The sequence below is a fragment of the Maricaulis maris genome (assembly GCF_049116555.1).
Taxonomy (GTDB): domain Bacteria; phylum Pseudomonadota; class Alphaproteobacteria; order Caulobacterales; family Maricaulaceae; genus Maricaulis; species Maricaulis maris_C.
This window is the reverse complement of sequence record NZ_JAGDYT010000001.1, coordinates 227,714-285,384: the sequence shown is the minus strand read 5'-3', so window position 1 is coordinate 285,384 and position 57,671 is coordinate 227,714. Positions and strand designations below refer to the sequence as shown.

Here is a 57,671-nt window from a genome sequence, read left to right as displayed (position 1 = left end):
TCCGGGTCCAGATAGAGGGCCTGCTTGTACCCCTGATCGAAGAAGTATTGCATGACGAACGGCTTGATCGCCGTGTTGAACTCCATGACATCATAGCGAAGCGCCATTTCCCAGTAATAGGGGAGCCCAATGTCTTCCGCGCTGATCAGGCCCTCGATGCCCTCAACCGGTTCGCCCTCGGCCGGATCACAGAGGATGATGACAAATTTCTCGTCGGGATCAGCGGCTGCCAGGCTGTCCCGCAGGGTCAGCGCATAAGCCAGGTAGTTCCGGGAACAGATGGTAAAATGTACCCGTGACGTATGGCCTGCACTCATGTCAGCACTCCCTGCGAGATTTCTTTATTCAAACCGACCTGGCACGATTCACATGCCGATCGGTGACATCTACCTGCCCGACTCGACCTGGCGTGGAGTCAGACAACCACAAACCACCCGACAGGCACCCAATCTGAAATCTAGACGTCCAGCGGAAACGGGCGATATCCCCGTACATATCCAACCTGGTCAAAATGCTGCTTGGCGCTGGCTTTGTCTTCATCGAGCTTCACATTGTAGGTCGACATGTACCAGTCCTCATCAACCGGGAAGTTGGTACCGACACGCGCTTCCTTGTAGCCCGCTTCCAGGAAATGGGATTCCGGATCCTCAAGATAGCCCTCAGCGTGAGCCTTTGCGATATCACCATATAGCTCAAGATAGAATTTCGTATCGACTTGCGGCCGACAGGGGAAACGCCCCTCGAAATATCCGGCACTCTCAAAATGAGCCTGCGCACTCTCCACTACGCCTTCATTGATCGCGACATTCACGTCCGGATATTCATTGAGATACCAGGCCGCATCCACCTTCACGCCCTGCAATGCAAGGCTTATGAGTTTGCGAAGGTCGCCCATCGAGAGCTTAGCCTCTGACCCTGACGTTGAGAGAGATGGTAGAAGTGATTTGATGTGCGGTGGATAGTACATGGTCAGCCCCTCATGTGACGCCCCCTGTGGCGCCTCGATTTAATCTGGTCGCAGCACCTGAACTCGCCCAGCCAAGCAAGATTCTGATCTGAAAGCCGGGTGCCAGATGCAATACATTTTCTGCGGCTTCCCGCACGATGTGGAGCGTGATGCCCGATAGTAAATCCGGTTTCAAGACTCAATTGGTTGCGGAACAGGAATTCGCCACATTGTGTGGCCGCACAGGTCCGTCGTGCCGCAATCACGGGCAAAACCCATGGCTGCTCAGGCCAGAAGTTCCCGCCTCTTTTGCTGCATCGTCTTCTGGTACAATGGAATGATGTCGTCGGCAGGCCCAAAGTGCACCAACTTGCCTTCGTCGATGACGGCGACCTTGTTGCAGGTGTTTTTCATCAAGCCGAGATTGTGCGTTGCAAGGACCAGAATGCCGGCCCGCTCGACGAGTTCGCTCATACGCGCCCTGGCCTTGCGAAGAAACTGCGCGTCGCCGGCTCCGAGCCACTCGTCCAGGAGCAGAATATCGCTCTCGACCGCCGTCGTGATTGCGAAGGCAAGACGCAGGGCCATACCGCTCGAATAGGACGCAACGGGCTGGGTCAGCCAATCCCCGAGCTCCGAGAACTCGGTCACATACGGGATCAGCGCCTGGACCTGATCATAGGACATGCCCAGCAACGTCCCGCGCAGCAGGATGTTTTCGTAACCGGTCGCCTGTGGAACGAAGCCGAGCGACGCGTTGAAGATCGACGCCACCTTGCCCTTGATTGTAATCGTCCCGCCCGACGGCGGATAAATACCGGCTAGCGCCTTGAGCAGCGTGCTCTTGCCAGACCCGTTGCGCCCGAGCAATCCAAGTCGGTCACCGTGCTTGAGATTGAAGCTCACATCCTGGAGCGCATCGACATGATGCGTGCTCTCGCCGGAAGCGCGCTTGAAGCCACGCCGGATCGGATAGGCAATTCGCAGATGCTTGACGTCGATGGAGGGGTCGACTTCCGGAGCCTCGTTTACAGCCAATAGTTCAGCCTCCGACCCGACATCTGGAAGGCCAGGAGGCCCAGCCCTACCAGGACCAGCGTGCAGACCCCGACGACGATCATGCTGATCAGCGGGGGCGTTACGCCCATGAGCGGCCCCCGAACAACCTCGATATAGTGTGCGAAAGGGTTCCAGGTAAAAAGAAAGGACATCACCGAAAACTCGCCTTCAGGAACCGGTTCGCCGGTGAAGCGCGCGGCCCTGCGCTCGGCGAGCCAGATAACGGGCGTGAAGAAAAAGGCAATACGGATGAAGGAGCTGGTCAACTCGGCAATATCCTGAAAGCGGGTCGTGATGCATCCCAGCATCAGGGCCACGCCGTAACCGGACAAGATATAGAACAACAGCGCCGGCAGTGCTTCGAGCGCGGTCATCGTCGGGCGCCAGCCGAAGAAGAGCGCGATGGCGATCGCTGTGAGCATTTGCAGGATCAGAATGAAAGATAGGCGCACCATCAGGGCGTGCACGAAGGCTGTCTTCGGCAATCTCAACTGCAACAGAAAACTGCGATTATTCAGAAAAACCGAGCAACCGCTGACGATTGCTGCCGAAATGAAGTTCCAGCAGGCGAAGCCCAGTGCGACGTATCGGACGTGTTCGCGAAAAACCAGGCCCTGCAATTCAGACATCAACAATCCGACGCCGAGCACGGTCAGCGCGAAGCTGAGAACCAGCCAGCCGCTGCCCAGGAATGTCCGACGGTTATCAAGCTGAAGCTTTTTCAGACCAAAATAGGCCCACGACCGAAGCGAGCGGGTCGAAGCCGTCAAATCATCTACTACCAACATCGCGCCGCACCCGACCTGCCTGAAGGCTTGAACTTCCAAGGCTCAAGCTCCAGAACGGCTTAGCATAGTCGAGCGTAGGGGGAAGCCCCCAAACGGCACATGGCAAGGGAAAGACCCATGGGGCACAGGACCTATTTCACGATCTGCTCGGTCAATTATCTGGCCTATGCGCTCACACTGGGACGGTCGTTGCGCGCCGCTCATCCGGGCGCGGACTTCCGGATCGTGATCGCGGACTCGGACACTGCGCTGACACAGGCCGGGCCGATCGAATTCCCGGTCGTGACACCGGCCGATCTCGGGCTGGACATGCTGCCCGACATGTCGCTTCGCTACTCCGTGATGGAGTTCAACACCGCACTCAAACCCTTCGCATTGCGCCATTTTCTTGCCGAACCGGCGACCAGCCAGGCCATCTTTCTCGACCCAGACATCCTTGTCGTCTCGGCCTTTGAAGAGCTGTTTGACCTGCTGGATACAGACGGCGTAGATGGCGCCCTGACGCCGCATGCCTGCGTACCGCCGGGCGACGATGCCGCCATTGATGATATCCGCCTTCTTCGCACAGGTGCCTATAATCTGGGCTTCTGCGCCTTTGTTGACACGCCAGCGACCGCGCGTTTCCTGGACTGGTGGGCCACACGCCTGTCCACACAATGCATTGTCGACCTCGAGGCCGGTCTGTTCGTCGACCAGAAATTCATGGACCTCGCGCCCTCCTACCTAGCCGGCCTGCGGGTTTTCTCCCACCCGGGCTATAACGCCGCCTACTGGAATCTCGCGCACCGGCCCATAACACGGGACGACAAGGGCGACTGGCATGCCGCCGGATCCGTCTTGCGCTTTTTCCACTTCTCCGGCGTCGCACCGGAAGATCGCGACGTGTTCTCGCGACACCAGACACGCTACCAGGCAGGGCAACTCGGCGCGTTGAGATCCCTGCTCGACACCTATCTGGAACGGATCAACGACGCCGATCACAACCGGTACGAATCCATCGCCTATGGCTTCGATACCTACGGCGATATTCGCCTCGACCCCTTTGTCCGGCGGGTCTACCGGCACGCATACCCAGAACCGCCAGAGGCCTCACCGAGGCCGACGGAGCTGACGGCTTTGTGCCGCGCACCGTCCGGCTTCCCCGGGCTCAATCGCTATTGCGCGGAAGTCTGGGAGTCTCGGCCGGACCTGCAACGCGCTTTCCCGCTCAACAGCCCGGCCGGACGCCGCGCCTTCCGGGCCTGGCTCTACAGCCACGGCCTTGATGAACATCGGCTTCAACCCGGGTTCCTGCCCGCACGAACCTGGCTCGACCAGCTCTATGACCGGACTGCAGACAAGGTTCGCAGACTCCGCGCCGCCGTGTAGGGCGGATCAGGCCGCCTTTAGGTCGAGGCCCGGGCGGCGCGGGCTTCCGCGCGCTCGATCTCGAGGCGTGCTTCCCGGCCAAGCCATTTGGACCCGGCCCGACGCACGATGTTGCGCGCGGGCTTCTCGACGAAATGATAGAGCAGGACCGCTCCGAGCACGACCGTGGCGAGGTAGACCACAAAGAGGAGTCCGCCTTGGGCAAAGCTCAGCTCGCCCTCGAAATTGCGACGCAGGCTGATGCCGATCACGAAGAGCGGTGCCGCGTGCCACATATACATCGAGTAGCTGATGCGACCGAGATAGGTCAGGGGCGCGAGCGAAAGCAGGCTGCCCACAGCTCCCTTCATGCAGGCGAAGGCCAGGACACTGAGTGCGGTCAACAGAACGACTGCGGTCTCTACCTGTAGCCAGGGAAGGTCTGGTCGGGCAATCAGCAACCAAACGCTGGCGCCAATGGCGAGGACCGCGACAACATCCCAGACATAGCTCGGCTTGAGGTGCTGGTAGATCCGGAACAGGAACATCCCGGCCGTGAATTCACAGAGAATTCTCACCATCGACCACTCATACGTCCAGTTGAAGCGCCGCCCCGGCAGGATGGAAATGAATGCCTGGAGCGCCAGAATCAACACGATGACGAGGATTATATTGATCACGATATGGTTCTTGATGCGCGTCACCGCAAACATGAGAGCCGGGAAGAACAAATAGGCGAGCCATTCAGCACTGATCGACCACGCCGGAAAATTCCACGTATTCTGCGGCAGGACATTCCACGCATGAACCATCAGGATATTGAGCACGAATCCGGACACACCGAAGCGGTCAGTGGACCACAGGAAGCCGGCCCATGCGCCGAGCCCGACCCAGATCAATAGCGTCGCCAGGTGGACCGGATAGATACGGGCGACCCGCGACAGAATGAAATCGAGAAAGCGAAACTTGCCGCCCGCATAGTCCGCCGAATAGACGTAGCACAGAATAAAACCCGACAGGATGAAGAAGAAATCGACGCCCAGCCATCCATAGGAGAGCGCCGGGGCATAGTCCGACAAAGCGAACTCACCAAGGCGATCCTTGATGTGGTAGATCACCACATAGATTGCCGCAAAACCGCGTGCAGATGTCAGCGGATCAATGATGGTCTTCTTCATGTAACCGTCCTTCCTGATGGACATCCGCCCGAGCGCACGCGCCGGCCCGGCTTATTGCTCGCCGTTCTCATTGTCCGTTTCGGCACCCACCGCTGGGCCGTCGGCCACCGCTCGCGCGAAGCCCTCGAACGTCTGGTATTCACGACGCAGGCGCCGCGCCAAGTATTCCATTCCCTCGACCGAGAAATGTCCGTCATCGATGAAGAACAACCGTCCCTCAACAGGCTCGAGCGGCAGCCGGTTCTCGTCCCACAGGAAATCGGCAATCTGGAAGAGTGACGCATTCTCCGGCCAGTCTGCAGCAGCGAGTCCGGCCTGCACCTCAGCCAGGTCAGCAGCCTGATGTTGGCTGTCGAGCATGAAGTCGGCCAGTTCACCACGGACATCAGCCGCAATATCCAGCACTTCCGCCCGCAAGCGTCCGCGCGGCCCGAGCACGACAACCTGGCCGGCACGCTCCGAATAATAGTCCAGGGCCTCCTGGAGCTGCGACACTGATGCGACATTCCAATTGTGGGACAGCACAACATAATCAGGCCGCAACCCGGCCTCGAAGGCGTCGCCCAAATGCCCGGAAATGATCCGGCAGGCCGGCGCACGTTGCTCCACGCCCGGAACTGGGACACAGCCCGGCGATGTCATTTGCATCCAGTGCACCCGGCGGAAGGCCCGGGCCAGAACCACCCCATCATCCGCCGCATAAGAGCTGCCAATGATGAGAACATTCGGCTGGGCCTGACCCGGCGCAAGACAGGTTTCAACGCGAAGACGGTTGATATGACGCTGATCCGTTCCCTGCAGATGGCATTCGCGACGCAGGGCCGCAGCGCGAGCGACGCGCTGTTCCGAGTTGATCGCCTGAAGCTCCACGACATTGCTGCCATACCGGCCGGGCCAGCCATCCTGGGTCCACACGATCGCCGCCGCGACGATCAGGACCAGCGCACCCATGGCGCCAAGGAAGCCGACATAGGCATGACTCATCCGGGCGGCGGCTTCACCTCGGAAGGGCTGCTCCACAAACAGGTACATCAGATAGGAGCCCAGCGAGACTCCGACAAAGATCATCGCGCCCGCACCCCAATCCGGCATCTCGCCGAAATAGCTGTGATACATGACGATCACCGGCCAGTGCAGCAGGTACATCGAATAGGATACGAGCCCGACACCAATCGACGGGCGCCACCAGAACATGGCGCCGGACGCCTTCGAGGCGCCGACACCGCAGATCAGGAAAGCCCCAAGGCACGGAATGAGCGCGGTCAGCCCCGGGAAAGGCGTTTCTGACGTGTAGACCAGGATCGGCCCGATCATCATGACCAAGGCGATCACGGTCGTAATTTCCCGGACGACATTGGGCAGCCGCATCAACTGCGGTCGATACCAGGCTGCGATGGCGCCGAGTGCGAGCTCACCGAAGCGGAATGGCAGCATATAGAAGGAAGCGGCGGCGTGATCCCGGAGCATGGCTTGGGCTGCTGCGAAGGAGACAACGGTCAGCGCAATGGCGAGATACGGGAAAATCGCCCGGGCCCGGAGCTTGTAGATGATGAGGATAATGGCTGGCCACAGGACGTAATACTGCTCCTCGACCGACAGCGACCAAGTATGCAGGAAGGGCTTGTTTATGACATCGCTGTCGAAATAGCCCGAAGTCAGCCAGAAGTAGATATTGGACAGCGACAGGATGGCATAAAAGGCCGACTCACCGGCCTCGGCAAAGAAGCGGGGCGGCATGATCAGAGCCGCGGCCAGAAGCGTCAGGACGACCGTCACATAGAAAGCCGGCAGAATGCGCTTCGCACGCTTGGCGTAGAATTCCTTGAACTGGAAACTGCCACCTTCATTGCTGCGAAGCAGAATTCCGGAGATCAGGTAGCCTGAGATCACGAAGAATATGTCGACGCCGACAAATCCGCCCGGCAGAATTCCCAATTCCATGTGGTAGAGGAAGACTGGCAGCACGGCGAGCGCACGCATGCCGTCAATATCAGGCCGGTAGTTTCCGGATACCTTGTCGCCATACGCAGCCGACATTCCGAACATCGCAAGGAATTTCTTGATCATCAAAACCACATGATGTGCAGCGCAAGTCTCCACCGGATACCCGACATATTGCCGGTGCACCCAAAACGGCGCTCGAACTCTGCTGACGCCCCCGAACTCTTTCAGCGGCCTTCATATTCGATCCAAAAGAGGAAGACCACCTCCCTGTTGGCATAGGCGAATTCTCGCCCGGCCTACAGCTTTTGATCAAATTCACCGACGTCCGGATAGCGGGCCAGAATACCTTCAATCGCGTGGAAGACCGACGCAACATCGTCCTGCGACGCGGGGCTCTCGACGACCACCACCAGATTGGGCGTATTCGATGACGCGCGAACAAGACCCCAGGCACCGCCCTCAAGCGTGAACCGCACGCCATTGACCGTGTTCACATCGACGATGGATCGCCCCGCAAGCTTGCCGCCGGCTGCCGCAAGGTCGGACACCTCCGCGACGATCTTCTCGACCACCGAGTATTTCTCTTCGTCGGCGCAGGCCGGCGACATGGTCGGCGATCCGAAACTGACCGGCAGCGCCCGGCGCAGATCAGCCATCGACTTGTCCGGATTGCGTTCCAGCATCTGCAAGACGGCGCGCGCGGCGACCAGGCCGTCATCATAGCCGCGCCCGATTGGCGGCTGCAGGAAGAAGTGGCCGGACTTCTCGAACCCGGCCAGCGCACCCAGATCTTTCGAGCGGCGCTTGATGTAGGAATGACCGGTCTTGTAGTAGTCCGTCTTGCAGCCATGCTCGGCGAGGATCGGGTCGATGCTGAACAGGCCGGTCGATTTCACGTCGACCACAAAGGTCGAGCCAGGATGAAGCGGCGCCAGATCGCGCGCCAGCATCAGGCCAATCTTGTCGGCGAAAATTTCCTCGCCCTCATTGTCGATCACGCCACAGCGGTCGCCATCACCATCGAAACCGAGGCCGACATCCGCACCATGCTCCAGCACGGCGTCGCGCATGGCATGCAGCATCTTCATGTCTTCGGGGTTCGGATTATAGCGCGGGAAAGTGTGGTCCAGCTCGCAATCCATCTCGACCACTTCGACCCCCATGGCACGCAGTGCCTGCGGCGCGAAGGCGCCAGCCGTGCCATTGCCACAGGCTGCGACAACCTTGAGCGGGCGGGAAATGGCGACGTCCTCGGCAACGTCGGCAAGATAGCGCTCTGTCACGCCAGCTTGGCGCACATAGCCGCCGCCGGATCGCGTCTTGGCTTCGCCCGAGAGGACGATTTCCTTCAGCCGACTCATCTCGTCCGGGCCGAAGGTCAGCGGCCGGTTGGCCCCCATTTTCACACCGGTCCAGCCGTTTGAATTGTGACTGGCGGTGACCATCGCAACGCAGGGAATATCCAGGTCGAACTGCGCGTAGTAGGCAACCGGCGAAAGGGCCAGACCGATATCGTGCACCTCGACTCCCGCGGCCATGAGGCCGACCTCGAGGGCCAGCTTCACGCTCAGGGAATAGCTGCGGAAATCATGACCGACGACGATCTTGGGGGCCACGCCGAGTTCATGGATCAGCGTACCGAGGCCCATCCCCAGCGTCTGAACACCATACAGGTTCAGGTCCGGCGCCACGTCTGAACCGGGATGCCCGAACCACCAGCGCGCATCATATTCGCGAAAGCCGGTTGGCTTGATCAGGGCTTCATTTTCGAAAGCCCAGGAATTGGGGGCAAGGCTGGCATGGGGCTTGATCGTCATGGGAACACCGCTTCTTGAGTGACAGTCGGGGTGGGTCTCGCGACGCGCACAGCCCGACGGGCTGTACCCGACGAGTGTTTCTGATTCAGCCTTCGGGGCGTCCAACACTGGTATAAGCGAAACCGGCATTGGTCGCTTCTTCCAGCGTGTAAATATTGCGAAGGTCAACGAGGACAGGCGCCTTCATGGTTGACTTCAGGCGCTTCATGTCGAGCGCCCGGAACTCGTTCCACTCGGTAATGATCACCAGAACATCGGCCCCTTCCGCACAGAAGTACGGACCGGAAACGAATTCGACATTCTGGAGAAGCTTTTCGGCTTCAACAGTGCCGGCGGGATCGAAGGCCCGAACCGTGGCCCCGGCCTTTTGCAGAGCCGGAATGATTTCCAGGCTCGGCGCATCGCGCATGTCATCCGTGTTCGGCTTGAAGGTCACACCCAGAATGGCGACGGTCTTGCCGTTCACATCGCCACCGCAGGCCTCGATGACCTTGCTGGCCATGGCCCGCTTGCGGGCGTCATTGACCTCGACCACCGTTTCGATCAAGCGCAGGGGCGCGTCATTTTCCTGAGCGGTACGGGTCAGGGCGAGCGTGTCCTTGGGGAAGCAGGAGCCACCATAGCCGGGGCCGGCATGCAGGAATTTACCGCCGATCCGGTTGTCGAGCCCGACTCCCTTGGCGACTTCCTGGACATTGGCGCCGACTTTCTCGCAAAGGTCCGCGATCTCGTTGATGAAGGTGATCTTCATCGCGAGAAAAGCATTGGCCGCATACTTGATCAGCTCGGAGGTCCGACGCGAAGTAAAGACGATTGGTGTCTCGTTCAGGAAAAGCGGGCGATAGAGTTCATTCATCGCCGTCCGGGCGCGATCATCATCGGTGCCGACGATCACGCGGTCCGGCCGCTTGAAATCGTCGATGGCGGCGCCTTCGCGCAGGAATTCCGGATTGGAGACAACGGCGAAGTCAGCGCCCGGTCGCGTTTCGCGGATGAGGCGCTCAACCTCGTCACCCGTTCCGACCGGAACCGTCGACTTCGTCACGACCACCGTATAGCCGTCCATCACCTGTGCGATTTCCTTGGCGGCTGCGTAAACATAGCTGAGATCGGCAAAGCCGTCGCCACGACGAGAGGGTGTCCCCACTGCGATGAAAACCGCATCGGCGGCCTTGACTGCTTCCTCGAGGTCCTGGGTAAAGGACAGGCGGCCTTCGCGCACATTGCGCATTACCAGCATGTCGAGGCCCGGCTCGTAGATCGGGATGCCGCCTGATTTCAGCGTTTCGACTTTTGCTGCGTCCTTGTCGACGCAGGTAACTTCATGTCCGAAATCCGCAAAGCACGCGCCGGACACCAGCCCGACATAGCCTGTTCCGATCATTGCGACGCGCATAATTCATCACTCCAGTACCGGTCAGCTCGGGTATCGCCGACCGTGCGAACCAACGCAAGAAGAGAATGCCGCGACGGCCTCACACCCGCTGCGCCGCCGCAGCCGGGCACGAGAACTAGCCCTGCGCCACTGTTTCAATTGCCCCGCGCACATCATCGACAACAGACCGGATCAGCTTTTGCTCACCCTCAGCCATGACGCGAACGACGGGCTCTGTTCCCGAGGCACGAACAACAAGGCGTCCAGCCTTGCCCATCCGGGTCTCGGCGTCCGCAATCGCCGCTTTTACGGCTTCCGACTCAAGCGGCGTCTTGCCGCGAGCGACGCGAACATTCTCCAGTAATTGGGGTGCCGGCTTGAAAACGTTGAGCAGCTCGCTGGCGCGCTTCCCGCTGTCGCCAAGCACACGCAGGACCTGCAGAGCGGCAATCAGCCCGTCACCGGTCGGCGAGAAGTCGGGCATGACAATATGGCCCGACGCCTCGCCACCGAGATTGATCCCGGTTTCGCGCATGCGTTCCGAAACATACCGGTCTCCGACCTGCGTACGCTCGAGTTTGATACCACGGCCGGCGAGGTACTGCTCCAATCCCAGATTGGACATCACGGTGGCGACGATCGCGGGGTGCCGCAATTCGCCAATATCCTGCCAATGGCCTGCCAGCAGCCCCAGGATCTGGTCACCATCGATAACCCGGCCCTTCTCATCGCACAGCACGATCCGGTCACCATCGCCGTCGAGCGCGATACCAAGATCGGCGCGAAACTTGACCACTTCCTTGGACAGGCGCGCCGGCGCCGTGGACCCGCACTCCTCATTGACGTTGAAGCCATTCGGCTCGACGCCGATCGGGATCACGTCCGCGCCGAGCTCCCAGAGCGCCTTCGGCGCGACCTTGTAGCCCGCACCGTTGGCGCAATCGACGACCAGGCGAAGGTTCGACAGGCGCTTGGCGCGCGGGAAAGAGGATTTGACGATCTCGACATAGCGCGCCTGGGCGTCATCCACGCGTTTGGCCCGCCCGAGATCCGAGGGCGCCGCCAGCTCCTCGGAAAGCGAGCCATCCATCAGCGCCTCGATTTCCAGTTCCGCCTTGTCATCCAGCTTGCGACCATCGGGACCGAACAGTTTCATGCCGTTGTCATGATAAGGGTTGTGCGAAGCCGTGATCATGACTCCGAGATCAGCCCGCAAGGAGCGCGTCATCAACGCAACGGCCGGCGTTGGCAGGGGCCCGAACTGGAACACATCCATGCCGACCGAAGTAAAGCCGGCCACAAGCGCGCTCTCGATCATGTATCCGGACAAGCGCGTATCCTTGCCGATCACCACGGAGTGCCGGCCGGTGTGGCGGACGAAATACTTGCCCGCGGCCATGCCCAGTCTCAATGCGGTCTCAGCCGTCATTGGGAAGCTGTTGGTGAGTCCCCTCACCCCGTCGGTTCCGAAGTATTTCTTGCCCATGGCGTCACCCGATTTGCATGTTCCGTCCGGTATATAGAACCTATCTGCTAAACCGAAGTGAATGGGTAAGCTGGACGGTCGCGGAGTGATCGGGTAGGCGTTGAGGCCTCTAGGTGGGGGAAATCTGAATGACGCGTGTGCGCAAGGCTGTGTTGCCGGTTGCCGGCTTTGGAACCCGGGTACTTCCCGCCACCAAGACAATTCCGAAGGAAATGCTGCCCGTCTTCGACCGCCCGGCCATCCAGTATGTCGTCGATGAGGCGCTGGCCGCCGGCATCGAGCATTTCATCTTCGTGACCGGCCGCAACAAGGGCGCAATCGAGGATTATTTCGACACCGCCTACGAGCTGGAGACGAGCCTGGAGGCCAAGGGCAAGGCCGATATCCTCGCCGAGGTCACCAGGACCAAACCTACTCCGGGCTCGATGAGCTTCGTACGCCAGCAGGCGCCGCTGGGTCTGGGTCATGCGATCTGGTGCGCGCGTGACATTATAGGCAGCGAGCCGTTTGCAATCCTCCTGCCCGATGTCCTTGTCCAGGCCGAACCGAGCTGCCTGGCGCAGATGATCGAGGTCTATGACGAGACCGGCGGCAATGTCATCGCGGTCGAACAAGTCCCGGCGGACGAGGTCAACAAGTATGGGATCATCGATCCGGTGTCGCGCGACGGCAATCGCATTCGCATGCGGGGCATGGTCGAGAAGCCACCGGTCGATTCAGCTCCGTCCAACCTCTCGATTACCGGGCGCTATATCCTTCAGGGATCTATTTTCAACTTCCTCGCCGATCAGGCGGCCGGGGCGGGGGGAGAAATCCAGCTTACCGATGCCATGGCGCGGCAGATGGCAAGCCAGGACTTCCATGCGGTCGAATATGAAGGCCAGTCCTATGATTGCGGCAGCAAGCTGGGTTATCTGCGGGCAACGATGGCCTATGCGCGCTCGCATCCGGAGCTGGGCACAGGTGCACAGGCCTTGATCAACAGCTTCGCCAAATCATGAAGCCGCGGCCGGACCGGACCGAACGCAACGCCGTCTCGCGATCAGCTAGCGGGCCTGCCAGGCCTTGAACCATTCGGCGAAACTGGACAGGCCGGCTTCGATCCCGACCGTCGGTGCAAAACCGTAATCCGCTTCCAGCCGTGACGTATCAGCATAGGTGCGTGTCACATCACCCGGCTGCATCGGCAGCATGATTTTCTCCGCCTCAACACCCAGTTCTCGCTCAAGCGCGCTGATCATGTCCATCAGCCGGACCGGCGACGAGCCACCGATATTGTAGACACGGTGCCGCCCTCGATCAGGGGCATGCGACAGCACGCGGGAAACGGCCGCAACTATGTCGTCGATATAGGTGAAGTCGCGTTCCATCTGGCCATTGTTGAAGACCTTGATTGGTCGGCCTTCGAGCATTGCCTCGGCGAACAGCCAGTACGCCATGTCCGGTCGGCCCCAGGGACCATAGACCGTGAAGAAACGAAGGCCGGTGGCGGGGATGTCATAAAGATCGCTGTAGGCCGCAGACATCAATTCATCGGACCGTTTGGTCGCCGCATAGAGCGAGGCCGGGGTCTCAGCCGCATCGCTCTCGCGAAATGGCACTTGCGAGCGCTCGCCATAGACCGAACTCGACGAGGCGTAGACGAGATGCTCGAGATGATCACCGAGATTGCGCGCAGCTTCCAGCACCGACAAATGGCCGAGCAGATTCGACCGCGCATAGGCAAAGGGTGCTTCAAGCGAGTAGCGAACGCCGGCCTGGGCACCAAGATGCAGGATGCGGTCAGGCCGGACATCCGCGACCAGACCTGAGACGGCAGCCTCATCCGCCAGATCCATCTTCTCGAAGCGAAAGCCGGAAAAGCGAGCAAGCTCGTCGAGTCTCGCCTGTTTCAGTGCCGGATCATAATAGGCATTGAGATTGTCGATACCGACAACATCCTCGCCCGCTTCCAGCCGTGCCCGGGCGGCATGAAACCCGATAAAGCCCGCCGCTCCTGTAACCAGACTCGTCAAACTCCAGTCTCCCCCAGCAGACGCGGCTAGCGTCGCTCATTTGTTTCCTAGCACACCCTGCCGCCATGGCGGGGAAGATGCCGTCAAAGACACAGGTGTTTTGCCCCAATGGCGGACTGCGCAACAGCCCCCATGCACATTGATACCCTGAAGCTCTGGCAAGAATGAAAGTGGGGAGACGCCAGGCGCCTCCCCGATTCAGGCTCAGGCCCAACCGTCAGATGACTCGTCCGAAAGAACCAGCATCTGGGCATCGCGCCCGTCGAAGACATCGAGGAAGCCATCGCCCGGCCCATCGAACTCAAAGCGCGACACAAAGAGGGATTCGGCCTCGGCGAGCGGCAGATTCTCGGCTGCCGGCAAGGTCAGCGGCTCGAATACCGGATGCCCTTTCTCGATCTGGGCGAAGTCACCGCTTTCCCCGTCTTCATTGAGCCGGTAGTCGCGCACCAGACCCCGCAGGCCGCTCCCGTCGAGGTCGGGCAGGCTGCCAACATATCCGCGCATATTGCCCTGATCGGCAGACAGGGTCTCCAACAGGGCGAGATCTGCCTCGCTCAGATGCGGATAGATGTGGTGGTGAGGATCCCAGGCGATCGTATCGCCCAATACCGCCATAACCGGACGCTCCGCGTCCCTCAGGCCGAAAGGCAACTCCAGCGGCGCCAGCGCCGGCATGTCATTCGGATCAAGACCTTCCGTCCCGGCATCATTGGGATCACCGAAGTATTCCGGGAAGGAGCCCTCACCGTCATACACAATGTTCTCGACGCTGATCAGCTCCACCGCGCCATCCGGGGACCCGGCGCGGTTATCGGTCACGACAGTGTTGCCCGATCCGTTGGTCGAAACGGTGTAATCGGTCGACGATCCCGAGAAATAGGCCGTGTCAGAACCGGAGCCGCCATCAAAAACATCACTGCCGCCGGAGGCATAGAAGCGGTCAGCTCCGCCACCGCCGGTGATGCTGTTATTCGCATCATTGCCGATGAAGATGTCATTGCCGTTGCCGCCAATGGCATTCTCGATCACCGTGCCGCGCGCGATACCGATATTGCCGTCTCGGCCGTTGAGGCTCGAATAGGCCTGTTCGCGCAGATCGAACGTCTGGTTGGCGCTGGACCCGGAATAGTCCAGCGTATCAATCCCGCCCGTGTCGAAAATGGTGAAGCTGACCGGATTGGTGAAAGCGGTCGCGTCGAAGATCGTGTTTCCGGCGGTAGAATTATAGCCGTAGGTCGTATTGCCGGACCGGGTATTGGTCGACCCGCCATACATGTCCAGAACAGCGATGATGTCAGCAACTTGCGGTCCGATGACATAACCGAAATCGGCCGACGTATAAGTGTTCTCGTTCTGCGAGAAATACGACATCACCGTGGTCTGCCAGGAGTCGTTTAGATAGATGGCATCGACCGCATAGTCGGCTGACCCGTCATAGGGGCCGCCATGGCCGAGACCCAGCGCGTGCCCGATCTCGTGGATATAAGTCTGGAAGGAATAGCCGTCGAGATTGTTCCCGTAGGTCGCCAACCAGTCCGTGCTGACATTCACGCTGGCTGCCGTGATGAACCCACCCGACGTCGCGTCAGGTCCGGCGAACGCCCCGTCCTCGTCATCATCGAAGGTAATCTCGCCACCGACCGCCACTTCGTTGAACTGGATACCGGTAATGTCTTCCCAGAGCTGGAGAGCCGCCCGGGCCAGGGTTTGGCCCGCCAGTGTCAGCGCCGAGATATTGACAGTGATCGTATCGCCGGATGACCGGTCCCATTGCAGGCCGCCGAAGCCATTGGCGTTCAGATAGTCACCGATTTGCTGGTAGTTCCACGCACTGAGCGGGTCGACGTGGTGGTATTCGAATGTGTACTCACCGGTCCGTTCGTCGGTGCTGCCGCCATCCCAGGAATCGACTTCGATGTAATAGGTGCCCGACGTTTCCGCCGTGAAGCTGATCCGGCTGTCACGGATCACGCCCAAGGAAATATCGTCGTTCTCGACAATGATATTGCCGGTCGCATCGAGCAGGCGGATATAGGTATCCTCAACCGGCTCGGCGCCTGTGCCAGAGAGATTGAATTCATAGCGTTGGCCGGCCACCAGCTCGACGCGGATCCAGTCCTCATCACCCGCTGTTCCCAGGTCACCGACATAGGTCCCGCCCGACACCATGCTCACTTCGGTACTGTTATTGTCCGGAACGTCGGCGACCTCATTGTTGATATCGGAAACGGTGATTTCGACATCAAGGCTATTGGACTCCGCGCCGTCCGATGCGGTGACCGTGATGTCGTAGACATTGTCATTATCGGCATCGCCTGGCGCTTCGAAGTCCGGCCGCGTCCGGAAGCTGACCTCCCCGGTCTCGCTGTCGACACTGAACAAGGCAGCGTCGGTGCCGGAAATCGAGTAGATGATGGCATCGCCTTCTGCGTCGGTCGCGCTGATCACGTAGGCCGACGTCTGGTTCTCCGACACAGTTTGCGCGACCTGGGAATTGATCAACGGGGCCCCGGTTTCGTTCAAGTCAGTTACCGTCACCTGGACCAGCTGGGTGCGAACAAATAGCCCATCCGTGACGCGGATGGTCACGTCATAGACATTGTCGAGGTCGGCATCACCGGGCGCTTCAAAGTCCGGCGGAGAGCGGAAACGCAGCTCACCGGTGTCGGAGTCGATCGTGAACAGGCTCCGGTCCGCGCCGCCCGCGGCGAGCGAGTAGGTGAGCGTATCGCCAAAATCGGCATCGGTGGCTTCAGCCGTGTAGACGACCTCGTCGCGACCTTCCTGGATCTCCGCCGTGGTCCCGGAGGTAAACGTCGGAGCAAATTCGTTTTCGCCCGTGACTTCGACAAACAGGGCGTTCCGGCTGACCAGGGCACCATCGGATACTTCAACCGTCAACCGGTAGAAGTTGAGACCGTTCACCGACAGCGGATTCTCGGCGTCGGGTGGAGCCAGGAACTGCAATTCCCCCGTGGTCGCGTCGATCGAGAACAGCGCGGCATCTTCACCACTCAGGGCGTAGGTCACCGAGTCGCCATCCTGATCAGTTGCCGTCGCCGTGTAGAAGACCCCTGCCGTATTCTCTTGGAGGCTGATCGATTGATCAGACGTCATGACCGGGCGGTCATTCCGGTCCTCGACTGTCACGGTGAAGACGAAATCGGTTTCCGAGGTGCCATCCGAGGCCCGGATGGTGATCTCGTAGACATTGTCGCCGTCCACATCTCTCGGATTTTCGAAATCCGACCGTTCCCGGAAACTGAGATCCCCGTTGTTGAAATTAATGGCGAACTGGTCGGCGTCACCGCCGGCGACGATCGTGTAATTGACGGTCCCCGCATCGGGATCCGTCGCGACGGCTGTATAGAAATTGACCCAGTCCCCTTCGCCGAGCGTCACGCTCGACGCCGACTGGAAGACCGGGGCGCCTTCGTCTACATCCGTGACCGTAATCGCGACGGCCTGGCTCGACTCGAAGCCGCCATCACTCGCCACGACATTGATGTCATAGACATTGTCGCCATCGGCATCGGTCGGAGCCTCATAATCAGGCGGCGTGACGAAGCTGACATCACCCGTCACGGCATTGATCGTGAACAGGGCCGCATCATCGCCCGTGAGGGCATAAGTTACCGCCGCGCCTTCCGGGTCTGTGGCCGCCGCCGTGTAGATCACACCCGCCGAGTTCTCGGCCACGTTGGCCGACGCGCCCGACGTAATCGCCGGGCCTTCATCAACATCATTCACCGTGATGCGAACGGCCTGGGTCGTGACCGTGGCGCCATCATTGGCCCGCACGACAATGGAATAGATATTGTTGCTATCGCCATCTGCCGGCGCTTCAAAATCCGGCGGGGTGACGAAACTCACCGCTCCGGTGGCCGAGTCGATGGTGAAAAGCGCATTGTCACGGCCGCCACCCAGCGAATAGGTGATCGTATTGGCATCCGGGTCGGTCGCCGCGGCCGTATAGACAACGCCACTCGCATTCTCATTGACGCTGGCGGTCGATCCCGATGAAAACACCGCAGGTCCTTCATCGACACCGGTCACGGTGATTGTCACCGACTGATCCGTGGTCAGGCTGCCATCCGAGGCCGTGACGGTTATCTCGTAATTATTGTCGCCATCGGCATCGGCTGGACTTTCAAAGTCCGGCGCCGCGATAAAGCTGACCGCACCCGTCGCCGCATCAATCGTGAACAATGCCGCATCCGCGCCAGACAGGGCATAGGTCACAGCCTCGCCCTCCGGGTCTGCGGCCTGAGCCGTGTAAACGACTCCGGCCGTATTCTCGGCTACGCCCACACTCGCTGCGGAGGTGAAGGCCGGGGCCTCGTCCAAATCACCGACGGAAATGGTCACGGTCTGGTCGGTCGTATTGGTGCCGTCCGAGGCCCGGATCGTAATCACATAATCATTATCGGCACCGGAGTCGCCCGGATTTTCAAAATCGGGCGGCGCGTTGAACGTCACGGCACCGGTCGAGCTGTTGATGGAGAACAGGCTCGCATCGGCGCCGCCGCTGATCGAATAGGTCACCGTATTGCCGTCGGCATCCGTCGCTGTGGCTGTGTAGACCGTGCCGGAAACATTCTCGTCGACACTGGCCGTGCTGGCCGAACTGAAGACCGGCGGATTGGTATTCGTCGGCGGCGTGGGCGTCGTGGGCGTATTACCGCCACCACCACCGCCGCCGCCGCCGCCGGCCGCTGCACCAAGCAGGCCGGCGCCACCGAGCAAACCGAGGATGGCCCCGCCGCCGCCCCCAGCCGCTGATGCGGCTGCCACGCCGGTCAGGGCATTGGCCTCGATGGCCGCATCCGAGAGATAGACCACACCATCTACGACCGAGACGTCCTGCGCGGGGATGAGGACTGTGCGACCGTCCGCCATCACCAGCTGGACCGACCCGTCGGCGCCCATTTCCACGCGGGAAACCCCATCGACGCCCGAAAGCGGCGAAAACCCGTCAGGCGGCGTCGCCGCGGCCTGAGCCTGGGTACCACCCGCCAGCAGAACAGCCCCGCCGGTCGCCATCACGGTGGCCAGGAGCGCCTTGCGCGCGGTGGATGCGGTCTCGCTTTTCTTGGCAGCAGGCATGTAGATCTCTCCCGACGATCATTTCGTTCACAGTCTTTCGACGAAACCGGGGCTCCGATCAGATGCCGGAGCCTTGGCTGGTCGTCCTTCCCCCCCCGAGATCCGCATTTTCAGGCGCGGTTCGGTCCTTGCGCGGAACCCGATGGCGACCCCGGATTCCCAGTCAAACGGCCTTGCCGATCAGGGCCGCACCTCACCGTCCACACGATCACGCGGGCGTGGCATGCGGTCGGTCAGGCTCATCAACTCCAGCCGCTGGCGCAGCAACGAGAAGCGCGCGCCGATCACGTCCAGCTCTGCACGCTCATAGCCGAGGCGCGCGTCGATGAGATCAGGCAGCGTGCCCAGCCCGAATTCAAACTCGCCCGAAATGGCGTCGAAATACTCGTATTGCGATCGAGCGACAGCTTCGCGACGAATGAGCTGGGCTTGCAGCGATATCGTCCGGCGAAACACAATCTCGGACTGCTCGCGCAGTTCGCGCTGCATGCTGCGAAGGCCACTTTCCTCCTGCTCCATCCGAGCAATCGCGCGCTCATTGCGCGCCTGCAGCGCCTCGCCAGTATAGAGCGGCATGGAAAGGTCGACACCGATCCGGTCGCGCGCGTCCCAGGTTTCGCTGAAATCATCATACACGTAGGAGGCTATTCCAACCGCCTCGACCACGGGCAACCGACTGCGCCGGGCGCGCTCACGCTGGGCATCCAGCACGCGCACAGCTTCTGCCTGGGCGGCGAGATCCGGATTTCGTGCCAAGGTGATGTCGACCGCATCATTGACCGTCGTGATCCCGCGCAAAGAGCGCGCGAGGTCATCCGCCGCCGCCTCGGCATCACAGAATGCTCCGGGGGCATAGCCCGTATACTCCCGGATGCGGGTGGCGGCGCGGTCGCGCATGAAACCGAGTTCCAGGGCGTCAGCCTCGGCTTCTGCCAACTGGGCCGCAATCTGCGCACTATCGGCGCGTGTCGCCCCGCCGGTCGCCAACAAGGCCTCAACCGACGCCCGCTGGCGTTCGAAATACGCTCGACGATCTGCGATCACATCGATCATGGCCTCGGCCTCCAGATGCGTCAGATACGCGTCTGCCAGCCGTCCGGATGCATTGCTTTGTTGAGCCCGCAGCTCATAGGCCCGCTGGTCTATCGTGCTGCTGGCCGCCGCCATGGCATAGTGTGAATCACCGAAGTCCCACAAACGCTGCGACAGGCGGAGACCAACCTGGTTCTCGATCTGACTGCCGGTCAGCCCGCTATCGCCGGACGCGGAGCGGCCGAAGGTTGAGACTTGGGGCAGACGCAGCGACTCCGCCTCACGATAATCTGCAGCGGCCTCGTTCTGGCGCGCCATGGCGCCGGCAATCTCCGGTGCGCGCTCTGCGGCAATCTGCAGTGCATGGGTGAAGGACAGGCACTCGCCCACCCGCGTCAGGGCCTGGGCCTGCGCGGGCGCCGAAACGGCAGCCAACCCGACCCCGGTCATCAGGACCGCGCAGCGCAGGGTGGAAAGAACACGACACATCATCATCGGCTCACCCGGTCCGGGCGCCGCGGAAGAGCGACTCACTGATCGGCTCGAGGAGATAATCCAGCGTGGTCCGGCTCGAGCCGGAGAAAATGAACACCTCGACCGGCATGCCAGGAATGACATCCAGCTCGCCCAGACGCGCCGCCTGGTCAGCCGGGATGCGAATACGCACCTCGTAGTAAGAAACACCCGTATTCTGATCAGTCTTGAGATCGGCGCTGACGCTGATCACCTCGCCATCAAGGCGCGGCGTCATCCAACTCTTATAGGCCGTCACGCGGGTTCGAACCGCCTGTCCCTCATAGACAGCAGCGCGGTCGGCAGGCTGGATCCGGACCGATGCCGTCATTTCACCAGCAGCCGGGACAATTTCCAAAATGGCCTCGCCCGGCCGGACAACACCTCCGCGCGTGGCAAAACGCAGATTGAGAACCTCCCCGCCCTGGGGAGCCAGAACGACGGACCGGTTGAGAACGTCCTGCGCGGCGGACAGCCGCTCGGTGGCCTGTTCCAGCTGGCTACGGACTTCGAGCTGGTCGACAGAGATCTGGCGCGCGAAAGCAGCCTCGGTCTGCGCGATCTGGCCGGTCAGGTCTTCCTCGAGCGTGGCCGCCTGTTGGGCTTCGGTCCGCAAGCGGGAAATGTCTGCTTCCAGCGTCGCCACATCGCGTTCCATGGCCCGCAATTCGTCAAGCCTGGCCATCTGGCGCTGATACCGGTCGCGCAGAAGCGAAACCTGGCCCTCGGCGACCGCGAGCACGCGTTGAGTGACGCGGATCTGCTGAGCCTGCAGCTCGCGTGACGACTCGGCACCATCTCGACGAGCGGTCAACACGGTGACATCCGCTTGGAAGGATTGGGTTTGCTGGCGGAAGAGATCGCTCTGGCGCGTCACCACGGCCTCGCGTTGCGCAGCAGTGAGGTCAAGCGCGTCGAGCGGCGAAAAGTCTGGCTCCTCGAGCCCGTCACGCAAGGCGGCGAGGCGCTGTTGTGACCCGGTCAGCGTGGCAATTTCCTGAAGCAATTCATCCCGCGCCGCCTCGGAGGCTGTCTCCTGCAAGGTCAGGAGGGGTTCGCCAGCTTCCACCCGGTCGCCGTCGCGCACCAGCAATTCCTCAATGATTCCGCCCTCGAGGTGTTGCACGACCTGACGGTCATTCTCGACCACGATCTGACCAGCCGCCGGGACCCCTTCGGCAAGCGGTGCGAAACCAGCCCAGGCGAGAAAACCGCCAAGCCCGATCAGGCAGACCACCGCCGCGCGCCGCACGAATCTGTCGCCCATGAGGCTCGGTCCCTGGTTACTGTCTGCCATCAGGCCGCCCCCCCGCGACCAGCAGCCTGACCGCCCGCGCCTGGCCCGGTGGCCAGTTTGAGGAATTGCTCGGCTGGCGCCGCCATGACATCCCCATTGCGGACCAGAAGCACGGTCTTGGCGCGTTCGATCACGCGTCGATCATGGGTGGCGGCGAGAATGATCGCGCCGCGTTCGGCGGCCTGGCGCAGCGCATTGACCAGGCCCGGCGCCGCGGCCGCATCCAGATTGGCGGTCGGTTCATCAAGAAGAAGCAAAACCGGATCGCCATACAGGGCCCGCGCCAGGCCAATCATCTGACGCTGACCAGCCGACAGATGCGTGCCGCCCGGCCCGACCCGCGTATCGTAGCCGTCGGGCAAGGCGAGGATGGTTTCATGGGCCCCTGCAGCGCGCGCCGCAGCAATGATGGCGTCGCTATCGGTTTCGCCAAGTCGCGCGATATTCTCACCAACCGTGGCCGGCAGAAGCTCGACATCCTGCGGGACATAACCGACATGGCGCCCACGATCAGGGCCTGGCCAGTCGTGAAGGTTGCGCCCGCCCAGGCTAATGGCTCCCGAGCCGGGCTGCCAGGCACCGGCCAGAGTCTGGAGGAGGGTCGTTTTGCCGGCCCCGTTTCCACCGGTGACCGCAATCAATTGCCCCCCGTTCGCGCTCCAGCTGAAAGGCCGGATTTGCGGTCCTTCAGCGCCAGGAACCACGACGGACAATCGGTCCAGCTTGAGGTCCGCCGCCGGGCGCGGCAATGGCGTGTATTGCGGCTCGGCTTCCGTACCGTCGAGGCGCTCCATCAGATCTTTCCAGGCCGACCAGGTCTGGATCGTATTGCGCCAGCTACCCACGATCTGGTCGATCGGACCCAGTGTCCGGGCCAGAATGATAGAAGAGGCGACAATGGCGCCAGGCGAGATTTCCTGGCTCAGCGCCAGCGCGGCCCCGCCGCCAAGGACACAGATCTGCAGCACCTGACGTGTCGATCGGGAGATCGCGGAAAACTTGCCATCCTGTTTGGCCGCGTCGAGCGAGAAACCCTGACCGGCTTCCTGGCTGGCCCGCCAGCGCCGGTAGGCCGCCGGCACAAGGCCCATTGCCGCCATTGCCGAGCGCTGCCGCTCAAGTCCCGTGGCGAACTCGCCGGCACTACGCAAGGCGCCCTGGGAGAATTGCCCGGCCTGGCGGGTGGTCAACTCAGCGGTCACAGCAACCGCGAACACGACAATGGCACCAACGAGACCGATCGCTCCGAGCACCGGGTGGATCAGGAAAAGAACAACGAGGAAAAGCGGGGCGAACGGCAGATCGGCGAACGGCATCAGGCTGCCGGATTGCAGGGCCGTCTGGATCCGCTGAACGGCGCCAAGGTCTCGCGCAAGATGCGGTTGTCCGGAATCGGTCTCGAAGCGCGAGAATGCGAGGGGCATCAACAAGGCATCCAACTCCTTGCCAGCGAGCGCGCTGACCCGGCGGCGGCCGGCTTCCGCCGCGCCGTAAATACCCAGCAGGAAGACGGCGAGCACGGACAACCAGATCAATGTATCGATCGAGCCCGAGGAAAGGACACGATCATACACCTGCAGCATGTAGAGCGGGGAGACCAGAAGCAGGATATTCGAGGCAAGGGAAAACCCGGCCAGCCCCGCTATGTAGGGGCGCAGGCGCTGCCTGACTTGCAGGGCTAGAGGTTCTTGCATGTTTACTCCCACTCAGGCGGCAAGCCGAAACCCCTGCACCTTGCGGGTGCAGGCCGGGTCACCATTCCTCCGCTTGGGAAGATAGCGCCCAAAGCTTGATTTCACCAGCGCTGACGCGGGGTTGTGTGCAGAAACCGAACGTTATTTGAGCCCGACACGCAGCAAGTCGTGCAAATGCAAGATTCCGACCGGTCGCCGGGCATCATCGACAATAAAGAGCTGAATGATCTTCGGTTGTCCTGCTGTCATGAGACGAAGGGCATCAGCGGCGAGCATGCCCGCCTCACCGGTGCGCGGACCCGCAGTCATCACGTCACCGGCACGCTGGTCCACCAGACCGGCACCCATGTGGCGGCGCAAATCGCCATCAGTGATGATCCCGGCCAGCTTGCCAGCCTCATCGACGATGCCGGCACAGCCAAAACTCTTGGTCGTCATTTCGATGAGAACATCGCTCATCGGGGCATCAGCCCCGATCAAGGGGACAGCTTCGCCAGCATGCATGATGTCTCCGACGCTGGCGAGCGCGGCACCGAGCGCACCGCCTGGGTGAAAGGTCTTGAAGTCGGAAGCGGTGAAGCCGCGAGTCTCGAGCAAAGCCACGGCCAGGGCATCACCCAGCGCCATCATCAGCGTGGTGGAAGTCGTCGGAGCCCGGGTCTCGCCACAGGCTTCCGGCGCCGCCGGAATGAAGAGGCGATAATCGCCGGCCCGGCCCAGCGTACTGTCCGGCTGCGCTGTCATCGCGATGAGCGGCACGCCGAAACGACGGCAATACGCGATCAGATCGCCGAGTTCCTTCGTTTCACCGGATTTGGACAGGGCGAGGACCGCATCGCTGGCCGCGATCATGCCGAGATCACCATGACTGGCCTCGGTCGGGTGGACATAATAGGCCGGGGTTCCGGTGGACGCGAGCGTGGCAGCGATCTTCCGCGCGACATGGCCGGACTTGCCCACACCGGCGCAGATCAGGCGACCCTCGAGCCGGCTGAGCCGCTCGATCGTTTCCGCAAAGTCGGACCCGATTGATTGCTCAAGCGCGACCATGCCTTCGCATTCCGTTGCGATAACACGGCGGGCGGATTGCACGGAATCATTCTGGGACATGCCGTCTCCTCTCGGTCGACCCGCGCGGTCAGAGCAACACGACGCCGGATCGGGAGACCCCATACCAGAACCGCGCACGTCCGGGGAAGAGACGTGCGCGGCTAGTGCGGCAAGATGCGCCTGGCTCTTGGGGGACGGAGAAGAGCCTCACATCCGGTCGCCGCTAGTCGGGGCGCATACGTCATGCCTTGGGTGTGGGTTCTTTGAAGAACCAGGCCCGCCCCGGAAACCTGCACTCGTTTTATAACACAACCCGATTGCGAAGCCTAAGCAAAAACTGGAACCTGCGCCCTCTCCTGTGCGCGTCTTGCCCCGCAGGCTCTGCCGGGCTATCGCTGCGCGAACAGGGACCAATTGGGAGTCGAAACATGCCGCAACTCGCCCTCATTCGGCACGGCCAGAGCGAATGGAATCTGCAGAACCGCTTTACCGGCTGGGTGGATGTCGACCTGACCGATGAAGGCGTTGCCCAGGCGAAGCGTGCCGGCGACCTCCTGGCTGAAACCGGCTTCGAGCCCGACCACGCTTTCGTTTCAGTGCTGAAGCGCGCCATCAAGACGCTCAATTTCACCCTCGAAGGGCTCGATCGCCTGTGGATCCCCGTTGAAAAATCCTGGCGGCTCAATGAGCGCCATTACGGGGCCCTCGCCGGGCTCAACAAGGATGAAACCCGGGCCAGACATGGCGATGAACAGGTCAAGGTCTGGCGCCGTTCCTTCGATACGCCGCCCCCGCCATTGGCCGAAGATCACGCCTATCACCCGGTCAATGACACGCGCTATTCGCATGTCCCGCGGGACATGCTGCCGGCCTCGGAATCCCTGAAATCGACCCTCGACCGGGTCGAACCCTATTGGAGTTCCGACATCCTGCCGCGCCTGCAGAAGGGCCAATCCCTGGTTATCGCGGCACACGGCAACAGCCTGCGCGCCCTGGTCAAACTCCTTTTCGACGTATCCGATGCCGACATCATGGAAATCGAGGTTCCGACCGGAAATCCGCTCCTGATCGACCTCGAGGATGACGGGCTGAAAATCACGGCGGCCCGCTATCTCGATCCCGATCGTGCCAAATCCCTGCCACCGCTTCCGGGCGCATGAGCACGGTCGACGACCGACGCTACATGGATCTGGCACTGGCGCTCGCGCGGGCCCAGCAGGGCCGCACGGCGCCCAACCCCGCCGTTGGCTGCGTCCTGGTCAAGACCGGGCGCATTCTCGCCACCGGTTCGACCCGCGATGGCGGGCGTCCGCACGCCGAGCGCGTCGCGCTGGACACGGCGGGCGATGCGGCAAACGGGGCCACGGCCTATGTTACCCTTGAGCCCTGCGCACACCATGGGCAGACCCCGCCTTGTGCCCAGGGTTTGATCGATGCCGGCATTACCCGCGTCGTCATCGCGTGCCGCGATGAGTTCCCGCACGTGGCTGGCAAGGGCGTGGCAATGCTCCAGGCCGCCGCCATAACAACCGAAATCGGACTGGGCAGGTCCGGCGCCCACGCGCTCTATGCCGGCTTCTTCCAACGACTGGAGACGGGCCTCCCCGAGGTCCGGGTTGATGACCGCGCCCAAGGCTATGATGCGGAACTCCGGGCCAAAACGATCGAGGCCGCGGAGGCAGAACTCAGGGACCATGGTCGTGCTGGCATGAACCGAATCCGTATTGCGCCCGACCATCCGCTGGCCGGGCAGGATTGGCTGCCTGCGCGGCCCGACTGATGGCACACTGGCTGTTAACGCTCCTCCAGTAAGGTGTCCGCCTGTAAATGACACCGACAGGACCGCGCCGATGACGGGCCGCAAGATTGAATACAAGACGCTGACGCAGGACGAAGTCGACGCCATTTGTGCCCGACATGAGCGCCTGTGGTCTGGTCGTTCCGGTGGCGCACGGGCAAGTTTCGCCTACACCATTCTGGAAGATCTGGTCCTCGCCAATCGCGACCTGTCAGACGCTGATTTCAGTGGCGCTGTCCTTCGCGGGACCATTCTGTCCGGTTGCACGCTCAACAGCGCGATTTTCTTTGCGGCAGACATGCGGCGCGCCAATCTGGAGGGTGCCTCCCTGCGCCGCGCCGATCTGCGTGGTGCGGTCATGCGCGGCGCCAATCTGACCGGGGCGGACCTGACCGAAGCCGACCTTCGCGAAGGTGCGATCGCCCAGATGGACAAGGAAAAGGGTCTGGCGATCCTGACCCACAAGACCCAGGAGAATGACGCCGGTACCGCCAACTTCACCGGCGCCAACCTGTCGCGCTCCAAGATGGCGGGCATCGCGGCCCAGAAAGCCGACTTCACCGACGCCATGTTGCTCGGGACACGACTGATCCGAGCCAATCTGCGCGGCTCCTCTTTCCAGGGCGCCAATCTGGAAGGGGCCGACCTTTCCGGCGCTGACCTGACCGATACCGATTTCACCCATGCTGTCCTGATTGGCACCAAGACCGTCATGGCCAAGAAGCAGGGCATGAATACCGACGGAGCGCTGACCAGCGCACCGGTCGGCATTGACGCCAAGGAGCTCGAGCAACCGGTTGCCGACCAGATTGCCGAACATGTCCGGTGGTGCGACACCAATGGCAAGGAAGGCAAGCCTTCCCTGTTCGACGGTACCGATCTACGGGGGCTGAACTCATTGGCCGGCAAGACACTGACGGCCTTCCATGCTCGCGGAGCGACCCTGTACGGCCTCGACCTTGAAGGGGCGCAATTGCAGGGTGCACGACTGGAAAAGGCCGATCTGCGCATGGTCAGCCTGCGTGGCGCGGATTTGCGCGGCGCCGATCTGACCGGGGCCAATCTGTCCAATGCCGACCTTCGCGACTGCCAGCTCGGACCCCTGCTACTCGAAGGCAATCGTCTGCTGCCCGCCTCAATCGCCGGCGTCCGCGCGCGCTACACAGACCTGCGGGGCGCCGACCTGCGTCAGATCAAGGCAAGCGGTGGCGATTTCTCCTATGCGACCCTCAACGGGACCAATGTGAAGAAGGCCATCTTCAACGGCTCTTGCTTCACCGGGGCGAAGGTTGATGAAGACTTCGTCGATGAAGTGGATTCTGTCGACGGCGCGGTTGATTTCAACGCCGCCTGACACGCCCCGGAACGCCAAAAGCGCAAAGAAAAAGGCGGCGAGCTTGCGCTCACCGCCTTGAAGGACAATCGGAGGGGAGTTCAGTCCGTCAGCGACGGGTCAGGCGGCCTTGGTCTTGCCACCCTCGATCAGCTGTGCGCGGGTTGAACCAACGCCGGACTTGATATCGATCCGCTTCGGTTTGGCCGCTTCCGGAATTTCCCGGACCAGACGAATTTGAAGCAGTCCGTTCTTCAACGCGGCATCGGCCACTTCGACATGGTCTGCCAGGTGGAATCGGCGCTCAAAGGACCGCTCGGCAATCCCGCGATGCAGGAAGCGACGATCATCAGTGTCCGACTTCTCGACATTCTTGCCGGAAACGGTCAGGACAGTTTCCTGTACCTCGACCACGAGATCCTCGTCGCCAAAACCGGCGACTGCCAGTTCAATCAGGTACTCGTCATCTGCGACGTGCTGGATATTGTAGGGCGGATACCCCTGAGACTCGATCTTGGTCGCCGAGTCCATCATGTCCGCAAGCCGGTCAAAGCCGACAATCGAGCGGTAAAGCGGTGTGAAATCAACAGTTCTCATATCAGTCCATCCTCCTTCAGAGCGATAAACAGGCCCGGCAGGCCGGGCGATTGAAACAAAGCCAGATCACTAGGATCCTGGCTGGTCTTGCGGGCCCCGTCTGGCGACCCGTGCATTCTATTTGGGTAGCGAATTCCTGGTCCGCAACCCCCCCGCATTCAGGATTTGCGCAAGCGCCCGCGCTTGGCTACCAATTGCCCGTCACACACAGGAGTTTTCCCACATGCGTCACGCTCAATTGCTCGCGCTTCTCGCCGGTACGGCCATTCTCGCTGCCTGCAGCGGCGGTTCCGAAGAGCCCGCCGACGGTCCGGACACCGAAGCCATGACCGACACCGTTTCCGAGGTCGCGGAAACCGTCGCGGACGAGCCAGCCGCTCCCGACCTTACCGAGATCACCACCGTCCTGGCGGGCGAATGGCGCGGCAATACCGGCCAACGCGACACATCGCGCAATCCGCGCGAAACACTGGAATTCTTCGAGGTCGACCCGACCGGCACGATTGTCGAAATCTGGCCGGGTGGCGGGTGGTATACCAATATCCTTGCACCGTGGATCAGTGCGAATGGTGGCCAGTATGTCGCCGCGCATTTCAGCCCTGACTCCTCCAGCAATAACCGCCGGCGCTCCCGCGCATCCTTTGAGGCGATGATCGCCGACACGGCGCTCTACGGCGACGTGATGACGGTGGACTTCGATGTTGATACCCAACTCGCGCTCGAACCCGGCTCTGTCGATACGGTTCTGACCTTCCGCAACATCCACAACTGGATGTCGCGCGGGTTCACCGAACGTGCCTTGGCCGACTTCCACACCGTGCTTCGTCCGGGCGGCGTGCTGGGCGTGGTCGAGCACCGCCTCCCCTCCACCCGCGAACAGGACCCGGGCGCCGCGAGCGGCTATGTCCAACAAGCCTATGTCATCGCGCTCGTCGAGGAAGCCGGTTTCGAGTTCGTCGGCGCATCCGAAATCAACGCCAATCCGGCCGACACGGCTGACCACCCGCTGGGCGTCTGGACCCTTCCGCCGGTACGCCGCAACCCGCCCGAGGGTAGCGAACTGGCTGCCGACTGGGACCGGACTTCCTATGATGCCATTGGCGAGAGCGACCGCATGACGCTGCTTTTCCGCAAGCCGGTCACGGAAGACGCGAGCGAGTAATGCGCTCCTGCGTTCTTCTGATCGCAAGTGTGCTGACCGGCTTCCTGTCGCCGATTGCCGTCGCGCAATCGGTCGAACGGGAAGCCGGTCCGCTATCGCGCTTTTACCCGCACCAGGAGACCTATCTTGAAATCGAGGCCGAGCGTCGGACCCACTTCAGCCTGACCTACACAGTCGCCTCCGAGGACGGGATTCCGCCAGCGGAGATCGAGATGTGGTACGAGCAAGAGGGGGAGCGGGTCTCATTGGCGATTGATGAGCGCGGGCGGATCACCCACCGTCCGGACGCGGAAACGCTGGCGAGTGCCCCGTCAGTCTTCATCAATCAGGAAGGCGGCGGCATGTCCTTGAACATGCAGTTCGAGGCCCGACTGCCCGGTGGACCGGACTATGCGGTGGCAGACCTCAATCTGGCCCTGGGCCAAGCCAATCACGCCATGCGCGAAGCAGCCGGCGTCGCCGCGCTGTTCGCGCCGAATTTTCGGACTCTGATCTTTGTCTTCGACGGGCCGGCACCCAGCGCAACGGCGATCATGGCTGACGGGTCGAGCCGCGCGCTGACGGCTCAGGAGAACCGGGTCATCGTGCGCCCACGCGACCGGTCCATGCGCAATCTCACACGGATCGAGCTCGGCGACAGGCCGTTCCGGGTTTTGCTGGACAGTTAGAGAGCCGCTGGAGCAAGCCGCTCGAGCGCCTGTTCCAGGAGGTCCTGATTGGCCGCTGCGACCACCTGGCCGCCAGCTGACGGATCACCGCCACGCCAATTCGTCACCACGCCTCCCGCGCCGGTCACCACCGGAATGAGGGCCTGAACGTCATAGATCTGGAGGCCGCTCTCAACCACCAGGTCAACTCCGCCGGATGCCAGCATGGCATAGGCATAGGCATCAAATCCGAACCGGCAAAGGCGAGTCGCCCTGCGAACGGCCTCGAATGCGTCACGCTCGGCCCCTTCAAACAGGTAGGGATCGGTGCTGGCGAGAATGGCCTGATCCAATGCCCGGCAGGCGGAGACAGCGAGGGGTTGTGACACGTCCGCGCGGTTGTAATGCGCTCCACCGGGCCAACCGGAGAAACGTTCACCGATATGCGGTTGATCAATCACGCCGAGACGCGGCTTGCCAGCCACTTCCAGCGCGATCAGGACGGTCCAGGTGGGCAGGCCGGCGATGAATGCGCGGGTGCCATCGATCGGATCAAGCACCCAGCGGCGCGTGCCGGTGCCTGTGCCGGTGCCCGTGTCTGTGCCCGTGCCAGTGCCGGTGCTGGACCCAAATTCCTCACCGAGGATGGCATCCTGCGGCGCCTCTCGGGACAAGAGCTCACGCATCGCGGTTTCGGATGCGCGGTCAGCCTGAGTGACCGGGTCAAAGCCCGCGCTCAGCTTGTTCTCAACATCCAGACGGGTCCGGAAATAAGGCGCTATGGCCACGCGCGCCGCGTCCGCCATGGCGTGGGCAATCCGAAGATCGGCATGGAAATCGTTATCAGACATGGCAAGCCGCCTAGCACGGCCTGAGGGCCGGTGCCAGACGCCATGATACCAATCCTGAAAAGGATCAGGCCGCGTCGTTCGCCGCCTCTTCCGGCTCGAGCGACTTGGCGAGTTCGAGCAGGCGCTTGCGGGGACGTTCACCGAGGCGGTAATAGGCCCGGATCAGGTCCACGGTTTCCTTCTGGGAGAGCACATCAGCTGCCAGAGTCTCGTCGCCATGCATCTCGTCGCGTTTGGACAGCCCCTCATAGAAGTACTGCACCGGCACATCGAGCGATTCCGCCAGCTCGAAGAGCCGGCTGGCGCTGACCCGGTTGGCCCCGCACTCGTATTTCTGGATTTGCTGGAAACGGATACCGACCGATTCGGCCAGTTGCTGCTGGGTCAGGCCCAGAAGGCGGCGCCGGCGGCGCAACCGTTTACCCACATGAAGGTCGATATCATTCGTCATAACTACTCGCCGCCTAATCTTCGCGTCTCAAAATGCGCCGCTATGGGACGCACACCTCACAGGGGAGCAAAGCGCGTGCCGGGCGAAGGCATGCACCAGTCTTCCCCTGAAATGGGCATGATTAAGGCTGTAGGCGGGATACCCAGTCGATACCGGCCAATTCACTGACAAACCAGCGCATTTTGGCAATGAAATCCGCGTGATCGGAGCGTAACAAAACCCGGTTCTCATCCATGTACAGACCGCGATTGATCTCGATCTGGATCACATTCACGCCTTCCATGGGACGACCGTAATGCTCGGTGGTGAAGCCGCCAGCATAGGGATTGTTCCGAACTGTGACGAATCCGAGGTCCTGGAAAAGCGTCTCGACCGTGTCAGACACCGCCTCCTGGCAAGAGGTTCCGAAACGATCGCCCAGAACGATATCCGCGCCGCGCCCGCTCAGAGCCGGCATGGAATGCATGTCAACGAGGATCACCGAGCCGAATCGGTCCCGCAATCTCATGACTTCATCATGGAGGGCGGAATGATAGGGGTGATAGAAGCGCGCCAAAAGGGCCTTGGCTTCGGCGAATCTCAGCCGTCGTCGATAGAGCGTCCGCCCTTCCGCGCCGATCCGCGGGATAACACCGAGCCCTGATGCCGCGCGACGGGAAGGGGCAATCTCCTTGTCCGGGACCCGATCGGCAAACATGCCCGGGTCCAGCTCGCCGGGCCCGCGGTTCACGTCCACAAACACGCGGGGAAACTCGGCACAGACAAGGCTGGCCCCATATTCCGGCGCAAAGTCAATTAGTTGATCGACATACGCGTCTTCGGATCGTCGCAAAAATTCAACAGGCAGTCTTGTTGAACGACTCAATTCATCGTCATAATCTCTTCCGGAATGCGGTGAGGCGAGGATGAGTGGGCGCGCCAAATTCTCTGGCGGTCGCCCAATCCGCACAACCCGCCTGCCGATATCCGGCCGCTGCACTGCCTCCGTGGCGAACGAGGTTGGAATCGGGGTTGCCATGGACAAACAGTGGTCAGCTGCATCTCGCTGGTCAAGCATGTGCGCGCGTTCAGGGCGTTTTTACCAGATGGGTTTAGGGTGCGCTCACGTTGAGATTTCGCAAGGGTGGGAACCAAGATGGCAAAGATTCTTCTCGCGGAAGATGATGACTCGATGCGCGACTTCCTCGCCAAGGCGCTGAAGCGCGCCGGCCACGAGGTATTGGTGTGCTCGGACGGCGAGGAAGGCTTGGATGCGATCGGTGAGCAACCGGCGCAATTTGACCTTCTTCTGACAGATATTGTCATGCCGGGGGTGGATGGTATCGAGCTGGCCCGTCGGGCCGCTGAGATCGATCCGGCCCTCAAGATCATGTTCATTACCGGCTTCGCCGCCGTGGCCCTCAATCCGGGATCTGGTGCGCCAACCAATGCCAAAGTCCTGTCCAAGCCCTTCCACTTGCGTGAGCTGGTAGATGAAGTGGCCCGCGTGATGGCGGCCTGACCAGCGACAACGCGACACGATCAGACAAAAACGCCGCCCGATTGGGCGGCGTTTTTTTTGCGCTTTGGCTGCACACAAAGAAAAGGGGCCGCCCGAAGGCGGCCCCGATCCTTGTCGTCAAAGGTCTGGGACTTACCAGGCCTTGCGGACGTTGACGTAGAGGCGACGACCAAGGAGGTCGTAACCGGAACCGAGCACTTCACTGCCCGAGCCCTGGGTTGCGCCAGAAGCGTTCTGGTCAACAACAGCCGGATCTTCGTCGAGCACGTTATTGATGCCGACGGTGATGCCCCAAGTGTCCATTTCCCAGTTGGTGGAAAGGTCGTGATAGTAGACCGCATCCCAGCTGTCGACGGCATCGCCACCGAGCTCGGAAGCCGCCTGCAGACGATCACCGTAGTTGACACCCACGACGTTGGAGATGGAAGCCTGCTCACCCAGGTAGCGGATGCGCCAGTTGATGTTCCAGTCACCAAAGTCGAAACGGTTGTTCACGGTGCCGCGCCATTCCGGGTTACCCCAGTCACCAACGAAGTTGTTGGTGTCGGAAGCAGCCGTGGTCTGGCTCAGGATCTCTTCAGACTTCGTGAACGTACCGTTCATGTCGTAGTTGAAGCCACCGAACAGATCGATGTCCATGTTGAAACGACCGTTGAAGTCCCAACCCGTAGCTTCCTGCGTCGCAACGTTGAACGGCGTGTTGTCAACGAGCAGCAGCTGACCGGTGTTCGTGTCACGCGTACGGCGAGCACAGAACGGGTCATTCGGGAAGTTGGTCGAGTTGTAGCACTGAGACAGCGAGAAGGCCGTGCCCGGGATCGCGATGGAATCCTGGACTTCGATACCCCAGTAGCTGACGCGCAGTGACGCATCGAACGCATCCGTGAACGGCTGGTCAAAGACAAAGCCGACCGAGAAAGCGTCAGACGTTTCAGGCTCGAGACCCGGGTTACCTGCACGGAAGGCCTCGATCGAGGACACACCGTTCAGGCCCAGAGCCGTCGGATCGACGCCTTCAGCCACACAGTTCGCAAGCACAACCGGATCACGACCATCATTGGCCGGGTCGTAGGTGCCGCTATTGTTGGCAGCCGTCGGAACCACACACGGATCGGAGAAGCCAGAAGCAAAGCCGGTCTGGCCGCCCAGGAAGAGCTCGCGAAGGTTCGGAGCACGGAAGGACGTACCCAGAGTACCGTTGAAGGTCAGGCTGTCATTGACAACCCAAGCACCACGCACCGAGTAGGTGGAGTTCTGACCATAATACTCGTGGTCGGTAAGACGACCGGCGAGATCAACGGAGATGTCTTCGGCAAACGCTGCACCGGAAACGAGCGGGATCGACAGCTCGCCGTAGTACTCGGTCAGGGACGCTTGGCCAACAGAGCGACGGTCGGCGAAGTAGCCAGCCGCACGACCCTGCGAGGTCACGGTGTCCGTACCGGAGTCGAGCGAGTCACGACGCCATTCAATACCGATCACGGCGTTCACTTCACCAGCCGGCAGTTCAAAGACCGGACCGGTGGTGAAACCACCCATGATCAGCTGGTCAACCGTCGTGGTCGCCGTACGATCGATGCGCAGGAAGTCATACTCTTCCGGAGTACCGAAGCTCGGAGCAGTCGCGGTGTCTTGCGGGTACAGGTTCGGGTGGAAGAGATCGACCGGCACACAATTGCCCGGGTTCAGGAAGCCGAACAGCGTGACGTTGGAGTTGTCGTAACCACAAACGATCTCACCGCCTTCAACGCGGGTGGTGGCGATCGTGGCCGTCAGACGGTCTTCGTCAACCTGCGGACGACGCGAGTAACCCATCGAACGGGTGTAGCCGGCGAACATCTCGTACGACCAGGACGGAGCGAAGCTCCAGTCGCCCTGAACGCCCGTCATGAAGCGGGTGTACTGGGTTTCCACGTCGATGTTGGAACGCTCGATCGGCGAAGCGAAGATCGGAACAACATCGAAGCCGAACGGGTTGAACGGGTTGCTGGCGCCAACGGTCGGGAAGATCTGACCGTGGTAACCGGAGCGGTAGGTCGTCTGCGAGTTGGTGTGAAGCAGCTCGGTGAAGACCGTCACGTTTTCCTGGCCCAGGATGCGGTCGATCGTGTAATCGCCCGTAAACAGGAAGGAGTAACGCTGGCTGTCCGGAATAACGTCCGTGGCCTGGTCGAGGTAGGACGAACGGTTTTGCTCATCCGTCGACGTGCCCGTGGACCAACCGATGATCGGGTTCACGAAGTTCGACGTGCCCGGCGTGGAGTACACGTCGGTGCTGAACAGACCCGGGTTGGCGAAGTAGGACGCCAGGCTCGGTGCACCATCAACATAGTAGTTGAAAGTACGGATACGGTTGATGATGGAGCCTTCACACTCGGACAGCAGCGAGCCGTCAGCCGCGATCTCAATGTCGCGCGAGCAATACAGGCCATCGGTCGGATCGTAGTTGTAGTCACGATCCTGAACCTGCAGGCGCTGCTGATGGAAGTATTCCATGGCGAACATGAAACGGCCGTTCTCGGAAGAATCGCCCATCGTCATGTTCCAGCGGTGCGAGCCACCACCGGATTCTTCCGGCGTGGACGTCACGGCACCAACGCGGAAGCCATCGAACGAGTCGTTCAGGATGACGTTGACCACGCCAGCAACGGCGTCAGAACCGTAAACCGAAGACGCACCATCCAGCAGGATGTCGACGCGCGCGATGGCGTCGGTCGGAATGATGTCGAGGTTCGGCAGCGACGGAGCGCCTTCAACGCCCGACGGAGCGACACGACGGCCGTTGATCAGCAGCAGCGTCTGGTCAGGATTAAGACCACGCAGCGTGATGGTGTTGGAGCCCGGGCCGGCGTCGGTGACGAAGGCACCGGCGATGGCGTTGTCGAGCTGGACGCCCTGGGCCACGGATGACGTCTGAAGAATTTGCGCGGCGTCGATCAGACCGGCGTCACGGATTTCTTCACTGTCGATGACCTGAAGCGGAGCCGGCGAGCTGAACGCATCACGACGGATACGAGAACCGGTGATGACGATGGTATCATCACTGGATTCTTCAGCCTGCTCGTCTTCGTCCTCGTCCTGGTCTTGAGCGTAGGCCGGCGAGATGGTCAGACCGGCGGCAGCAAAGCCAGCGAGGATGGTGGAGCGCAGAAGACGCTCCCGATCCCAAATATTGCTCACGATTGTACCCCTTTGTTACGTGTCTCCCGGATCCGCTTTGGCGCAGATCTCAGGATGGCTGGGTTAAACCCTACCTATCTGGACTATGTCGGAGCGGGGTTGGGGATGAAAGCAGGAGTCGCGGCATCGCCGCATTTCTGTCTCAATTGTTGCAAAAAAGTCATAGGCTGGTCAGACCCATGAAACGCTTCGGCCATGCAGCGCCTTCCCGCGTTTGCGCGCAGGGTTGGACGGGAATTCCGGCCGGTCTGCAACTCGGGTGCGAGAGACGGCTTGCGCTCCGCGGAAGGTGGGGTTAGAACCCCGGCTCTCTTGAGACGGATGGGCGATTAGCTCAGCGGGAGAGCACTTCGTTGACATCGAAGGGGTCACTGGTTCAATCCCAGTATCGCCCACCATCAAGTCTCAGGTTTTCATGACACAAGCCAACCCGCCTTCTCCCGGCCGCATCAGCAGCGCTGCACAGTCGCCGCTGATCCCCGAGACCGCCGACCTGCCGTATCAGACCATGAGTGAGATGTTCACCTATCTGGCGGCCGAAGGCGCGGACCAGGGTGGCGACCCGCTCAAGCTGGACACTGTGGAGATCAAGCGTTCCTACGCGATCTGTCTGGTTCCACGTTCAGGCAGTACATTTCTTACGCATCTCCTGAAAGCGTCTGAACAATTCGGCTTTCCGAATGAATGGCTCGCGGTCCCGCTGGCCGAAGACCAGGCGCGCCAAACCGGTTCCGGAGACTGGGACACGCTGTTTCGCCGGATCATGGCGCGCTATGCGTCGAAGAACGGCGTCAGCGGTATCGAACTGGCACTCGCCCATCTGACCTGGGGCCGCCAGGCGACCCGCCGTCATGACGTGCTGGACCCAAGCTGGACCTATTTCTATCTGCGTCGCCGCAACATTGTGCGCCAGGCCATTTCCATGCACGTCGCCCATCAATCCGGCGTCCTGCACTCCTTCCAGATGAGCGATGATGCCCGCAAAGTTCGTGATGCCGTGCTGTATGACACGCCCGCGCTGCGCAACTGGATCAAATTCCTGCAGGATGAAGAATTGAAATGGGAGCGCGAATTCGGACGCATCGGGATTGAACCGATCCGCCTGTACTATGAGGACATTACGGCCCGTCCGGAACGCGCCGTGCGACTCTTCTCGAATGCACTCGGATTGCCTGAGACACCGACCGTGAAAGCGAGTCCGATCGAACGCGTCGGCACGTCGCGGACGGATGAGTGGGAAGCCCGCTATCGCGAGGAGGATGCGGATTTCCTCGCCGGCCTCGTCATGCATCGCCCCTTTGTCCATACACCGATGTCCACGAGCTGACCCGTCAGCGGGAACTGCGCGTGCGCCCTACCCCTGTCCCGTCGGCCTCGCTATCTCTCACAGACGACAAGGGAGAGAGTGATGGAAGACCGGCTGCGCGACGCGCTCAAGACGATCACCGAACAGCAATCCGGGCGAGACCTGATCGATGCCGGACGGATTGAAGCGGCCGGTATCGCTGGCGAGACAGCCACCATCATCGTCAAGCCACCGGTCGCCGGCTCGCCCGATCTCGATCGCCTGCAGCCGCAGATCGAAGCCGCTGTTACGGCGCTGGACGGCATTGATCGGGCGCGGGTCGTGATGACCGCTCACCGCGATGGCCAGTCTGCCAAGCCTGCCGGGCGACCCGCACCCAAACAGGCCGCGACCTCCCCCGGCAAAAAGCCGGCCAAGCGCATTATCGCGGTCGCCTCCGGCAAGGGCGGTGTCGGCAAGTCGACGATCGCCGCCAATCTCGCCGTTGCCCTCGCCCGCGAAGGCCTGAAGGTCGGCCTGCTGGATGCCGACATCTACGGCCCTTCTGCGCCGCGCCTGTTCGGGAAGAATGACGTCCCCGGCCTGCGCAAAACCGATGCCGGCGTGCAGCCGATCGAGGCCCATGGCGTCAAGCTGGTGTCCATGGGGTTTGTGGTCAAACCCGGCGCCGCCGTGGTCTGGCGCGGCCCCATGGTCCAGGGCGCGATCCGGCAATTCATGATGGACACCGATTGGGGCCAGCCTGACGTGCTGATCATCGACATGCCGCCGGGCACCGGCGATGCCCAGCTCGCCATCGCCCAGGACATGCCGGTGGATGGCGCGGTCATCGTCTCCACCCCGCAAGACCTCGCGCTGGACGATGCCCGCAAGGCAATGAGCCTGTTCGAGCAGACCCATGTCCCCCTGCTGGGCATGATCGAGAACATGAGCGTCTTCCTGTGCCCGCATTGCGGCGAGAGCAGCCATATCTTCGGCGAAGGCGGTGCCCGCGCCGAGGCCGAGCGCATGGGTCTGACTTATCTCGGCGACATCCCGCTGCACCCGGAATTGCGCGCCCGCTCTGATGCCGGAGAACCCGCCGCCCTTGATGACGGCCCGGTCGGCAAGGCTTTCCGCAAGGCGGCACTGGCTGCCCTCGAGGCTGCCGAGCAGGCCAACAAGCCGGCTCCGGAGATCGTTCTCAGCTAGCGGGACCGGCCAACCGCAATCCGCCGACCGCAAGGCCATCAGGGGCGTGAACGCCAAATATCTCTGACAATACCTCCGGCCTCAGCGCGCGGTCAGGCGTCCCGTCTGCGCGCACCTGTCCGTGATCAAGCACGATCACCCGGTCTGCCCGCCTCGCGGCCAACTCGAGCGCATGCAGCGAGACAATCACGAGCGCGCCCTGCGCGGCCTCAGCCGCCAGAATATCCAGCACGCCGAGCTGGTGACGCACATCAAGAGCGGCGGTCGGCTCGTCGAGCAGGATAATGCCTGCGCCTACACACAGCGTCCGAGCGAGAAGCACCCGCGCCTGCTCGCCCGATGACAGCGTATCAAAACGCCGGTCAGCCAAATGCGCGGCTTCCGTTTTCGCAAGCGCCTGATCAACAGCCGCCCGGTCCGCCTCCGTCAGGCTGCGCAGGGGTTTGAGATGCGGGATACGGCCAAGCGCCACCAGGCGACGCACCTCGATCGGCCAGGCCGCGCGCCCGTCGGGCGGGAGATAGGCGATGGCCTGCGCGCGGTCACGATCTGTCAGATCGGCGAGCGCGTGCCCGTCATGCGCCACGCGCCCTTGCGCGGGTTCCACCAGTCCGGCGAGCAAACGCAGGAGGCTGGATTTTCCCACCCCGTTGGGACCGACCAGCGCGACCAATCCATTTCCCTCAAACGATAGCGAAACGTCATCAAACAGGGTCTCTCGCCCCGGCTGATAGGAAACCGCATCAAGGATGAGACGGGTCATGGTGCGCGCCTTTGCGTATGACGGACAAGCCAGAGGAAGAAAGGCGCACCGATCAAAGCTGTCAGGACACCGAGATAGAGAGGAATGCCGGGACCCGACAGCAGACGGGTCGCCAGATCGGCCAGGACAATCAGAACCGCGCCGCCCAGGGCCGAGGGCAGGATCAATGCGCCGGCTCGCCAGGCTACAAACGGCCGCAGGACATGCGGCACGACGAGGCCGACGAAGCCGATCGCACCGGCAACCGCCACCCCTCCGCCGACCGCCAGGGCTGTCCCCAGCACGACCGCAAGCTTCAGTCGACCCAGACCAATTCCCAGCGAGCGGGCGGTTTCCTCACCCAATCCCAGCGCATCGAGCCCGCGCGCCAACGGCACCAGGACCATCAGACCAGTGAGAATGACCGGCGCCGCGAAACCAACCTCGGTCCAGCTGGCATCGCCGAGCGATCCCATGAGCCAATAGGCGATCTCGGCCAGCGCCCAGGGGTTTGGTGCCAGATTCATCAGCAAGGCGGTGACCGCCCCGGCCGTCGCATTGACCGCAACACCGGCGAGAATGAGCGTGGTTGCGCTGGCACCGCGCCCGGCAATCGCAAACAGGGCGAGAACGCCGAGCGCCGCACCGATGACACCCGCCACAGGCAGGGCCAGCGCGAAAAGCGACGAGAGGCCGAAATAAAGACAGATGACCGCACCGAGCCCCGCACTGGCCGACACGCCGACAACGCCGGGATCGGCCAGCGGATTACGGAAAAAACCCTGCAAGGCAGCACCCGAGGCACCAAGCCCCGCACCCACGAGTATGCCGAGCAGGACCCGCGGCAGGCGTAGTTCACGCAGCACCAGACTGCCGAGCGCATCATCGGGAGCGATCAGCGCCGCCGGACCGGCGCCGCCGCTTCCGGCAAACAGGGCGATCGCGGAAACCAGGGTGAGGATCACCGCAAGAAGGAGGTTGAGCCTGAGAGGTGTCATCAGTCGCGCTCCCAGGCGTCAATCGCATCGGCAATCAACTCCGCTGCATCGATCAGGCGCGGGCTTGCGCACGGCCACACGCCGGCAGGAATTTCAGCACGGTCCGGATGGTCCAGCAGTCGCCGGTAAGCTGTATGCCGGCGGGCGCGATTGAAGGTACTGGCATAGCCGTCGACAAAGAAGCTGGTGAGGACGATATCGGCCTGTAGCCCCAGCGCCAGTTCCGGGTCGGACCGCGTCCAGCCAGTTGCTCCCCGCTCGGCCATCACATTGATGCCGCCTGCGGCGTTGATCGCCGCATCGATATAAGTTCCGGCACCGGCAGAACCACCCGACACACTCAGATAAACCATGCGGGGCTGGCGCGGCCGCTCCTCCGCCCGCTCGGCCAGGCGCGCGAGACGCTGGTCGATTTCGGAGATCGCAAGATCGGCTTCGCGTTCGCGGGAACTGGCTGCGCCAAGCGCGATCAGATTATTGCGCACACCCCCAAAATCGTCGGCCCAAGCAAGCTCGACAGAGTCGTAGCCGGCGCGGTCGAGCAGCCGAGCCGTGCGCCCTCCTTCGCCCGTGCCGAACACGGTCAGTTGAGGCGAAAGCTCAAGCAGGCGCGCTGCATCCGGCCACGCCCGGGGCAAGGCGCGCGACCACGGTGGCGCCGCCGAGACCGATTGGTCTACCTGCCAGGACAGGGCGGTGATCCCGTCTTCCGGTGCCAGGGCCAGAACGTAGGCGTCCGCGCATAGCGAAGTCGAGGCGATGCCGCCTTGCGGCACCGCCCCTTCCTCAGCCAGGGCCGGACTAGCGATGAGCGAGACGCAGGCCGAGATACAAGCCGCGACCCGGCGTGTGATAGCCGAAGACATCCTGATACTCCTCATCGAGCAGGTTTTCCCCGCGGGCATAGATTTCGACGCCCTCACGGACCTCCCATCCGACCTGGCCGCCCACAAGCGAATAGGCGTTCAGCTGGACCGGCTGGAAAGTTCCGAAATCGGTGTCGGTCTGATCACCGGTATGGTCGAGCGTCGCCGATGCCGAGAACGGACCGTCTATCGGCGCCCAGGACAGGGTCAGCGAGGCCAGGCGTTCCGGGCGGCGGATTTCCGCGACCCCGCTTTCCTCACTGTCCAGCAGGCTGACCGAGGCGAAGAGCGACCAGGCCGGGTCAATATCCCACGCGGCCGACATTTCCACACCTCGCCGATCCGAGCGGGTAGCCGCATTCAGCGCCGTCGCCGGAAAAGCGCCGAAGTCGGTATAGATTTCATTCTCCAGCTCGGAGCTGAAATAGACGACCGAGACGCTCGCCGCGCCCGCAAGCAGGTTCTGATCCCAGGCGACTTCCCAACCGCGGGACGCTTCCGGTGCCAGGTCTGGATTTCCGGTAAAGAAGTCAGGGAAGAAACCAAATAGCTCATAGATGCCGGGATTCTTCACCGCCTCGCCAAAATTGGCCCGCAAACGGCCACCGACCGAATCAAAATCCCATCCGGCACCTACCCGCCATGTCGTCGAGTCCGCGAACAGGGAGTGGACGTCATGCCGGGCAGAGCCTGTTACATCGAAGGCGCCGCGCGACAGGCCATAGTCAAACGCCAGCGCATCGGCTTCGAGACGACGCGTCTGATTGGAACCGGCACCCCCACCCGAAAAGGATTTCAGACGGTCCTGGTCATGCTCGACGAGACCGGTAAGACGGTGCTGATAGGGGCCGGTCTCCCAAATCCCGGTCACCTCGTAGTGGACCTGAAGGCGTTGCCCCAGGGCACGCGACGTCTGCGCGCCCGAGAACCGGGAGCGCGAGGTGTCATCGGTGAGTTGAAGTGCAACTTCATGACTGACCCCGACATCCCGCCATTGCTGCTCACCCAGCAGGGCCAACCGCGCCAGAACAGTGTCCCCGTCTGTGCGCAGATCAACATTGTCGAGCCGACCATCAAAATCAGTATCACTATCGTATTCACTTTCGCTTGCGATGCGGCGCGCCGTGCCCTCCAGCTGCCAACCTTCGCGGATATGGAAGCCGCCCGACAGTGAAATGACCGTGTTGGCGTAACCGTCCCGCTCGCCACCAAGGCCAGCGACATCAATGCCGTCGCTTCGATAGTCGCTGGCACTGCCGGACAGCCAATGATCCCCGATCTCGCCACCGACCTGAACGCTCAGGCGCCGCGTGTCGAAACTCCCGCCTTCAAGGCGGGCTCCGAGGTCAAGACGGTTTTGCGGCCGCCGGGAATTGAGTCGAATGACGCCGCCGATCGCATCGGCACCCCAGAGCGCGGATTGCTCGCCTCGCGCGACCTCGATCGAGGCCAGGTCATCGAATGCGTAGTGCGAGAAATCAGCCTCGCCGGTAAAGGGGTTGGAGGCTTCGACGCCATCGATCAGGACGAGGACATGATTGGCTTCCGAGCCGCGAGCCCGGATCTGCGTCAAGGAGCCGGGCGCACCGGAGCGCGATACAGCGAGCCCGGGCACGGCCCGCAGCGCGTCCGCCGCAAAGCTCGCCGAACGCGCCTCGAGCAGGTCGGCATCCAGAAGCGTGATGCTCGAAGTGGCTTGATCGGCCGGCAACGCAATCCGCGCCGCAGTGATGTAAATGATCTCGGATTCGTCGCTCGTCTGAGCGAATGCCGAGACCGGAAAGCCAAGGCATGAGGCGGCCAGACAAAGCTGGTGCCAGGATTTTATACGCATTTGCCACGTCTCCATAGCAGTAAGGCCCGAGACCGATGGGCCACGAGCGGGTTGCAGAGGAGTCGTCAGAAACGGAAAACACCGCGCCAGTCTCGTGAGCTCCCGCACGAGCGGACAGACGACAGTGACGGCAGGTCTTCCGGCTTGCGGGTCAATGCGAATGAAGCGCCTTCCCAGGGTCACCCCCAGTGGCTTTGTGCCTCACCGCTCGCCACCTACGGCTGCGGGAACAGCGCTGGACTTGGCCCGAAGGCCTGACCAGCTTCCCTATTATTCCCGTGAGGGAACCATCACGGAGCGGACGCTATGACGCGCTGCGGCAAAAGGCAATCAATGCGGGTCAGTCGCGGGAAGCGAGCTGTCGCTCGAGATTCCGGATACGCAGGTGAAGATTGCGCTCCTTGACCCGATCGGGTGTTCCCAGCGCCTGTTCCAGCTTGCGCATGGAGCTGCGCGTCTTGCGCCAGCGCCGCCACAAAAGCAGGACTTTGGGACCGTCAACCAGATAGCGGCGCCACATACGGGCGGGCTCCTGGGCCAGCCGATGCAACCACTCAAGACGCGCCTCGCGCATCCAGACCGGGGCCCGTTCAGCCGCACCGGCGAGAAAATCGAGCGAAGCCCCGACACACAAGCCGACACCGGTACAATCGCCGCGGTCGAGGCAAGCCTCGGCGATCATTTCCTGTTGCGGCGAGCCGACGCAAAAGAAGGCGAAACGGGAAGGGTTATCGGCGACGAATTGCGCACACGCCTCCACAGCTTCCCGGTTGTTGCGGAGCCCCATGGGCGGTTCGTGCCAGCGCACATCGGTCAACCCGTAGCGCTTGCTGACGGCGTCGATCACTTCCTGATTACCGCCAATAATGGTCAGCGGCGCATCAGGGTCAATGACGGTATCGAACAGGCGTTCGGTCAGATCCGAACCAGGGGTGACATCAATCCGCTCGCCGGAAATCCGGCCGATCAGCTCGAGGACACGACTATCGCATACGGTGAGCCAGGCTTGGGCGTAAAGCGTGGCCAGAACGGTATCGGTCTCGAGACGCACGAGGTGATCGACATTGGGTGTCACGACGAAGGCGAAGGGCTCGGTCGGCGCGCGTTCGGCGATCCGGCGCAGAGCGACATCCATGCCGATTTTGTCGAATGCCGAATTCAAAAACCAGACATGTCGCGAACCGGTACGCCGGTCGACGAAACTCTCACCCGTAGCCATGACCATGTTGCACCACTCTTGTCTCGATACGCGTCAGATCGCGCGCTTGCCCGCGACCTGTGCAAAAGCCGCGCCGCTTTTGCCGGACGCCTTGCATCCAAATGGCGCGTTGGCGGCATCACAGGATCGAGGCACACATTCGCGGAGAGACAGATGTTGACCAAGACAGCGCTGATCGGATGCTTGATGACGAGCACGCTGGGTCTGCCCGTGGCGCTTCCCTATGCGGCGGGCGCCGCAGTGGCCGTCTCGGTCGGCCCGGTGGAACTGGAAGTCTCGCGCCAGCGCGGCCTCGATATCGACCTGCATGTGGAATGCCTGAATTCCGGCTGTCCACTCGCCGCCTTGCGGATCGGCGCGGTCGAGACGCCCAGCTATCGCGTGACCCTCTAGCGAAGCGTCGCTAGCGGCCCTTGCGGGCGCGCCGTTCGGCAAAGCGCTCCGGTGAGAGCGCGGCGAGTCCGGCCTTTTCCAGCACAGCCCCGCCCCCGGTCAGGTCACTGACCAGCACTTCGGCCAGCAGGGGCGCATGCGCGAAGCCGCGCGAGCCCAGCCCCCCCAGAACAGACAGGCCCGCTCCAACTGGTCCCAGAAGGGGCAGGCGGTCCGGCGTCGCGGCACGGACACTACCCCACCTTTCCTGAACCGGGCCCAGTGTGACCATCGGCAATCGCTCTGCCATGGCGGCACGAAAACCCGCGTCAGCGTCCTCATCAGGCAGGACATGCCGGCCGCGGACATGAGTCGCCCCGACCAGCACGCCGTCACCGGCCCGGCAGGCATAATGGCCCCAACTGACCGGGGTTTCCGGTGCCTCGCCGTCAAACACCGTCACTTGTCCGGCGCTCAACTCGATATCGCCATGAAAATCCGCCATTCCGGCACCCGCAGCCAGGATGACATGCGCCACCTCTGCCACATGCCCACCGCCGCCATCCAGGAGGCGAACCGTGCCATTCCCGGCCTCAATCTTCGCGATACGGGCTGATCGGCACGGCTGACCTTCCATCAGCGCGCTGACGAGGCGGCGAGGCTCGAAACGACCGGCGCTGATCAGTTCCAGCTGCGTGCCTGTCCAGACCAGATGATCCGGCATCCAGTCAGCAAGCACGGCGAAACGGTCGGCCTCACGGTCATCCCGGGGCAGGCGAATGACGGGTTCAGCGTGAAACCCGTCCCGCCCGTCATAGAGACGGCGCGCAAAATCAAAGGCCGCGAGCATTGCGCGGACATGCGATCGATCGGCCTTTTCCAGTCGCGGCGTCAGGAGGCCGGCGGGCGCACCCGAGGCGCCGGAAGCCGGTCCACCGGCATCGATCAGCAACGTTTCAATGCCGCGCGCGCGCAGGGCGTGGACGAGGGATGCCCCGGCAATACCGGCCCCGACCACGGCGACCTGACCCCCGTCAATCCCGCGCCTCGACGTGTCTGGCTGGCCCGGCCAGATCGCTTCCAGCCTTTCGCGCTTGCGCCCGAAGCCCGGCTGTTTGGCGACGTCGAATCCGGCCTCGGCCAGACCCCGGCGGACAAAGCCCGCGACGGTAAAGGTTCCGACCCGGGCACCGGGAGCGGATAATTCAGCGATCCGGTTGAACACATTTTGCGACCACATGGCGGCATTCCGGTCCGGCGCGAAGCCGTCAAGGAACCAGGCATCCACCGGCCCTCTCATCTGCGCCAGCGCCGCCTCTGCCTCGTCCTGGAAAATCGTGATGGCGAAACGATCCTCGGGGAAAACCAGTCGTTGCGGACCTTTCAGCCGGCTTGGCCATTGTGCGAGCAAACGCGCGGACAGATCGGCAAGATGCGGCCAAGCGGCAAGCGCCCGCGCGGCGGCGTCACGGTCGAGCGGGTGTTTTTCGACCGAGATGAAGTCGAGCCAGCCATCGGCGGCCCCTTCATCGCGCCAGAGTTGCCAGAGACCCAACGCATTGAGGCCCGTTCCAAAGCCCAGCTCCCCAACCACGAACCCTCGGCGTCCCGCCCAGGCCTCGGGCAGCTGGCAGGCCTTCAGGAAAACCGCCTGGGTCTCCGCGAGCCCATCCTCGGCGGAGAAATAGACGTCGCCATAATCGCTGGCCCGCGGTCCGCTGGCCTGCGACCAGTCGAGCACGGCGGGCGCACAATACAGCCCGTCCGTCGTCATCCCGGCTGCGCACTCAGGGATTGGGTGAATTTTGCAAAGGCCATCAGGCCTTCAGGCCAGGGCCCATGACCGCTTTCAGGTTCAAAATGTCCGGCCTCGCCGGCGTCACCGAAACGGACGCCCCAGTCGCGCGCCCAGGCCTCGGCCTTGATCAACTTGCAGGTCGGATCATTGGAGCTGGCGAGCATCAGGCCGGGAAAGCCCAGCGGCGTTCGCGGCACCGGGTCGAACCCGTGATTGCCATACTTGTCCTTGAGCTCGGGTCGCTCCCAGTCCGAGGCGCCGACCAGAAAAGCCCCGGCCACCTTGCCGACCAGGGACGGTGCAGCATGGGCCACGGTCAAGACACCAACGGAATGCGCCACGAGGATGACCGGCTTGCCCGCCTTTTCGACCTCTTCGACCAGACGGGCCGTCCAGGCATCACGCCGGGGCCGGTCCCAATCGTCCTGCTCGACCCGGCGCGCCGTGGACATATTGTTCTGCCAGCGGCTCTGCCAATGAAAGGGAGAGGCATTGCCAAGTCCGGGCACGATGAGAATTTCGCTGTCCTTGATTTTCATGCCGCCCTTCTAAACCCAAAACGCAGCGCTGCCAGCCCCGGCGGGTTGGCCGATTGCACAAAAAATAAGGGCGCGGAGTCGAAAGACTCCGCGCCAGTAACCCGTGTGCGCCTTGTTTGATCAGGCGGCTTCGGCGGGAATTGCGTCCAGGGCTGTTTCCAGCTCGGCAAAGCTCGGCTGGATCTTGGAGGGCACGCCACCGCGACCGATCTCGACCGAGATCTGGGCAGCATTGCCGTGCAGGTGTGCCACCAGCACATCCTGGATGATCTTGTAGAAGGCATGCTCTTCGTCGTAGACGGCCTGCATGTAGGCCGCGAACGGACCGACAAAGCCGTAGGCGATGAACACGCCCAGGAAAGTCCCGACCAGAGCGCCACCGATATAGCCGCCCAGAACGGCCGGCGGGCTCTCGATCGCGCCCATCGTCTTGATGACGCCGAGCACGGCCGCCACGATACCCAGGGCGGGCAGGCCATCGGCCATGGTCTGCATGGCGTGGGCCGGGTCAGCGGCTTCGTGATGGTGCTTTTCCAGCTGTTTTTCCATCGCGTCTTCGACCTGGTGCGGATCTTCGAGGTTCATCGTCATCATCCGCAGCGTGTCGCAGATGAAGTCGACCGCGAAATGGTCCTTCATGATGCGCGGATACCGGGTGAAAATCGTGCTCTCGGTGGGGTTTTCGATATGGCTTTCCAGCGCAATCACCCCTTTTGTCTTCATTGTTTTTGTTAGCAGGAACAACAATGACAAGAGGTCGGTATAATCCTGACCCTTCCACTTCGAGCCGGTGAAGATCTTGGACAGATCGCCCAGCGTCTTCATCACCGTTTTCGGCTTGTTGCCGATCAGGAAAGCGCCGACGGCGGCGCCGCCAATCATCATCATCTCGAAGGGCAAGGCCTTCATGATAACGTCGAAATGACCGCCGGCGAGCGAAAAGCCGCCAAACACCATCACGAAAACGACGACAATGCCGATAATCTGAAACATCTACCCGTCCACCACATCTGCCAGGCGGTTTTCCACCCGATTTGAGGGCACTATGACGCGGTAAGCTTAATGTCCGGTTGAACGGGCGTTAGATGGCTGTTTACCGGAGGCGGTCGGCAATAACAGATGGCCGCCTTTCGGTTTTGATGTTGGACGCTTGCCGGGAGGCGGTCTAGTTCTGCCACCATGACGCCGCCCTATGATCCGTCCAACCCGTCCAGCCAGACCGAGCGGCGCAATGCCTTTCGCCTGCTCTTCCTGTGCCTGATGGCGACCGGGATCGGCAATAACATGCTGTTTGCCATCCTGCCGCCGCTGGCGCGTGGGCTGGCCGTGCCGGAATATTGGGTCGGGGCGATCTATACGGTGTCGGCCGTGCTATTCATGACCATGACCCCGATCTGGGGCGCCCTCTCCGATCGCCGCGGCCGCAAGCCCTTCATCGTCTTCGGACTGTCGGCTTTCGCCTGCTCCACCCTGATTTTCGCTGCCGCGGCCTGGGCCGGGGAGAGCGGCTGGGTGCCGCCTCTGGCCGCCATTTTCGCGATGGCCCTGGCGCGGACCCTGTTCGGCTCGCTGGGCTCGGCCACCAATCCGGCCGCGCAGGCTTATGTCGCCGACCGGACGAGCCCGGCCGAACGGACCGAAGCCCTGGCGGGGCTCACGGCGGCTTTCGGCATGGGCGCGGTCATCGGCCCGACCCTCGCCGCGACCCTGGTCGAACTGGTCGGCGTGCCGGTCTTCATGGTGATCATCTCGGCCACTGTCGCGCTGGGCGCCTGGGCGGTCTGGCATTATCTGCCCGAACAATCACCGCCCAAACAGCAAAACCGCCCGATCAACCCGTTCAGGCAATTCGCCTTCGCCGCCGATCCACGCATTGCGCCCTTTGTCGGCTATGGCTGTGTGACCTGGATCGTCCAGTCACTGAGCCTGTCGACCCTGGCCTTCTTCATCATGGATTCTCTCGGGCTGGACGAGAATCAGGGCTTGCAGATGTCCGCGATCGCCCTGGCCGCCGGCGCAGGCGCGCTGATTATCGCCCAACTGGTCGTCATCCCTGCCCTCAAGGCCAGCCCGCGCGTGCTGATGACGCTGGGCGCCATCATCACCATTGCCGGGTTCGGCCTGATGATCATCGCCCCCAATTACGCCGGCATTGTCACAGCCTATATCCTCATCAGCTTCGCCTTCGGCCTGTCGCGATCCGGCTTTGTCGGTGGCGCCTCGATTGCAGTGACGCCGGAAGAACAGGGCCGCGCCGCCGGCCTGACCACCGCGACCGCCGGGCTCGGCTTCATCATCGGGCCGGTCGGCGGGCTGTTCATGTACAACCAGCTGGGCCATGTCGTGCCCTATTATGTTGCCGTTGTTCTCAGTGTGATCGCGGTTCTCATTGCCTGGTACCACCCCGGCATCCGCCGGGCCGTCGACGTTGTCGAGGTCGAGCCGGACGTCTAGACGACCGTGGGCCGGACATCTCAACACCCCGTTAGTCATATTTCGATACACGTAGGGGCCCCAGACGTTTTCGCGCGCATCCTCCATGAACGGCCAGCAACTCACCCTTCGCTATGCCATTGCCCTCGGCCTGATCGCCGCGCTCGCGGCATTCCTGCTTGCGCTGAGTCAATTCGCGGCAAGCCAGGCAGAAGATGATGGTAGGATGATCAATGAAGCAGGACGCCAGCGCATGCTGAGCCAGCGCCTCGCTCTTCTGGCCAACCACCCGATCGCGCCCGGCGCCGCCGAGACCGCCGAATTCAGTGCCGCGCTCGACCTGTTCCGCCTCTCGCACGACGAGCTGGTCATCGCTGCCGAAGCCGATGCCATCCTCACCGAGATTTACTTCGGTGAGCCATGGCAGGTGGACCGGGAGAGCCGCAATCTGATTGCATTGGCCGAACGCGCGCGCGCCGAGGGTTTCGCGATCGAGCCGGTCGCCCAGCTTTTCCTCACATCGCAGGACGTCCTGCCGCGTCTCAACGCCGCCACCGGTGCGTTCGAGGCCGCTGCGAGCGCCCGGGTGAACAATTTCCGGCGCCTCGAATGGACCGCCTTCATCCTCACCTTGATAACCCTGGCACTGGAAGCCCTCCTGATCTTCCGGCCGGCCGCACGCGCCATCAGTCGCTCGATCCAGGCCTTGCATGATGCTCGGGAATCCGCGGAACGCGCCAATGCGGCCAAATCGGTTTTCCTGGCCCAGATGAGCCATGAAATCCGCACGCCCCTGAACGGTGTCCTGGGCATGGCCACCGTCTTGCGCGACACCAGGCTGGACGATCGTCAAAGCCAGATGGTCAAAACAATCGCAGCGTCCGGTGACCTGCTTCTGTCAGTCGTCAATGATGTGCTGGACCTGTCCAAGATCGAGGCAGGAGAGATCGAGCTGGAGACCATCGAGGTTTCGCTTGGTCAGGCGCTGGACTGGACGGTTTCGGCCTTCCGCCCTGCGTGCCGAGAGAAAGGACTTGAGCTGGAAGCCACAATCGATCGCAGCGCCGAGGGCTGGTATCAAGCCGACCCGACCCGGTTGCGACAGATCCTGACCAATCTGGTCGGCAATGCCATCAAGTTCACACAGATGGGGACGATAACCGTCTCGATCCGCTGTTCGGCCACGGACAAGCCGGGCCATGACCGGGTCGAAATCTGTGTCGCGGATACCGGCATCGGCGTCCCGGCTGAAAAACTCCAGAGCATTTTTGCGCCCTTCACCCAGGCCGACAGCTCCACAACCCGCTCCTATGGCGGGACCGGCCTCGGACTGCCGATCTGCCATCATCTTGCGAAGATGATGGGCGGCGACATCTCAGTGCGCTCGCGCGAGGGCTGTGGCTCGATCTTTACGGTCGTGCTCAACCTGCCGCGCGCCCAAGCCCCGGTGATCGTCGAAGAAACAAAGCCCGCAACAGACCAGAGCCGCAAACTTGTCGCCCTCATCGTCGACGACGTCGCAACCAATCGCCTCGTCCTGCAAAGCATGCTGGCCAAACACAATATCGATGTCATTCAGGCCGATAGCGGACTGGAGGCGATCGCTTCGGTCAACATCCGTGGCGATATCGATGTCGTCCTGATGGATGTGCAGATGCCGGACATGGATGGGATCGAAGCAACGCGGCGCATCCGTCAGCTGGAAATCCGCGAAAACCGGCCGCGCGTCCCGGTCATCGCGGTCACCGCGAATGTTCTGACTGAACAAATAGCGGAATACCGGGCAGCCGGCATGGACCGCCATCTCGCCAAGCCCATCGACCCACGCAAGCTCAACAGTCTGCTCAATCAGATCCGCGCCGAGCTGGCTACGCCGACGGCCGACACGCCGGAATCGAGTCCCGGTCGTCAGTCCGCCTGAGCGGCTTGCACGGCAATCACCGCATCAAACATGGTTCGGCCCAGATACCCGTCGGCGATCAGGCCGTTGGCCCGCTGGAATGCACGCAGCGCGGCCCGTGTATTCGGCCCGGCCAGGCCATCAGGCGTTCCACTGTCAAAGCCCAACGCATTGAGCGCGGCCTGGACATCACGGGTCTGGCTCCGATTGATCGGCGGATTGCCCTCGGGCCAGGGCCCCACCAAGGCCGCGTCACCGGCGATACGGTCGGCCAGATGGGCCACCCCGATCGCGTAGGAGGTGGAGTTATTATACTGCTTGATAACCCGGAAATTGGGGAAGGTCAGGAAGCCCGGACCCTGCCCGCCTGCCGGCAATTCCAGCCGCGCCGCGCGCATCAGATGATCCGCCTCCCATTCGCCCGCAGCCGGCGTCAGCCCGAGCAGGGCCCACTGACTGACCAAGCGTGACTGGCCCGGGTCCCAGGCGTCAAAATCGAAACCGTCCGGCACCGCGACTTCCAGAATGGCCGGGGCACCGTCGCGCCAGCCGGCCCGGGCGAGGAGATTGGCCGCGGAGGCCAAGGCGTCGTGCGGGTCGGTCCAGATATTGCGGGTCCCATCTCCATCCCAGTCGTGGGCGCGCTCGAGATAGGTGGTCGGGATGAATTGCATCTGGCCCATGGCACCGGCCCAGGAGCCCGTGAGCTGGGCACGCGTGGCATAGCCGGACTCCAGCATTTCCGCGACGGCAATCAGCTGAGCCTCGGCCCAGTTTCGGCGACGCCCTTCCCAGGCAAGCGTCGCAAGCGCCTGTACGATGTCATTATTACCGGGAATGGCGCCGTAAGAGCTTTCCAGGCCCCAGATCGCTATCAGGATTTCCGGCCGGACCCCGAAATGGGCGGCGATCGCATCAACGGCCGCGCGGTTCTCGGCATAGACATCCCGGCCATTGGCGATACGCAGATCCGAGGCGGCGATGTCGAGATAGGACCAGATCGGCCGCACGAATTCGGGCTGGCTGCGATCGCGATCAATGATGCGCATTTCCGGCTCGAGCCCGTCCAGCATGTCCGCGGCGGTCGCCTCTTCCACACCTGTGGCGATCAAGCGGGTCCGAAAATCTCCGCGCCAATCGGCGAAGCTTTCACCGTCTGGCTGGGCCAGGGCGGGTGATGTGAACAGGCAAGCGGTGGCAGCAAGTACGAGCAGTCGACGGATCATCCATTCCTCACGAGCACAGCCGGCTCGAGAAGAAGATGCGGATCGAGCCCGGCAATTTCGATAATAAGCTTGCGCCGCAGCGCGTCCACGAAATCATCATGCTCATTACTGGGCGAAATAAAGGCGCCCGGCCCGGCGATCACCTGATTTTCGAAATAGGCGCTGACATCAATCGAGACAGAGGGACGGAAAGGGTGCTGGCGGCCGCCGGCAATCGGCAGACCATTGATGGTGATATTCGCGTCCTCGGCCCGCTGACGCGCCAGGCTCAGGCTGGAGCCGGAATTCTGCGGTCCGTCGCCGGATATATCGATGACCTGGCGCACGCCCTCGAACGCGTTCTCTTCCATCAGCGTGACCGAGCTTTCGATCGCCGCCCCGATGGCCGTCCGTCGACCAGAAACAAAGGGGGCGGTCGCCAGGCTAGCGGCAAAGGCCTGGGCGTCGGCCTCGGTCTCGATCACTGTCCAGGGCGCCACCACACGCTGGAAATCCCCGTCTGCCCATTCAAGATACACAACGGCAATGCGACCATAGCCGCCGCTCTGGATGGCCGAGATGATGTCCGGATCGGCGAGCGCCGCGACATGACCCTCACGTTGGCGCCGGGCCTCGGTCTCGTCGATCGAGGACGATACGTCGACCGCAAGGACAAGCTCCAGGTCAACCAGCTCGCGGCCATCCTCGGTGTATTCATGCGGACGGGCTTCGCTCACCCAGGGCGCGGGCACGCGCGCACTGGCGCCAAGCGTCAGGGCCACGGCGATGGCGCCGGAAAGTGCGAATCCACGTCTCACGGCGCGCGGCCGGCCTCGGTGCCGTAAAGCGGGTCGACTTCACCATGGCTCGGCAAGGCACCGGCAATCTCGATGATCAATTTACGCAGGATCGCCTCGCGGAATTCATCCTCGGTCCGTGCCGGCAGCACGAAGGCGCCCGGTCCGGTGATCACATTCTCGCGGAAATAATCGTCGAGATTGACCTCGACCGGCCGCACCCAGCGCCCGTCTCCGGACGAAATGACCGGCAGTCCATTGACCACGACCTGCGCCTGATCCGCCAGGGCACGGGCCTGCTCCAGGGGCAGGCCCTGATTTTGCGGACCGTCGCCGGAAATATCGATGATCAGGCGCGGCGCGTTATAGGCATTGGTCTCGATCCGCTCGACCGCATCAGCGATCGCCGCGCCGATCGCGGTATAGTGGCCGCGCTCGAGCGGAGCCGCGGCGACACGCGAGGCGAAGGCCAGCGCATCTTCTTCCGAACCGATCACTGTCCAGTCGGCTGCGGAGCGCTGGAATCCGCGATCCGCCCATTCGACATAGGTCACAGCGATGCGTCCAAGCGGTCCACCCTGGATGGACCGGATCACGTCCTCGGAGGCCAGGGCCGCAACATAGCCCTCGCGCTGACGGCGCGCCTCCTCCTCGTCCACGGAATAGGAAATATCGACGGCAAGCACGAGCTCGACATCCACATCGATCGAACCGGGCTGAACCGCGAGAGCCGCCGATCCAGCCACGAAAAAGGCCGCCAGCGCGGCGGCACATGTCTTACCCAAGCCTGTCATGCCGCGCACACTATGGAGCGTGCCCGGCCGGAGCAACTTTCGAAGTTGTAAGACGCAGCAGACGAGTCCGATGTGTCACCCCCAAACCTCATCATAAAGGGCGATGATCTCGTCGGCGGAGGGCACGCGCGGATTATTGCCGGGCGATCCGGACGCCAGCGCCTGCTCGGCCATCAGCGGTCGCAATTGCTGCCAGCGGTCTCGGGCAATGCCGAAACCGGTCGGTGTCGGGACGCCCAATTCCGCGTTCAGGGCGCGCAACTCGTTGATCAGGGCATCATTGGAAAAAGCGTCGCTGGCGGCCTCATCGGCCAACCCCATCGCGCGGGCACAATCGGCATAGCGTTCCGGCGCCGCCGGGATGGACCAGCTGGTGATGGCCGGCAAAAGCATTGCATTGGAGAGACCGTGCGGAACATGGAAAAAGGCGCCGATCGGCCGACTCATCCCGTGCACAAGGGCGACCGAGGCATTGGAAAAGGCGATCCCTCCGAAACAGGCACCGAGCAACAGGGCCTCGCGCGCCTCGCGGTCTTCGCCGTCATGAAAGGCGCGGCGCAGATTGGGTGCGATCAGGCGCATGGCTGCCAGTGCCTGCTGATCCGAAAAGGGCGACGCCTTGCGGCTGACATAGGCCTCGATGGCATGGGTCAGGGCGTCGATTCCGGTATCCGCTGTCACCCTTTTGGGCAGGGACAGGGTGAGATCGGGATCAAGGATCGCGGCCACCGGCATGAAGGCGAGCCCCATGCACAGCATTTTCTCGTCATTCTCCGGATCGGTGATGACAGTGACGCGCGTCGCCTCCGACCCCGTGCCCGCCGTGGTCGGGATGGCGATCACCGGCAGGCCGGGCTCATCGACCATGCGCGGCACCTTGTAGTCCCGCATCCGACCGCCATGAGGACCCAGCACCGCAAGGGCCTTGGCGGTATCGATCGCACTCCCTCCGCCGAGCGCCACAAGTCCGTCAAACGCAGCGCCATCGCACCCCGAGGCCAGGATCGCCTCGGCAGAGATGACCGAGGTTTCGGTGGGCTCCGGCTCGGTGGCATCGAACAGACCAAAGGCAATGTCAGCGCTGGCAAGGTGGGCCGTCAGCCGATCGACATAGCCCAGCTGAACCATGGTCGGGTCGGTGATGATCAGGGGACGGGACACGCCGCAGCGCCCGAGCAGGTCCGCGATCTCGGCCAGGGCACCGGATCCGGTCCGGATCAGGCGCGGCAATACAAGACTAGCAGTCATGACAGCTCCAGCAGGTGATATCAGCCGATGTGACGCGCGAACCAGTCCAGCGTTCGCGACCAGGCCAAGGCGGCTGCGGCCTCATCGTAGCGGGGCGTGGTGTCATTGTGGAAGCCATGATTGGCACCGTCATAGACATGGGCCTCGAAGGTTTTCCCGGTCGCTCGCAGCGCTGCCTCATAGGCCGGCGCTCCGGCATTGATGCGCTCATCATTGCCGGCATAGTGGAGCTGGAGCGGCGCCTCGATAACGGCCACATCCCCGATCGCGGCCTGACGTCCGTAATAGGGTGCCGCGCACGCCATCTCCGGATAGGCCACAGCCAGGGCATTGCAGACCCCGCCACCGTAACAAAAGCCCACGGCGCCGACCCGGCCGGTCGAACGCTCATGCCCGGTCAGGAACTCGAAACCAGCAAAGAAATCCGCGAGCAGGCGTTGCGGATCGAGCTGACGCTGCATCACCCGCCCGTCATCATCATTGCCGGCATAGCCGCCAAGCGAGGTCAGCCCATCCGGCCCCAGCGCCAGATAGCCCGCCTTCGCGCAGCGCCGCACGACATCCTCGATATACGGGTTGAGGCCGCGATTCTCGTGCACGACCAGCACCGCGCCAAAGGACCCCGGGCCCGTCGGACGCGCGAGCAGCCCCTCAACCTCGCCATGCCCGTCCGGTGAGGGATAGCGGATGCGCTCGGTGACGATATCCGGATCATCCGGCGCGACTTGCTCGGCGAGGGCATAGTCGGGTTGCAGGGCTTCCAGCACAGCCGCGGCACCGACACCGGCGATCGTGAATCGGGCCGCACGACTGAGAAAATCGCGCTTGGTCATCTGGCCATGAACATAGCCGTCAAAGAGGTCGAGTATGCGTTGATCGAAATCGGCAGCGGTCTTGCGGGTCATATGGAGCCCTCCCTTGTCCGTGAGCAAAGTCTAGGGCATCCCGGTCGCACGGCAATTCTTCATCGGGGCAGGGCTGCGTGACATGCGGAATTCCCGCACCTGACACGTTGACAGGCCGCAAATGCTCCAGTATCTCCCGCGCTCCGTTGAATTACGCTTGTAACGCGAAGGCCACACGATGAAAGTCCGCAGCTCGATCAAATCGCTGAAAAACCGCCACCGCGATTGCCAGGTCGTGAAGCGCCGTGGCCGCGTCTACGTGATCAACAAGACCGACCCGCGCTTCAAAGCGCGCGCCGGCTAGTCGACGCGTCGGCAGCGCCTCGTCCAGGCGCGCCTGCTTATCAGCATGAATGCCGCTTGCCCCGTGCATCGAAAAGGTGCGCGGGTTTTGCGTTGAGGAGATGTCCATGACGACGAAAGCCGTTCTGTGGGATCTCGGCAATGTCCTCCTGGACTGGTCGCCCGCCTATCTCTACTCGAAACTCTTCGCCACCGAGGCCGAGTGCCGACACTTCCTCGAGAAGGTCTGCACCATGGAGTGGCACGCCGCCCATGACCGCGGCGTCCCGATGGCCGAAAACCGCCTTCACCTGATCGAAGCCCACCCGCACCTCGAGGACGCGATCCGCGCCTGGGAAAGCGGGTTCGAGCAAATGCTGAACGGCACCGTCGACGGCACGCCCCGGATCATGGATGCCTTGGCCGATCATGGCGTGCCGCAATACGCACTGACCAATCTGCCCGCTGAATGGCTCGATCCGGTCAATCGTCTTTATCCGCAGATGCGCCACATGAAGGACGTCATCGTCTCGGCGCATGAGGGTGTCATCAAGCCGGACCCCAGGATTTACGCAATCACCGAGGCCCGCCTCCCCTTCGCGCCGCATGAGGTCGTCTTCTTTGACGATCGCCAGGCCAATGTCGACGCGGCCCGCCTCCACGGCTTCGACGCCGAGCTGTTCACCGGCAAGACCGGCCTGAGCGCGGCACTGGAATCCCGCGGCCTGCTCGTCTCGGCCTGACGGGCCAACCCCGTCCAAACCTTCCCCTTACGTCAAGCCCGCCTGAGCCGCAGCGCCGCACCAGATGCTGCAGGTGCGCACTATTCACATCGACGGGTTTTGATTTACATACATACCCAGTCATCGAAACTCGGAGATGCCTGACGCAAGATCGGGACCCGGTTTCGTCGTGAATGCGGTCGATAAGAGGGCGCGAGGAGAGACAAGATGGATCTGAATTTCACCCCCGAGGAAGAGGCGTTCCGCGAGGAAGTGCGCAGCTTCCTGACGGACAAGCTGTCCGAGGAACTGGCCACCAAGGTGCGCAATGGTCGCGACCTGAACAAGGC

General features: G+C 62.3%; 49 protein-coding genes, 1 tRNA gene and 1 riboswitch (2 of these 51 running past the window's edge). Of the genes, 17 read left to right on the top strand and 33 right to left on the bottom strand.

From position 1 onward, the window contains the following. The 4 genes from JXQ94_RS01220 to JXQ94_RS01205 all read right to left on the bottom strand — a co-directional run. Positions 1-317 carry the 5' portion of a glycosyltransferase family 4 protein gene (locus JXQ94_RS01220; RefSeq protein WP_421922006.1) on the bottom strand. The gene continues 2,248 nt to the left of window position 1, outside the view, so the window shows 317 of its 2,565 coding nt (coding positions 1-317); the start codon lies at positions 315-317; the stop codon falls past the left edge of the window. A 140-nt stretch (positions 318-457) separates the two neighbouring features. Beyond that, the gene (locus tag JXQ94_RS01215) at positions 458-895 is read right to left on the bottom strand and encodes a hypothetical protein (protein WP_421922005.1); all 438 of its coding nucleotides are present in this window, start codon (positions 893-895) and stop codon (positions 458-460) included. Between the two features lie 336 nt (positions 896-1,231). Further along, positions 1,232-1,984 carry an ABC transporter ATP-binding protein gene (locus JXQ94_RS01210; RefSeq protein WP_421922004.1) on the bottom strand — a complete coding sequence of 251 codons (753 nt, stop codon included), beginning with the start codon at positions 1,982-1,984 and terminating at the stop codon, positions 1,232-1,234. After that, positions 1,975-2,832: an ABC transporter permease gene (locus JXQ94_RS01205; RefSeq protein ID WP_421922003.1), complete on the bottom strand. Its 858-nt coding sequence runs from the start codon at positions 2,830-2,832 to the stop codon at positions 1,975-1,977. Before JXQ94_RS01205 ends, JXQ94_RS01210 begins: the two co-directional genes overlap by 10 nt. A gap of 78 nt (positions 2,833-2,910) precedes the next feature. Between JXQ94_RS01205 and JXQ94_RS01200 the strand changes: the two genes are divergently transcribed. Beyond that, positions 2,911-4,161: a hypothetical protein gene (locus tag JXQ94_RS01200; protein ID WP_421922002.1), complete on the top strand. Its 1,251-nt coding sequence runs from the start codon at positions 2,911-2,913 to the stop codon at positions 4,159-4,161. A 17-nt stretch (positions 4,162-4,178) separates the two neighbouring features. Here JXQ94_RS01200 and JXQ94_RS01195 read toward each other — a convergent pair whose 3' ends face one another. From JXQ94_RS01195 to glmM, 5 genes are all read right to left on the bottom strand, one after another. Further along, positions 4,179-5,318 carry an acyltransferase family protein gene (locus JXQ94_RS01195; protein ID WP_421922001.1) on the bottom strand — a complete coding sequence of 380 codons (1,140 nt, stop codon included), beginning with the start codon at positions 5,316-5,318 and terminating at the stop codon, positions 4,179-4,181. Positions 5,319-5,369: 51 nt separating this feature from the next. Beyond that, positions 5,370-7,385 (bottom strand): acyltransferase family protein, encoded by a 2,016-nt coding sequence (locus tag JXQ94_RS01190; RefSeq protein ID WP_421922000.1) that lies wholly within the window; start codon positions 7,383-7,385, stop codon positions 5,370-5,372. 173 nt (positions 7,386-7,558) lie between these two features. Further along, a complete protein-coding gene (locus JXQ94_RS01185; RefSeq protein WP_421921999.1) occupies positions 7,559-9,079 on the bottom strand; it encodes a phosphomannomutase/phosphoglucomutase in 1,521 nt (506 codons plus the stop codon). Positions 9,080-9,164: 85 nt separating this feature from the next. Further along, entirely contained in the window at positions 9,165-10,475 is a 1,311-nt protein-coding gene (locus tag JXQ94_RS01180; RefSeq protein ID WP_421921998.1) for a UDP-glucose dehydrogenase family protein, read from the bottom strand. A gap of 115 nt (positions 10,476-10,590) precedes the next feature. Beyond that, positions 10,591-11,940: a phosphoglucosamine mutase gene (glmM, locus tag JXQ94_RS01175; protein WP_421921997.1), complete on the bottom strand. Its 1,350-nt coding sequence runs from the start codon at positions 11,938-11,940 to the stop codon at positions 10,591-10,593. A gap of 128 nt (positions 11,941-12,068) precedes the next feature. Between glmM and galU the strand changes: the two genes are divergently transcribed. Further along, on the top strand, positions 12,069-12,941 hold the full coding sequence (gene galU / locus JXQ94_RS01170; RefSeq protein ID WP_421921996.1) for a UTP--glucose-1-phosphate uridylyltransferase GalU: 873 nt from the start codon (positions 12,069-12,071) through the stop codon (positions 12,939-12,941). A gap of 45 nt (positions 12,942-12,986) precedes the next feature. On the opposite strand, the gene JXQ94_RS01165 is transcribed toward galU, so the two are convergent. The 6 genes from JXQ94_RS01165 to JXQ94_RS01140 all read right to left on the bottom strand — a co-directional run bounded on the left by JXQ94_RS01165 (position 12,987) and on the right by JXQ94_RS01140 (position 24,710). Then, positions 12,987-13,955, bottom strand: coding sequence for an NAD-dependent epimerase/dehydratase family protein (locus tag JXQ94_RS01165; protein WP_421921995.1), 969 nt, complete (start codon positions 13,953-13,955; stop codon positions 12,987-12,989). A 204-nt stretch (positions 13,956-14,159) separates the two neighbouring features. After that, positions 14,160-19,064, bottom strand: a complete 4,905-nt coding sequence (locus JXQ94_RS01160) for a cadherin domain-containing protein (protein ID WP_421921994.1) — start codon at positions 19,062-19,064, stop codon at positions 14,160-14,162. Between the two features lie 180 nt (positions 19,065-19,244). Next, positions 19,245-20,630, bottom strand: a complete 1,386-nt coding sequence (locus tag JXQ94_RS01155; protein ID WP_421921993.1) for a TolC family protein — start codon at positions 20,628-20,630, stop codon at positions 19,245-19,247. Continuing rightward, entirely contained in the window at positions 20,596-21,876 is a 1,281-nt protein-coding gene (locus JXQ94_RS01150) for an HlyD family type I secretion periplasmic adaptor subunit (RefSeq protein WP_421921992.1), read from the bottom strand. Before JXQ94_RS01150 ends, JXQ94_RS01155 begins: the two co-directional genes overlap by 35 nt. 29 nt (positions 21,877-21,905) lie before the next feature. Next, positions 21,906-23,600, bottom strand: a complete 1,695-nt coding sequence (locus JXQ94_RS01145) for a type I secretion system permease/ATPase (RefSeq protein ID WP_421921991.1) — start codon at positions 23,598-23,600, stop codon at positions 21,906-21,908. Positions 23,601-23,741: 141 nt separating this feature from the next. Next, positions 23,742-24,710 carry a KpsF/GutQ family sugar-phosphate isomerase gene (locus tag JXQ94_RS01140; protein WP_421921990.1) on the bottom strand — a complete coding sequence of 323 codons (969 nt, stop codon included), beginning with the start codon at positions 24,708-24,710 and terminating at the stop codon, positions 23,742-23,744. A 368-nt stretch (positions 24,711-25,078) separates the two neighbouring features. Here JXQ94_RS01140 and gpmA point away from each other — a divergent pair, with 368 nt between their 5' ends. The 3 genes from gpmA to JXQ94_RS01125 all read left to right on the top strand — a co-directional run bounded on the left by gpmA (position 25,079) and on the right by JXQ94_RS01125 (position 27,802). Further along, entirely contained in the window at positions 25,079-25,810 is a 732-nt protein-coding gene (gene gpmA / locus JXQ94_RS01135; RefSeq protein ID WP_421921989.1) for a 2,3-diphosphoglycerate-dependent phosphoglycerate mutase, read from the top strand. After that, on the top strand, positions 25,807-26,430 hold the full coding sequence (gene ribD, locus JXQ94_RS01130) for a bifunctional diaminohydroxyphosphoribosylaminopyrimidine deaminase/5-amino-6-(5-phosphoribosylamino)uracil reductase RibD (RefSeq protein WP_421921988.1): 624 nt from the start codon (positions 25,807-25,809) through the stop codon (positions 26,428-26,430). Before gpmA ends, ribD begins: the two co-directional genes overlap by 4 nt. 70 nt (positions 26,431-26,500) lie before the next feature. Next, complete coding sequence (locus JXQ94_RS01125; RefSeq protein WP_421921987.1) at positions 26,501-27,802, top strand: pentapeptide repeat-containing protein; 1,302 nt, start codon at positions 26,501-26,503, stop codon at positions 27,800-27,802. 99 nt (positions 27,803-27,901) lie between these two features. On the opposite strand, the gene JXQ94_RS01120 is transcribed toward JXQ94_RS01125, so the two are convergent. Then, entirely contained in the window at positions 27,902-28,378 is a 477-nt protein-coding gene (locus JXQ94_RS01120; RefSeq protein ID WP_421921986.1) for an Hsp20 family protein, read from the bottom strand. 223 nt (positions 28,379-28,601) lie between these two features. Here JXQ94_RS01120 and JXQ94_RS01115 point away from each other — a divergent pair, with 223 nt between their 5' ends. Together JXQ94_RS01115 and JXQ94_RS01110 are read left to right on the top strand one after the other, a co-directional pair. Further along, positions 28,602-29,540 (top strand): class I SAM-dependent methyltransferase, encoded by a 939-nt coding sequence (locus JXQ94_RS01115; protein ID WP_421921985.1) that lies wholly within the window; start codon positions 28,602-28,604, stop codon positions 29,538-29,540. Next, positions 29,540-30,208, top strand: a complete 669-nt coding sequence (locus tag JXQ94_RS01110) for a hypothetical protein (protein ID WP_421921984.1) — start codon at positions 29,540-29,542, stop codon at positions 30,206-30,208. Before JXQ94_RS01115 ends, JXQ94_RS01110 begins: the two co-directional genes overlap by 1 nt. On the opposite strand, the gene hisN is transcribed toward JXQ94_RS01110, so the two are convergent. The 3 genes from hisN to JXQ94_RS01095 form a co-directional block, all read right to left on the bottom strand. After that, positions 30,205-31,038, bottom strand: coding sequence for a histidinol-phosphatase (gene hisN / locus JXQ94_RS01105; RefSeq protein WP_421921983.1), 834 nt, complete (start codon positions 31,036-31,038; stop codon positions 30,205-30,207). The genes JXQ94_RS01110 and hisN overlap by 4 nt on opposite strands. Before the next feature lie 64 nt (positions 31,039-31,102). Further along, a complete protein-coding gene (locus JXQ94_RS01100; protein ID WP_301063709.1) occupies positions 31,103-31,489 on the bottom strand; it encodes a helix-turn-helix domain-containing protein in 387 nt (128 codons plus the stop codon). Between the two features lie 121 nt (positions 31,490-31,610). Continuing rightward, the gene (locus tag JXQ94_RS01095) at positions 31,611-32,507 is read right to left on the bottom strand and encodes an N-formylglutamate amidohydrolase (RefSeq protein ID WP_421921982.1); all 897 of its coding nucleotides are present in this window, start codon (positions 32,505-32,507) and stop codon (positions 31,611-31,613) included. A 117-nt stretch (positions 32,508-32,624) separates the two neighbouring features. On the opposite strand from JXQ94_RS01095, the gene cpdR reads away from it, so the two are divergent. Next, positions 32,625-32,990, top strand: a complete 366-nt coding sequence (gene cpdR, locus JXQ94_RS01090) for a cell cycle two-component system response regulator CpdR (protein ID WP_075188630.1) — start codon at positions 32,625-32,627, stop codon at positions 32,988-32,990. A 132-nt stretch (positions 32,991-33,122) separates the two neighbouring features. Here cpdR and JXQ94_RS01085 read toward each other — a convergent pair whose 3' ends face one another. Beyond that, complete coding sequence (locus JXQ94_RS01085; protein ID WP_421921981.1) at positions 33,123-36,170, bottom strand: TonB-dependent receptor plug domain-containing protein; 3,048 nt, start codon at positions 36,168-36,170, stop codon at positions 33,123-33,125. 323 nt (positions 36,171-36,493) lie between these two features. Here JXQ94_RS01085 and JXQ94_RS01080 point away from each other — a divergent pair. The 3 genes from JXQ94_RS01080 to JXQ94_RS01070 all read left to right on the top strand — a co-directional run bounded on the left by JXQ94_RS01080 (position 36,494) and on the right by JXQ94_RS01070 (position 38,667). Beyond that, a tRNA-Val gene (locus tag JXQ94_RS01080) sits at positions 36,494-36,568 on the top strand. Between the two features lie 110 nt (positions 36,569-36,678). Next, positions 36,679-37,497 (top strand): Stf0 family sulfotransferase, encoded by an 819-nt coding sequence (locus tag JXQ94_RS01075; RefSeq protein ID WP_421921980.1) that lies wholly within the window; start codon positions 36,679-36,681, stop codon positions 37,495-37,497. 81 nt (positions 37,498-37,578) lie between these two features. Next, entirely contained in the window at positions 37,579-38,667 is a 1,089-nt protein-coding gene (locus tag JXQ94_RS01070) for a P-loop NTPase (RefSeq protein WP_421921979.1), read from the top strand. Here JXQ94_RS01070 and JXQ94_RS01065 read toward each other — a convergent pair. The 5 genes from JXQ94_RS01065 to JXQ94_RS01045 all read right to left on the bottom strand — a co-directional run bounded on the left by JXQ94_RS01065 (position 38,660) and on the right by JXQ94_RS01045 (position 44,332). Further along, positions 38,660-39,430, bottom strand: a complete 771-nt coding sequence (locus JXQ94_RS01065) for an ABC transporter ATP-binding protein (RefSeq protein ID WP_421921978.1) — start codon at positions 39,428-39,430, stop codon at positions 38,660-38,662. The genes JXQ94_RS01070 and JXQ94_RS01065 overlap by 8 nt on opposite strands. Then, the gene (locus JXQ94_RS01060) at positions 39,427-40,407 is read right to left on the bottom strand and encodes a FecCD family ABC transporter permease (protein WP_421921977.1); all 981 of its coding nucleotides are present in this window, start codon (positions 40,405-40,407) and stop codon (positions 39,427-39,429) included. The genes JXQ94_RS01065 and JXQ94_RS01060 overlap by 4 nt, the downstream gene beginning before the upstream one ends. Then, positions 40,407-41,273, bottom strand: coding sequence for an ABC transporter substrate-binding protein (locus JXQ94_RS01055; protein ID WP_421921976.1), 867 nt, complete (start codon positions 41,271-41,273; stop codon positions 40,407-40,409). The genes JXQ94_RS01060 and JXQ94_RS01055 overlap by 1 nt, the downstream gene beginning before the upstream one ends. Continuing rightward, on the bottom strand, positions 41,209-43,107 hold the full coding sequence (locus JXQ94_RS01050; RefSeq protein ID WP_421921975.1) for a TonB-dependent receptor plug domain-containing protein: 1,899 nt from the start codon (positions 43,105-43,107) through the stop codon (positions 41,209-41,211). The genes JXQ94_RS01055 and JXQ94_RS01050 overlap by 65 nt, the downstream gene beginning before the upstream one ends. A gap of 112 nt (positions 43,108-43,219) precedes the next feature. Continuing rightward, a riboswitch (cobalamin riboswitch) is annotated at positions 43,220-43,414 on the bottom strand. Between the two features lie 33 nt (positions 43,415-43,447). Continuing rightward, complete coding sequence (locus JXQ94_RS01045; RefSeq protein ID WP_421921974.1) at positions 43,448-44,332, bottom strand: WecB/TagA/CpsF family glycosyltransferase; 885 nt, start codon at positions 44,330-44,332, stop codon at positions 43,448-43,450. 147 nt (positions 44,333-44,479) lie between these two features. Between JXQ94_RS01045 and JXQ94_RS01040 the strand changes: the two genes are divergently transcribed. Then, a complete protein-coding gene (locus JXQ94_RS01040) occupies positions 44,480-44,719 on the top strand; it encodes a hypothetical protein (RefSeq protein ID WP_421921973.1) in 240 nt (79 codons plus the stop codon). Between the two features lie 10 nt (positions 44,720-44,729). On the opposite strand, the gene mnmD is transcribed toward JXQ94_RS01040, so the two are convergent. The 3 genes from mnmD to motA form a co-directional block, all read right to left on the bottom strand. Then, positions 44,730-46,472, bottom strand: coding sequence for a tRNA (5-methylaminomethyl-2-thiouridine)(34)-methyltransferase MnmD (mnmD, locus tag JXQ94_RS01035; RefSeq protein ID WP_421921972.1), 1,743 nt, complete (start codon positions 46,470-46,472; stop codon positions 44,730-44,732). Further along, positions 46,469-47,035 (bottom strand): RBBP9/YdeN family alpha/beta hydrolase, encoded by a 567-nt coding sequence (locus JXQ94_RS01030; protein WP_421921971.1) that lies wholly within the window; start codon positions 47,033-47,035, stop codon positions 46,469-46,471. The genes mnmD and JXQ94_RS01030 overlap by 4 nt, the downstream gene beginning before the upstream one ends. A 120-nt stretch (positions 47,036-47,155) precedes the next feature. Next, complete coding sequence (gene motA / locus JXQ94_RS01025) at positions 47,156-48,028, bottom strand: flagellar motor stator protein MotA (protein ID WP_421921970.1); 873 nt, start codon at positions 48,026-48,028, stop codon at positions 47,156-47,158. Positions 48,029-48,214: 186 nt separating this feature from the next. On the opposite strand from motA, the gene JXQ94_RS01020 reads away from it, so the two are divergent. Together JXQ94_RS01020 and JXQ94_RS01015 are read left to right on the top strand one after the other, a co-directional pair. Next, entirely contained in the window at positions 48,215-49,489 is a 1,275-nt protein-coding gene (locus JXQ94_RS01020) for an MFS transporter (RefSeq protein WP_421921969.1), read from the top strand. A gap of 85 nt (positions 49,490-49,574) precedes the next feature. Then, complete coding sequence (locus JXQ94_RS01015; protein ID WP_421921968.1) at positions 49,575-51,389, top strand: ATP-binding protein; 1,815 nt, start codon at positions 49,575-49,577, stop codon at positions 51,387-51,389. On the opposite strand, the gene JXQ94_RS01010 is transcribed toward JXQ94_RS01015, so the two are convergent. From JXQ94_RS01010 to yghX, 5 genes are all read right to left on the bottom strand, one after another. Continuing rightward, entirely contained in the window at positions 51,377-52,594 is a 1,218-nt protein-coding gene (locus JXQ94_RS01010) for a lytic murein transglycosylase (protein WP_421921967.1), read from the bottom strand. The two genes, JXQ94_RS01015 and JXQ94_RS01010, sit on opposite strands and share 13 nt — an antisense overlap. Further along, positions 52,591-53,391, bottom strand: coding sequence for a DUF1194 domain-containing protein (locus tag JXQ94_RS01005; RefSeq protein WP_421921966.1), 801 nt, complete (start codon positions 53,389-53,391; stop codon positions 52,591-52,593). The genes JXQ94_RS01010 and JXQ94_RS01005 overlap by 4 nt, the downstream gene beginning before the upstream one ends. Then, positions 53,388-54,164, bottom strand: coding sequence for a DUF1194 domain-containing protein (locus tag JXQ94_RS01000; RefSeq protein ID WP_421921965.1), 777 nt, complete (start codon positions 54,162-54,164; stop codon positions 53,388-53,390). Before JXQ94_RS01000 ends, JXQ94_RS01005 begins: the two co-directional genes overlap by 4 nt. A gap of 75 nt (positions 54,165-54,239) precedes the next feature. Further along, positions 54,240-55,412 (bottom strand): iron-containing alcohol dehydrogenase, encoded by a 1,173-nt coding sequence (locus JXQ94_RS00995; protein WP_421921964.1) that lies wholly within the window; start codon positions 55,410-55,412, stop codon positions 54,240-54,242. A gap of 20 nt (positions 55,413-55,432) precedes the next feature. Further along, positions 55,433-56,317 (bottom strand): YghX family hydrolase, encoded by an 885-nt coding sequence (gene yghX / locus JXQ94_RS00990; protein ID WP_421921963.1) that lies wholly within the window; start codon positions 56,315-56,317, stop codon positions 55,433-55,435. Between the two features lie 178 nt (positions 56,318-56,495). On the opposite strand from yghX, the gene ykgO reads away from it, so the two are divergent. The 3 genes from ykgO to JXQ94_RS00975 form a co-directional block, all read left to right on the top strand. Continuing rightward, positions 56,496-56,621, top strand: a complete 126-nt coding sequence (gene ykgO, locus JXQ94_RS00985) for a type B 50S ribosomal protein L36 (RefSeq protein WP_011644457.1) — start codon at positions 56,496-56,498, stop codon at positions 56,619-56,621. A gap of 106 nt (positions 56,622-56,727) precedes the next feature. Continuing rightward, positions 56,728-57,342 carry an HAD family hydrolase gene (locus JXQ94_RS00980; protein ID WP_421921962.1) on the top strand — a complete coding sequence of 205 codons (615 nt, stop codon included), beginning with the start codon at positions 56,728-56,730 and terminating at the stop codon, positions 57,340-57,342. 207 nt (positions 57,343-57,549) lie between these two features. Further along, positions 57,550-57,671 carry the 5' portion of an acyl-CoA dehydrogenase family protein gene (locus JXQ94_RS00975; RefSeq protein ID WP_421921961.1) on the top strand. The gene runs 1,060 nt beyond the window's last position, so the window shows 122 of its 1,182 coding nt (coding positions 1-122); the start codon lies at positions 57,550-57,552; its stop codon lies off the right edge, out of view.

Coding starts and splice junctions, on each gene's coding strand:
- JXQ94_RS01000 (WP_421921965.1), bottom strand. CDS start 54,164: ATGACAGGCTTGGGTAAGACATGTGCCGCCGCGCTGGCGGCCTTTTTC.
- hisN (WP_421921983.1), bottom strand. CDS start 31,038: ATGTCTGATAACGATTTCCATGCCGATCTTCGGATTGCCCACGCCATG.
- JXQ94_RS01010 (WP_421921967.1), bottom strand. CDS start 52,594: ATGATCCGTCGACTGCTCGTACTTGCTGCCACCGCTTGCCTGTTCACA.
- JXQ94_RS01015 (WP_421921968.1), top strand. CDS start 49,575: ATGAACGGCCAGCAACTCACCCTTCGCTATGCCATTGCCCTCGGCCTG.
- JXQ94_RS01215 (WP_421922005.1), bottom strand. CDS start 895: ATGGGCGACCTTCGCAAACTCATAAGCCTTGCATTGCAGGGCGTGAAG.
- ykgO (WP_011644457.1), top strand. CDS start 56,496: ATGAAAGTCCGCAGCTCGATCAAATCGCTGAAAAACCGCCACCGCGAT.
- JXQ94_RS01200 (WP_421922002.1), top strand. CDS start 2,911: ATGGGGCACAGGACCTATTTCACGATCTGCTCGGTCAATTATCTGGCC.
- JXQ94_RS00995 (WP_421921964.1), bottom strand. CDS start 55,412: ATGACTGCTAGTCTTGTATTGCCGCGCCTGATCCGGACCGGATCCGGT.
- JXQ94_RS01045 (WP_421921974.1), bottom strand. CDS start 44,332: ATGGTCATGGCTACGGGTGAGAGTTTCGTCGACCGGCGTACCGGTTCG.
- JXQ94_RS01075 (WP_421921980.1), top strand. CDS start 36,679: ATGAGTGAGATGTTCACCTATCTGGCGGCCGAAGGCGCGGACCAGGGT.
- JXQ94_RS01115 (WP_421921985.1), top strand. CDS start 28,602: ATGCGTCACGCTCAATTGCTCGCGCTTCTCGCCGGTACGGCCATTCTC.
- JXQ94_RS01055 (WP_421921976.1), bottom strand. CDS start 41,273: ATGTCTTCGGCTATCACACGCCGGGTCGCGGCTTGTATCTCGGCCTGC.
- JXQ94_RS01040 (WP_421921973.1), top strand. CDS start 44,480: ATGTTGACCAAGACAGCGCTGATCGGATGCTTGATGACGAGCACGCTG.
- JXQ94_RS01020 (WP_421921969.1), top strand. CDS start 48,215: ATGACGCCGCCCTATGATCCGTCCAACCCGTCCAGCCAGACCGAGCGG.
- JXQ94_RS01190 (WP_421922000.1), bottom strand. CDS start 7,385: ATGATCAAGAAATTCCTTGCGATGTTCGGAATGTCGGCTGCGTATGGC.
- mnmD (WP_421921972.1), bottom strand. CDS start 46,472: ATGACGACGGACGGGCTGTATTGTGCGCCCGCCGTGCTCGACTGGTCG.
- glmM (WP_421921997.1), bottom strand. CDS start 11,940: ATGGGCAAGAAATACTTCGGAACCGACGGGGTGAGGGGACTCACCAAC.
- JXQ94_RS01195 (WP_421922001.1), bottom strand. CDS start 5,318: ATGAAGAAGACCATCATTGATCCGCTGACATCTGCACGCGGTTTTGCG.
- yghX (WP_421921963.1), bottom strand. CDS start 56,317: ATGACCCGCAAGACCGCTGCCGATTTCGATCAACGCATACTCGACCTC.
- JXQ94_RS00980 (WP_421921962.1), top strand. CDS start 56,728: ATGACGACGAAAGCCGTTCTGTGGGATCTCGGCAATGTCCTCCTGGAC.
- JXQ94_RS01125 (WP_421921987.1), top strand. CDS start 26,501: ATGACGGGCCGCAAGATTGAATACAAGACGCTGACGCAGGACGAAGTC.
- JXQ94_RS01050 (WP_421921975.1), bottom strand. CDS start 43,107: ATGCGTATAAAATCCTGGCACCAGCTTTGTCTGGCCGCCTCATGCCTT.
- motA (WP_421921970.1), bottom strand. CDS start 48,028: ATGTTTCAGATTATCGGCATTGTCGTCGTTTTCGTGATGGTGTTTGGC.
- cpdR (WP_075188630.1), top strand. CDS start 32,625: ATGGCAAAGATTCTTCTCGCGGAAGATGATGACTCGATGCGCGACTTC.
- galU (WP_421921996.1), top strand. CDS start 12,069: ATGACGCGTGTGCGCAAGGCTGTGTTGCCGGTTGCCGGCTTTGGAACC.
- JXQ94_RS01160 (WP_421921994.1), bottom strand. CDS start 19,064: ATGCCTGCTGCCAAGAAAAGCGAGACCGCATCCACCGCGCGCAAGGCG.
- JXQ94_RS01095 (WP_421921982.1), bottom strand. CDS start 32,507: ATGGCAACCCCGATTCCAACCTCGTTCGCCACGGAGGCAGTGCAGCGG.
- JXQ94_RS01140 (WP_421921990.1), bottom strand. CDS start 24,710: ATGTCCCAGAATGATTCCGTGCAATCCGCCCGCCGTGTTATCGCAACG.
- gpmA (WP_421921989.1), top strand. CDS start 25,079: ATGCCGCAACTCGCCCTCATTCGGCACGGCCAGAGCGAATGGAATCTG.
- JXQ94_RS01100 (WP_301063709.1), bottom strand. CDS start 31,489: ATGACGAATGATATCGACCTTCATGTGGGTAAACGGTTGCGCCGCCGG.
- JXQ94_RS01070 (WP_421921979.1), top strand. CDS start 37,579: ATGGAAGACCGGCTGCGCGACGCGCTCAAGACGATCACCGAACAGCAA.
- JXQ94_RS01145 (WP_421921991.1), bottom strand. CDS start 23,600: ATGCAAGAACCTCTAGCCCTGCAAGTCAGGCAGCGCCTGCGCCCCTAC.
- JXQ94_RS01060 (WP_421921977.1), bottom strand. CDS start 40,407: ATGACACCTCTCAGGCTCAACCTCCTTCTTGCGGTGATCCTCACCCTG.
- JXQ94_RS01120 (WP_421921986.1), bottom strand. CDS start 28,378: ATGAGAACTGTTGATTTCACACCGCTTTACCGCTCGATTGTCGGCTTT.
- JXQ94_RS01180 (WP_421921998.1), bottom strand. CDS start 10,475: ATGCGCGTCGCAATGATCGGAACAGGCTATGTCGGGCTGGTGTCCGGC.
- JXQ94_RS01030 (WP_421921971.1), bottom strand. CDS start 47,035: ATGAAAATCAAGGACAGCGAAATTCTCATCGTGCCCGGACTTGGCAAT.
- JXQ94_RS01150 (WP_421921992.1), bottom strand. CDS start 21,876: ATGGGCGACAGATTCGTGCGGCGCGCGGCGGTGGTCTGCCTGATCGGG.
- ribD (WP_421921988.1), top strand. CDS start 25,807: ATGAGCACGGTCGACGACCGACGCTACATGGATCTGGCACTGGCGCTC.
- JXQ94_RS01110 (WP_421921984.1), top strand. CDS start 29,540: ATGCGCTCCTGCGTTCTTCTGATCGCAAGTGTGCTGACCGGCTTCCTG.
- JXQ94_RS01065 (WP_421921978.1), bottom strand. CDS start 39,430: ATGACCCGTCTCATCCTTGATGCGGTTTCCTATCAGCCGGGGCGAGAG.
- JXQ94_RS01185 (WP_421921999.1), bottom strand. CDS start 9,079: ATGACGATCAAGCCCCATGCCAGCCTTGCCCCCAATTCCTGGGCTTTC.